The following is a 57,671-nucleotide window of genomic DNA, read 5'->3' as shown; positions in this document are numbered from 1 at the left end:
AACAGCATCAAGGTTAGTGTCGAGAAATATCTCAAGATGAGGAAAAAGACGAAGGCAAGAGCTGAAAATAACAGCTCCCTTATAAACCGCATAATAGTAAGGCCTCAGCGCCAAAGTATCGCAGTAAACCCGAAGTTCATTGCGGGTTTTATGGTATTGAAAAGCGCAATATGTCCCCAGAGCCTGCTCCAGAACTGATTTCCAGTCATTGGCAGTAAGTAGAGTGTTAAGATCATGCGTTATGGAAGATGACAGAAGTGGATGACCAGTAACAGCAGCCAGCATCTGCTCATTTTCAGCCTGAGACTGCCCGCCATAACTTTGGTAATCAACCTGACAGAAAAACAAATACTTGTCGTGATAACACATTCGTTCATCGTCAGGATTACGCGAAATATGGCTGGTTATCTGCTTTTGAATCGCTTGCAGTTCCGGCGTCCAGCGAGGAGTAAAGATTCCGGCGATAATGCTCATAGTCTGCTCCTGTCATTTCCACCTACTAAGTAAGGCAAATTACAGACCAACCCAAAGCATTAATTAAGCCATTGAAAATAAATGATTATTATAAGAGAACAAGTAAACAGGTTTTATATTTCGCTTATTGCATAGCAAATTGGAGCCAGAATAGCTCCAATTTGCCCTTTCAGAGGATCACCAATCAAACAACCGCTTGAAGAACTTCTCAACGTTCTTCACACATCCCTGTTTTAACGTTCCGTTCGGATCCCAAGCCGGTAACGCCACCTGTCCAATACAAGCCTGACTCAACCTGCCGCGTTGATCCTGATGATAAGTAAAATCACTTACCCCAGCCGGAGTAGGCATCACCAAAGGTTCCGGATCCCGGCGCTGAATATAGTCTGCATATAAACGAAGCGGGCCCGAAGAACCTGTCAGCTTCACGGGCTGGTTATCATCCCGCCCCATCCAGACGGTTACCACTTCCCGCCCATCAACGCCGACATACCAACTGTCACGACCTTTATCGGAAGTACCGGTTTTTCCTGCCAGCCTCGAAGACGGCAAAATACGGTTCAGGTAACGCCCGGTGCCTTCGGTGACCACTTTTTGCATACCGTATAAAGTCAGCCAGGATGCCTGCTCACTTACAGCTTGCGCGGATTTCGGCATGCTCTGATAAATAACCTGACCATCATTATCGACAATCGCACTCAGGGCTGTCAGGTCACTTTTACGACCGCCGCTGGCGATGGTCTGATACATCTGAGTGACCTCAACCGGCGTTAAGGTAAAGGCGCCCAGCAACATAGACGGTAATTTCGGGATCTCATTGCGATCCACGCCGAGTTTTTCCATCACATTGATGACTTCATCCAGCCCGACAGCCATCCCGAGGTTAACCGTCGGGATGTTGTAAGACTTCGCCAGAGACAAATAGAGCGGCACTTCTCCGCGGTATTGACGATCATAATTTCGAGGCGACCAATTCTCACCGTTTTCCGCTTTCAACGTCAGCGGACGATCCTGAAGATTTGTTGCCAGCGAAAACCTGCCCGGTTGTTCAAGTGCTGCCAGATAAACAGCGGGCTTGACGACTGAACCAATAGGACGCCGCGCATCCACCGCACGGTTAAAGCCGTCGTATCCCGGACGGCTGCCACCAACCATAGCCCGGATCTCACCGGTTAAACGATCAGCCACAACCACAGCGGTCTCCAGCTCTTTGCCGGCCTGTTTTTCCAGCTTAGGAACCATCTGGCGTACTGCCTTTTCTGCCTGCTCCTGTGAAGCCGGATCTAAGGTGGTAAACAATCGCAACCCCAAACCTGGCTGGTAATTATCTACATATTGTTTCAGCTCATTCTGAAGCTGGCCAAAATAGGCTGGCTGGCGTCTGGCAATTTGCCCTTTTTCCTGTAAATCCAATGGTTGCTTAATCGCCTGGTGGTAGTCCGCCTCATCCAGTTCACCATTTTCAACCATGAGCCTAAGCACAAGATTACGACGGCGCTCTGCACGTTCGGGATAACGCCATGGATTATAATAAGAAGGCCCTTTTACCAGACCCACCATCAATGCTTGCTGATCAATTCTTAGCTCGGACAGTGGCAAACCAAAGTAGAACCGTGCCCCCAACTCGAAGCCATGAACAGCATCCGCTCCGCTTTGCGCCAAATACACCTGATTAAGGTAGGCATCCAGAATCTGATCTTTGCTGTAACGGTAATCAATGATAAGCGCCATATAGGCTTCTTTCATCTTACGCCACAGGCTTCGCTCGCTACTCAAAAACAGGTTCTTGGCCAGCTGCTGAGTCAACGTACTGCCACCCTGAACGGTTCTTCCGGCTTTGAGGTTAGCTACAAATGCCCGAGCAATAGCGACCGGTGAAATCCCGTCATGCTGGTAAAAGTCCCGGTCTTCGGTAGCAATCAGAGCATCAATCAGAGGCTCCGGCATTTCTTCTTTCGGCAGATAGATGCGCTGCTCGTCAGTTTTATCCTCAAGCATACCGAGCATTTTCGGTTCAACACGGAGAATACCCAGTTCCCTGCCACTACCGACTTCATAAATCCGTTTGACTTTGGAATAACCGAATTCAACCACGACATGGCGTTTGTTCTGCTCACCATCCCTAAATTCAAATGGACGACGAATAAACTCCACCCGGAGACGACTGGTTGAATACTCACCGCTTTTTTTCGGGTTATCGACTTTACGGTATTTCAGAACTTCCAGTTCATTAATCAGATCTTCATAGCGTATTGGTGCGCCGGGATGAAGCGTAAGCTCACGGGCATAAACGACAGAAGGCAGCTGCCATAACTGGCCTTCAAATTTTTCAGTTACAGTCTGATTCAGAGAGACACCCAGCCCGACCACGCCTATACCAGCCAGCATAACGCCGCCAATACAAGCTGACTTCAGCCAGTTGCGTTTTGGGGGATTAATACTCGGCTCTCCGCCTGCATTTTTATTCGGCGACGATGGCTGTCCTTGCTGCGATCGCGGTTGTTTCTCTGGTGTTGTCATAACGAAGTTTGCCGGATGTGAATGGAGCTATTTGGGTGCCGACAATATCGAAACAGACACCTTGATATGTCATGCAACTGTCAAACAAACTTGCAACCACCACACCTGCAATACCGCTTCCTCCGCCCATCAACACAAAAATGCTGTCTGGCTTTTCAGGTGAAAATCACTCAGAATACGCGACCGGTTTTAGTATATGTCAGACAGAATCCGATTCTGGTTTGGCTGCAACAGAGAAAGAAAATGGAACGTGATTACAAACTTGAATGCCTGATGACAATGCCACGCCATGAACTGGAAGAGTTCAGCCTGCGAGTCATTGGCCGTATGGTTCCTGAAGATGTCATGCAGGAGCTGTTTACTTTCGAGCAGGAAGAAGTCGACAGCGAAGATCGCATGAAGTCAGCACAGTTTGATGCCATGCTTCGCATGACCGCCATTGCCCTTGGTGAAGTTAAACTGGCTTTTTCTGAGTCTGAAAACGCCCAACAAAACTCAGAGCGAATGACGCGTCTTATCCTTTGGCACTTCTACGCCATGTCATTCAATCTGGAAGAAGCAGTAACTCTGGAGCAGCACTGTGAGCAGGTTGAGAAAATCCTGGAAAAAGCACCAACGGATGCATTTGGCTGGGTAAAAGTTCTGACGGAACTGCTACACACTTACGCGGAATTAAGTGATAAATAAGTGCAGCATTGATTGAACGGGATAACTTCCCAAGTCACAGAGTAAAGACATCATACTCGCCAGCACAAAAATATTAAAAACCGCCGGATAAACTGTTTATCCGGCGGTTTTATTTTAACTATCTTTCGCTCTTAAAGAGCCTGTCTTTTTATTACCGCGAGTTACAGCGATGCCTGATGGCGGCTGATCAAATCATCCATAGATGCTTGTGCACGTTGCTGTGCTGTCGCAAGGGTATCGTCGTCAGTCATATTCTCAATGACCTCGTAGTAACACTTGATCTTCGGCTCAGTCCCTGAAGGGCGAACCACAACTCTTGCCCCACCATCCAGATGATAAATCAGCACATCACTGGCAGGCAGATCGATGTTCTCTACTTTGCCGTCAGCATACAGCTTCTGCGATGTTTTCAAGTCATCGGTGATCAGTACTTGACGTCCGGCGATAGATTCCGGCGGTGTCGCTCTCAACGCATCACCAATCGGCGGTGTATCCGGTTGTAATGCAATGCTCTTCTGAGCGTTAAAATGTAAACCATGCTGACGATAGATCGCCTCAAGCTGATCCCAGACCGTTTTTCCTTCCGCAGCTAGTTCTGCTGTCAGCTGGGCAAACGTCACCAGTGCGGATAAACCGTCTTTATCCCACACTTCACTACCCACGGTGTAACCCAGTGCTTCTTCATAAGCGAACAGAAAACGGCTGTCGTCAGTCTGCTTTTGCATCGCAACATTGGTCAACCACTTAAATCCGGTCAATGTCTGATAGTAATTCGCCCCTGCTGAACCAGCCACTTTGCCCAGTAAGCTAGAAGAGACAATGGTCGTCCCGACCAGGTTTTGTCCCTGCTCGGTGTGATTCAACAGGTAATGGCCCAACAGCACACCAACCTGATCTCCGGTCAGCATCCGGTAATCACCATCATCGGTTCTTACGGCTACTGCAAAGCGATCCGCATCCGGGTCGTTAGCACAAGCCAGTGTGGCATTGTGTTTCTTGGCCTCTGCGATCACCATGTCCATTGCCCCCGGCTCTTCCGGGTTCGGGAAGTTCACTGTCGGGAAAGTACCGTCCGGTTCACGCTGCTCGGCAACAGAGTACACCTGAGTAAATCCGGCATCTTCCAGCATCCCTTCCGCCAGGTTCGCACCTACGCCGTGCATAGCTGTGTACGCCAGGCTGACGGATCCGGGTTTAGTATGATTGGACAGCAGCTTACTCTGGCCGATGGTCTCACGGTAGGTGTGATAAAACGGCTCACTCAGCATGATCAACAAGCCTTGCTGCTTGGCTTGCTCCAGCTCCAGGTGCTTAATGTCTTCTTTTGCTGCAATATCAATTTTCGCGGCAATACCGGAATCATGAGGCGGAATAATCTGCGCACCGTTACCCCAGTAAACCTTAAAGCCGTTATAGGCTGGCGGGTTATGGCTGGCTGTAACCACCACACCGGCTGCGGCTCCAAAATGTTTTACACCGAATGCCACCATTGGTGTCGGGGCTTCGTGTGTGGTGATATAAGCTTTAATTCCCTGCGAAGCTAAAACCGCAGCTGTGTCATGAGCGAAGCGCTTAGAATCAGGACGACCGTCAAATCCGATGATCACACCACGCTCTGCTGCATCCTCAACAGCTTCCAACAAATACTTGCCCAAACCTGTCGCTGTTTCTTGAATCACCAGCCGATTCATTCGATTCGGGCCAGCACCGACGATACCGCGCAGTCCCGCCGTACCAAAGGCCAGACGACCGGAAAAACGATCCGCCAGCTCAGACTCTGCATTGGAATCAATAAGTTGTTGTAGTTCTTCACGAGTTTTCGGGTCAGGGTCTCGCTCCAGCCAGCGAGTGATGTCTGTATTCATTATTAATATTCCTACTCCATAGATTACACTCACAACCTACTACAAATGATATTCATTCGCATTAACTTATTTGTTAATTCGAGTGCCTGATACACCAAGCGCGCAAAGAATAACCTGTTAATACTCATCTGAACGGAAGAATGATTAACCTGTTCCTTTCGCGTCGATAAAAGGTCGATGATTGAAGTATAGAGGGAATAGCAAAGTGAGCCATTTCAAAGGAAAGATGCAGAGCCTAGACTCTGGTTAGAGTGCGTTATACAAGCCATAAAAAAACGGAGCGCTGAAAAGCACTCCGATTCAATTGAGATTACCACATCAGATCATCAGGGATTTTGAAATCTGCATATGGATCATCTTCATCTACAGTATCTTCAGAAACGGTATTGTTCAGGACAATAGATTCCTCATCACGCTGGCTGATTTTATCGGCGACAACGCCAGGTACAATCGCATAACCTTCAAGATAACGAGCAATCGCTAACACACCGCTGATCAGCTGGTCCTGCGTTTTCTTATCGACATAGATTTTCTTAACCAGGGTGCCATCGGTAAAGTTATAACCGATCTCACCATCTTTAATCTCAATCTTGTTCATTTCGATCAGCTGCTTAACCTGAGAAGCAATGGCTTTCTTCTCGGCTTCAGCCTGTTTCTGGCGGTTTAGCTCTTGATCCTGTGCAACCTGAGCAGCACGTTTCTCTTCAACAGCCGCTTTCGCTTCCTTGGCTATAGTGCGTGATTTCTTTGATGATTTACCGGCCTTTTTCATCTTCTTTTTATCAATAAGACCAGCTTTCAGCATCTGCTCTTGTAAGGTTAGCTTTGCCATTTCAACTCCGTAGCGGTGCTATGTCATAAAAATAATGAATCAACTTACATCATTCAGCGAATGATAATCAGGTGATTCAATTTATGCATGTATTATCACTTTGCACCAAGAAACAGGTCAAGGTGTGGAGCTGAATCATTTGGAACTGAAAAGACAAAAGCGACCGAATTCGGTCGCTCGTTTAAAATATCCGGCTCATTCCGTTGAAATCAGTCCCACTTCCAGAATGATTTTCCGATCCCTTTAATCTTGCCTTGTGAAGGAGCTGTATACCAGGATGTCTGCTCATCACCTTCGCTGCCTACGTATCCAAGAAACGTTGTATAAGCCTCACCCAGATCAACCCTCTCCAATGGTGGCTCCCAGTCATCCGGAATGATAACGGCAAACGGATACCCCTGAGCATTTTTAAAACCACCGGCAGTTTCTGAATTATTTACCGAGGACCCCATTCTTGACGAGTGTTCAGGAAGGTGAATTTCATACCCGGTATTGTTTACATACAGATAAGGGTCATAAGGTGGCAGCGCGATGTCGGACAAAGCAACCGGTGTATCGAAATCAAACGCGACACTGAATTTGTGTCCCTGAGCGAGACTGGTGTCAGACTCAGTATTTACAAACTCTTTGCCGGGAATTTGCATCAGGGATTTCGTCCCTTGCAGTAAGCGCTGATCAAAGCTCCCTGTTTGCGAGAAAGATTTAGGGTAACCACTCTCCTGCACCGTCGAACCCGGCTTAAACAAGTTAAGCGTTCCTGAACCAGAGGTCCCGGCCGGAAGCCCTATATGCAGATACCAATCATGGGTATAACCTGAACCGCGTGCAATCATATAGCCATAGACAATCAGTGAACTGACTTTATCGTCCTGCATGCCGTAGCCAACACGATAACCAACCACTAAATCATTAAAGTCATAGTCACTTTTGGCAGGATAATTGTCCTCATACGCGGCAATGTAATATTCAACTGATGAAGGGTAATAAACCCAACTGTCTGTGGTGTTTTCTATCTGACCTTGAGTAATAACCAGTGGTGCCTCGCTCTGTCCCGGCGCTTCTGCAGTCAGTGTATCTGCATCACTCTTACTGAGCAGTGCCACATCTTCCGGACCATTTGTAAAATCATAAAATGCCTCAGGATCACCAAGAGATGTATTTGTTTCAAGAAAAGTGATCGATAGGACAGCAGAAGAAACATTAGCAAGGGACATACTCACCGGAATCGTTATCACGGCATCAAAAGAAGTTCCGCTCCAACCGCTATTTGGTGTCAATGATGAAGAACCGGTCCTTCCAATTAATGTGTAATAAGTGGAACGATTTGTTTCCCCAGTCTTAGCCACCACAGACTGGGTAGGCGTAGAAAAATCAGTAAACGTATAAGTATTTCCATCGGATTCAATAGTAAGACTCAGAGACTCTATCGTGACTCCTTGAGTCGAAGCTTTTTCTGTCCCGTCAGAGGCTTCGTTAACATCAACAGCCAATGCCAGAGCTCCATTGTTATCATCTCTTATGGCTTCAAGCTCGGAGGCTGTCAATGTTCCTTGCTTAAGATTAAATAAATCAATATTTCCTACTCCTTTGGATGTAATCGTATCTTGAAGCATCACTGATTCCACCGCTGAAGCGACTGAAGGTATCAGTAATAACTGCACTAATAATAGCAATTTGAACAACGATCTCATGTTCATAAAGCTACCTCCCCTGATACACGCTCCTCACCTGCAAAGTCACTGAACAAATCATATTTCAGTACCTTTTCCCGGGTCGGAACCGAAACCGGCAGGGAAAATGTTGAGTTTTTATCTATCTGACCAAGAAAAAGAACACTACCTGAATCGAGGTAAACCTTAAGAAAAAGGGTGTTTCCCGCCATATTCAATTCATCTGGCTGAAGTTCAAAAAGATGATTCTGGTATTGTTGAAAACGGGCATTAGCCGGAGCCGGATTATCGTTCAATAAGGAGCTTGACGGGTTACCAGTAACAGTTGTCCCATCCTCACCGCCACCACCACCGCCGCAACTGACCACACCTAACAGCATTGAGGCCAGGAAGAAATGCTTCATAGTTGCTCTCCCTTTCTTGTGTATTAGGAGAAACTAACCATGTTTTATGCCAGATAATTTTAACTTTATAAGTCAAAAACTTATGATGCATTTTCATTTTTTTGTCGCAATTGAATACTGATTTTGCAAGCCCAATAGCATTTTGATATGTCTTGCCGCTAAGAATCAGCCTAATTTTTCATGCACTTAAGCAAACACTCAAGCGGAATAGTGGCTTAAAATCGCGACGACTTTGCATAGGATAAGCGGCACATTAAGCGGTGCCGCCATAGGATATTTTTAACGCTGGAAAGGATAAATAGCACCAAGGGAAAGGATTTGTGTCAGATCATCAAGTGCGGAGCGGGATTCATCAACCAGCTTTGGATCGGCCAAATCAACTTCTGTCAGCTTATCCCTATAATGCTTATCAACCCATTGATTCAAGCGCTCAAAAAGCCTGTCATTCATTAATGTTGCCGGATTCACCGCCTGGCGTTCTTCATCAGTCAAAACGACACGTAAGCGAAGACATGCTGGACCGCCACCATTAGCCATGCTTTGTTTAAGGTCGAAAACCTCAACCCGATCAACACCTCGATTCTCAGCAACTAATTGCTGCACATACGTCCAGACTTTGCCATTTTCCCGGCATTCATCAGGCAAGACCAAAATGGTCTCTCCGGACGGCAGAGACAATAGCTGAGAATTAAACAGATAACTTGATACTGCATCATCAACAGAAACGGCACTGGTCGGCACTTCAATGATATTAAAATCATCGCCCATTTTATCTATCAGCTCTTCATAAACTCCGTGCCGGTTTAAAAATGCCTGCTCATGACAAAACAGGATGTCCCTGTTCCCCACCGCAATAACATCGTTGTGAAAGACACCTTGATCGATGACATCCGGGTTCTGCTGTGCCAGCACCACATTATTGCGATCCAAATGGTGCAAGCGAATAACAGCTTCACACGCTTCATAGGTATGTCGGGCCGGAAACTTTTTCGGTGACGGAAAACGACTATCAAACGCATGCCGACCGTATACAAATAACTCTACCCCCTGTTCACCATATTCCCGGCAAAAACGAGTATGGTTAGCGGCACCTTCATCACCAAAATGTTCAACTGATGGCAAGGCTGGATGGTGAACAAAATGCTTTGAATCAGCAAAAGTGGCTTTAAGGATCCGCCCGGTAACTTCATGCTCTATCGAACGATGGAACTTATTGGTCAAGTTTGCCGGGGTAAAATGGACTCTTTCATCAGAGGTATCAGCAGACGGCGATACTGTCGCGGCATTCGCAGTCCACATACTGGAAGCAGAACAACATGCAGCCAGTACCTTAGGCGCCTGTTTAGCAGCCTGCTCAATAACTGATTGGTCACTTCCGGTAAAACCAAGCTGACGCAGCGTTTTTATGTCAGGCCGCTCTTGAGGAGCCAGTACGCCCTGCACCATCCCCATATCAGCCAGCGCCTTCATTTTGGCCAGCCCTTGCTTTGCAGCCTGCTTCGGATTTGACGGGGCATCTTTGTTAATCTCAGAAGCGACATTACCAAATGATAATCCACTATAATTATGAGTAGGGCCAACCAACCCATCAAAGTTTGCTTCAAGTGCTTTCATAGACATTCCATGTTTGTACTTCGCCACAGATAACATTAGGTTTACATTTTCAACAAGCGTAGTACAAATAACCCATTCAATAGAAATGGTAGGCTTTAGTCATGCTAGTTCCGCATGCCTATGCAAACACCAACTTACAGATTACTGATGACCTTCCTGAGCTAATCGCTTATAGCACCGATCGGACACAAAACGTTGACCTCTCTATCAGCGATAATGAACACCGAACTCAAACACATATTTACCCATCTTAAAATCAAAGAAAGCCAATCAATTACTGACTGGCTTTTTTTGATTCTGTGTACTTGATCAACAATCAGAGTTTTTGAAAGCTAGATATCCCACTCAATAACATGCCCTTCATCGTAGACACCATCACTGTATGCAGGAGTGAAGTTAATAAAGATGTTTTCCTTACTGATCGGTATTGAGCCGGCAATGGTATTTGCTATCAACTCCAGCATCTGAGCAATTTCCTCTTCAGTATTGAAGTTGGGTGCAACCAAATCTACCAATAATGGATGAGCTGTTTCCGATTGATAGTCAGCCACTTTTCCATTGTGAATATAGTGAGACTTAGAGAGGTATTCCCAGGTAACCATGACATGACGTTCTTCAATGTTTCCGGCATTCGAAATCGCCTCAGACAACGCAGAAAGTGCCTGATTAACAGCAACATCTTGTTTAAATGGCAGTGATTTAATACGAACTAAAGGCATTTTTCACTTCCTCCCTTTAACCACAATAAGCGGGCACTCAGTAGCTTCAACATCATTTCTGTTATTAGCCTAGTGAAAGAGTCAACCGTTTGGATATCTCATAACTAAGAACAATCAAACTCATTCGAGAAAGTGATACATAAAAAAAACACCTGCGATTGCAGGTGTTTATACGTATCGCTAAAGCCAACTAATTGCAGCTCTTGTCCTCACAACATGGATTGACCACTCGTTCTGCACATGTATAAGGCTCAATGTGGATAATCACATCCACCACTTCATCAATTTGCGCAAGAATATGTGATTTGAAATTCTCACTGATGGTATGAGCATGATCAACACTCATCGCCGGATCTACCAGTAAATGGAAATCCAGCAAAATAGTACTGCCGGTACGACGGCTACGAATCGCATGCACTTCACGGATATCCTTGTCCTCATCGGCATATTGCTGAATCTTAGCTTCAATTTCACTGTCAGCTTCCGCTTCAGTTAACTCCAGTAAAGCCGGCCACAAAATTTCAAACGCCGCTTTGAGGATCATCGCAGTTACAATCAGTGCCGCAACCTGATCAAGATAGTGAAGATCTGGGATGATAAAGTTAGCAATCACAGCCACAGCAACAGGTAATGAACTCAGCGCATCCGAGCGATGGTGCCAGGCATTGGCATGCAAGGCCCTGCTATTAATCTTCTTAGCCTGAACCACTGTCCAGCGATACAACACTTCTTTAACCAGGATCGAAGCCAACGCAGCAGCAAAAGCCAGCATTCCAGGTGTAGTGCTAGAAACATGTCCAATCGAATTAATTGAATCCCAACCAATACCAACACCGACAATCGCCAGCAATACACCAATGAATATGTTTGTCAGAGTCTCAAAGCGCCCGTGACCATAGGGATGCTCTTTATCTGCCGGCGCAGTCCAGTAACGAGAACCAATCAAAATCGCGGTATCTGTTACCAGATCCGAAAAACTGTGAACACCATCAGCAACCAGTGCCTGACTTCCTGTAATTTTACCGACAGTGATTTTCAACAGGGCCAAACCAACGTTTGCTATAGAACCGACCCATGTTGCTTTCTGAATAACTTTTACCGGTGTCTCTGACATCTTCCTAACTCGCTATTTCATTTGCGAATATGATACCTGAATAATGCCTGTGACATGAACTATTCAGCCTGGCTGGCTACCGACTTACTGTAACAGGGGCAGTCTGTCAGATGATCATTTACCATACCCACTGCCTGCATAAAGGCATAACAGATTGTTTCACCGACAAACTTAAAACCTTTCTTTTTCAGAAACTTGCTCATCGCTTTCGATTCTGGTGTAGAAACCGGTATCTGAGACATTTCCTGCCAGTCATTGTTTACAGGCTGGTGATCAACAAACTGCCACAGTGCCGCTGCCAGGCTGCCATACTCTTCTTGCAATGCCAAAGCAGCTTTGGCATTACTGAATACTGAGTTGATTTTTCCACGATGCTTAATTACATCAAAATTCTTAATTATCTCTTCTGTACGCTCTTCACCATAATTTGCCAGACGGAGCAAATCATAATCATCAAAAGCCTGTCTGTAGGCATCTCTACGCTTTAAAATGGTGTACCAACTCAAGCCAGCCTGAGCACCTTCCAACGTCAAGAACTCAAAAAGATAAATGTCATCCTTACTGACAATCCCCCACTCTTTATCGTGATAGTCTCTTTCCAACGGCTGATTCATCGCCCAGGCGCAGGTTTTTATTTCGGAATTTGTCATCACTTGTACTCTATTTTTTATGCCATCCGTGCATTGAAATATAAAATTAATTTACGCTCATCATAATAAATAAAAATGCTTTACCAATATTTTATAACACAAATAAAAGAGCAGGTTCTCTCATTGATTTAACAATAATCAACCAAGTCAATTCAACAACTCACAATTTGAAGCCAATTGCAATCAGGCTTAATGATATTATCTTTTTATGCTTCTTGTGAATGCAATCGTTAAAATTTATTTGCCACACATCACTGAATAAATGAAATGAAATTTTTCCGTTTATAAATTACGGACAAAACCCAACAGTGATCACATTAATTAAAGAAATCTACTGAATTAAAATTGAAAAATCCTTCCTTCATTTCATAATAGGAACCATCAATACAGCGCTATTGATGAAAACAAAAAAAGGACTTTTATGAGACATATTGCCGATTTTATCGAGCAGCTTGAAAGGGGAAAGGACCCTTTCAATATCTGGGTTTACTCCAGTAATGGTCATTACAGTCAGTTTGGCAATCAAGGAAATACACGACGTGCACCTAGCCTTCACAAGGCTCTGGAAAAGCATCTACAAATCGTCGTTGAAATGAATGACGATGCAAGTGATGATGCCTTTCTTTTGCTGCCTGAAGTACATGCGGTTGTACCAGTCAATTTCCATGGAGGCAAAGTATACTCACTGACAGGACCAGTTGCAGCATAAGCACCTGCAATCATATTTATCGGTTTGAACAATGATCAAGAACGAATCCGGCTAGGTAAATTCCCTCATTTACCGATAAATAAAGCTTAAATAATAAAAACAGACCTAAGCTGGTCTGTTTTTTTTTACCGAAAGTAATTACATGCAAAATTTAAAATGATTACATGATTAAATCGGAATGTAATTTAGCTCGGCATATAAAACAAGTATCTTATAATAATTCACTAAACAATTTAACTTTGATTAATTCTTTTCGATAATCAATGTTGGCATTATTATCCTGACTCCATCTTTACAGGCAGAATTTCCATCTTCCCACCCCTGTTCAAATCGTGTGCCTTGTTTATCTAATGTTATATCTCGCATATAAACCATATCAGGCACACCTTTGGTACTTAAGGCGCTTTCACATCCCTGGTTGTAGCCATAATGATAAATACTGTCATATTCCACATCGCTAACATACTCTTCAGGAAACAGCTGATAATTTTCATAGTCTGAACTGCTGCAACCAAATACACCAAACGTCAGCATTACAATTACAATCAGTCTGCGATTCATTCTTTCCGGCTCCTTTCACCATGCCCGACACAGAACTTACATAAGAATGTTCAGAACACTTCTTTGATACATCTAGTCTAGACAACAAGTTGAACCAAGACTGACTCTTTCCCAACTCTTTTGAAATCCTGTGAGAATGGCAACAAAACTCTTCAGCTTCCATTAACGAGAGGGGCAGTGTTCAACTGTAACCTGCAATTAAAAGCAAAAAGGCCGCATTGCTGCGGCCTTCCTGTATACAAACAAAGCTACTTATTGAGAGCAGCGTTAAAGCGCTCAAAGCCCTTCTCCAGATCGCGGATCAAATCATCAGGATCTTCCAAACCAATATGGAGACGCAACAACGGACCGGCAAAGTCTTTTTTCTTAGCTGTCCGTATTGAGTTTATATTTTGATTAGCAAGGATCAGGCTTTCAAAACCTCCCCAGGAGTAACCCATGCTGAAATGCTCCATGCCATCCAGGAGAGCGGTCAGGGCTTCGGTATTTCCACAGTTCAGTACAGCTGAAAACAAACCATTACACCCTTTAAAATCCCGCTTATAGAACTCATGTCCTTCACCGCTTTCCATTGCAGGATGGCGAACATGATCAACCTCCTGACGTTCAGCAAGCCAGCGCGCAACTTTCAAGCTGTTTTCTTCATGCTGTTTCAAACGAACGCCCAATGTACGCAGGCCTCGCATTGCGAGATAAACATCATCCGGTGAGGTACACTGCCCCATCAGGTAACTGTATTCTCGCAGCTGATCCCAGCAACGTTCATTCGCCGTTGCCGTACCCAACATTACATCAGAGTGACCAACAATATATTTCGTCGCAGCCTGAATCGAAATATCAACACCATGCTCAAACGGCTGGAAATTGATTGGCGAAGCCCAGGTGTTATCCAGCATCACAACTAAGTCGTGTTCATGGGCAATACGGGCAAGTGTTGGAACATCCTGAACCTCCATTGTAATAGAGCATGGCGACTCAAGGAAAAGGACAGTGGTATTAGGACGAATCAGCTCTCTAATCTCTTCACCAATCATGGGATCGTAATAGGTTGTTTCTACTCCCATTTTGTCCAGAATCTTATCGCAGAAGTCTCGGGTAGGTTCATAAACCCCATCAACCATCAGGATATGATCGCCGGCTTTGACGAAAGACAAAATAGCGTTAGAAATAGCGGCTGTCCCACAGGGATACAACGCACATCCCACTCCACCTTCAAGCTCCACCATGGCTTCCTGAAAAGCAAAGTGGGTATTCGTACCACGGCGACCATAAAACAGCGCCTTGTTGGCCCGGTTTGCCGTGGCATGTTTCATCTCCTCAACAGAGTTAAAAACAATGGTTGATGCACGGCTAACCGGTGGATTGACCAGATGCTGAGTCCATTTCTTCGAACGCCCGGCAGTTACAATTTTTGTATCTAATTTCTTTTCCATAATTTACCCAAACTTCCTTTTTTCACTGCATGCTAAGAAATTAACACAATAAGTAGAAGCTCGGGTAGCAGGGAAAGTCATAGTGTAATTGCAGCAACACGAGCAGCAGCTGTGATTGGTTGATGCCGACGAGGCTCTGGCATCTTAAACTCAACTGCATTAGGTGCAATCATCTCGAGATGCGCACGATAGTTCAGACAGGCCCGCATCACTTCCATATTGTCGGCCACCTTCGCAGTTAATACCGCTAACAGAATTGCCTTGTATGCAAAATGACGATGCAGATCAATTGCCACATCAACCGAGCTATGTTTAGCCCCTTGAGTACGCAGCACCTGAAAGACCTGCTGATTTGAATGCAGCTGAAAAACATTTTGATTTATTTTTTTCGCCCGGCGGATCATATTGCGGATTTCGCGTCGGTTAACCGGGTTACTGCAACTATCATCAGCGCTATTGTTCAGGTAAGACTGATGCAAAGGCGAAACAACCCCTTCCTGACTTGGTAAGCTCAAAAAGATAATGTCTTCGTAATCATCACCCAATGTTTGAAAGATACCTCTGGTTTGAGAAACATAGCCACGGTTTAACAAACAATTAATCGCTTTCAACCCGGAAAGATACTGCACTAACAATGACAGCATCATTTCAGGAATTATCACCTCGGGACTGTCCTGATTTTCATCAGTTACAGAAGACGTTTCCTTGCGCTCTTCAGAAGAAGGAAGCAAAGCCTGCACCTGAAATTCCAAAAATTGAAGGATCTGATGGTTAAGCTTCATTTCTGTATCGTACATAATACTGCCCTTGTCATTTACCAGTGTATGAAGTTGATGCTTTGCTCCAACTGAAGATAAATACAATAACAACGCCTACCATTTTCTACTTAACATCCCTGCCACAGAAGGCATGCTTGTGATTGCGATCTCATCTCGTTAGCAATCTTTCATTTTTTTGATGACAAATTGTTTAAAATTTGCTTACTCAAAATATTTACATCACACAAAGTATTGCAACAAAATCTCAACTCTTCCAATTAATGGATGTATTAATAACAATAAAGGCCGCATGAGCGGCCTTTATTGTTGGAAAGAGAACGACTTATGGTTCTTCTATCACGGGTTGTTTCATGTAGTGCTCAGCACGTAAGCCGAACATTTCCGGCAGCGATGTACCAACAGAAACGGATGACCAAGTACCGGTAATGATGCCGATAAACATAGCAATAGCAAAACCTTGCAGCGGACCACCACCCAGCAGCCACAACGCACCGACGGTGATCAAAGTGGTACCAGAAGTCACCAATGTTCGCGAAATGGTAGCCTGTATCGCTTCATTGTTGATTTCATGAATTTGCTTATGCGGTTTGGCAATCAGCAACTCACGAATACGATCTGCAATGATGATCGAGTCATTCAGTGAATATCCCAGAATTGCCAGAATTGCCGCCAGAACCGTCAGGTTGAATTCCATCTGGGTTGCAGCAAAAAAACCCAACGCAAAAATCACATCATGCGCCAATGCAAACAAAGCACCAGATGCCAGACGCCACTCAAAGCGATAACTCAGATAACCCAGAATACAAAGCACAGCCACCAGCAAAGCCAGTCCTCCCTGCTCCGCCAGTTCTTGGCCAACTTGCGGGCCGACAATACTGGTATTGAGAACCGTAACATCAGTTTTCAATGGCGTAAGTAACTGCTCAATTGAAGGCATCGCCTCTCCATTTTCCGGCATTGCATAACGCAGTACCCAGCGGCCCGGTTCACCCGCCGAAATAACGCTAACATCCTGATGTAATCCGGCATCAAGCAGTGGCGTAATTTCACTGCTGGTGATCACAGAATCAAGGCGAATTTCACTGACAACACCTCCGGTAAAATCCAGTCCCCAGTTTAGTCCTCTGACTGAAATCATCAGAATAGAGCCCACCATCAGTAGAACAGAGACAACACTGGTAAAATGGCGCCACTTGGTTGCATTTTTCTTATTAATAAACATGGCTTTAAATCCTCACTTCACGAGATGCGTCACGTCCCCAAATCAGATTAATCATGGCTCGGGAAGCAAAAATACCGGTAAACATACTGGTTAACAGGCCCAGCCCTAATGTCATGGCAAACCCCTGAATCGGGCCATTACCAATGGCATAGAGCACCACAGCTGTGATCATTGTGGTGAAGTTAGCATCGAAAATGGTGCTGAATGCGCTGCTGAAACCACGGTCAATCGACTGAGCAAAACTGCGACCTTCTTTGAGCTTGTCCTTAATCCGCTCGAAGATCAGCACATTAGTATCAACAGCCATACCCACGGTCAGTACTAATCCGGCAATACCCGGTAGTGTCAGCACTGCCCCAGGGATCATTGCCAACAAACCGAACAACATCACCATGTTCATTACCAAAGCAACATTCGCCACCCAGCCCAGACGGCGATACCAGAAAGCCATAAACAGCAGGGTCATTCCCAAACCTAATCCAAGCGCGGCAAAACCATTCTGGATATTTTCTGCCCCTAGTGTCGGGCCGATTGTTCGTTCCTCAACGATAGTTACCGGCGCTGTCAATGAACCGGCTCGAAGCAACAATGCCAGCTCCTGAGCATCCTGAATTGATCCGGCACCTGTGATACGGAAGCGGTTACCCAGCTGGCTCTGAATTGTCGCTACGCTAATGATTTCGCTGGTTTGTTTAGCGTTACCTTCGGTATCACGACTGTATTCACTGAATGCCGTTGCCATCGGCTTACCGATATTCTGACGGGAAAAATCGGACATGATATTACCGCCGGCATGATCCAGAGTAATATTCACTTCAGCCATACCCATCTGGCCAAAGCTGGCGCGAGCATCAACAATATGATCACCGCCTAAAACCGGTTTACGGGCAACGCGAACCGGCTTGCCTGACTTATCCGGGATTTCCATTGTGCTTCCGGTACCCGGTTGCTTAACCGCATAAAAAGCAAGGCTGGCAGTTGCACCGATAACATTTTTTGCTGCAGCAGGATCCTGAACACCTGGCAACTCAATACGGATACGGTTTTCACCCTGACGCTGAACCAGCGCTTCAGTAATACCCAGCTCTTCAATACGGCTACGCATGGTTTGCAGATTTTGCTGCACTGTCAGATTACGAAGTGCTGTTTTCTCACTCTCTTTCAGAGTCAGTTTCACCCCATGACCCGAAGCATTGGTAACCTGCCACTGCGGATAATTTGTACGGATAAAGTGACGTACTTTGCTGTTAGCTTCTGCATCAGCAAGGCGCACATAAAGAGCATCGACACCCGAAGTTTCAACACGAGCACCACGAATGCCATCCTGACGGAACTGCTGACGTAATTCATCAGTCAACTGTTCGCCTTGAGCCTTGAAAACCTGATCCACATCGACATCCAGCAGGAACTGAACACCGCCTCGCAAATCAAGTCCCAGCTTAATCGGTGCAAAACCAAGGTTCTGAAGCCAGGAAGGAGCGGCAGGTTCTAATGCCAGTGTCAACTGTGACTTATCACTGACAACCTCAGCTAATGAAGCTCTGGCCGACGTCTGTTGGCCCTCATCTTCCAGAACAACCACGGTTTTGTCGCCCTGCTGCTCAATGCGCTTAGCTGTAATGCCGTTATTTTTGAGGTGTTGCTGCAAGACAACCGCAGACGGAACAGTTTCACCTTTCGCCGCAATCTGCACCGCAGCATCTTCACCGTACCAGGTCGGAATTGCACTTAGCAACATGACAAACAGAGTCACCACCAGTACGACATATTTCCACGTCGGGTAGTGATTGAGTATTCGTTGATTTTTGGTCTTTCTCATCTTATTACGCGCCATATTCACCCTCCGTTTTTAGCACTAGAAGGTAATGGAATAGATCTCCGGCCACATCAACACCAAAAGCTATAAGCTAACACTAATAAATGTTGATACTGAGAACCGGTCTGAAACGAACATGCGGGAGTACTGGTTATAACCAGAGCCCTTATGTCGGGATTTATTTCAGGGAAGTCAGTGCCTTGCCGATTTAACAGCAATTCACCGGATCAGGCGCGCAACAGGCGATGATGATAGATGGTGAAGGTGAGGTTACTTTCTTTCCAACCAGATACCCTGCTTACCGTAGGGTTGGTATTGAGTACCCAGTTCAGGTTATCGCAAAAATCGACACTGTATCCTTTCTCGAAACTCGGGACAGGCTCTACTGGCAGCTCAATAGCAAGTTGGTAATACGGTTGGACTTCTTCCGGATCATGGCGCATCAGATTCGCCATTCGCGTGGAATTAGTCAGGGCAAGATCATAGTCGTGAGACGAGTTGGAATGTTGCTTCTTGGACTTTGGTGATGACTGCAAAGGGAAGTTCCAAACCGGAGGCTCAGCATCAACACTCTTCAAAATACTGTCAGAATTAGCATAAACATCTAACTGTGCCAACGCAGAATCAGACTTAGCCACGCTGACGACTTGCTGAGCCAAGTCAACAGGCACGACCGATACAGGATCGGAACCATGAGTTTCCGCATGGGAAAACGAAGCCGCCCCCAAGCAGATCATCAACAGCAGTGTTCGTATAAACCTGATCAACATAACTCAATATCACCAAAGAGAATCAAAGGCATAATATGACCAGCTGAGATCATTCACAAGAAAAACTTGCGCTGAATCACGTTTTTTTCGTTGTTCATCCAATATCAATCGTGAGCTCCCATCTTTTTGCAGAGCGAGAGTTATATTGCTCTAATAGAACACTGGACACAAAGAAAACAAGGCTCTGAAAAAATGAGCTTGAATACAACACAGTTAGAGAGGGAAGCAACACAATGACTGTACACAAAATAGCATTCATCGGATTAGGGACAATGGGCTTCCCTATGGCCGGGCACCTTGCTAAGGCAGGCCACCATGTCACTGTCTATAACCGAACCACCGCTAAAGCAGAACAATGGACAGAACAATACTCAGGTAAGGTAGCGCTTACACCAGCCGAAGCCGCAAAAGATGCCGACTTCGTCTTTAGCTGCGTCGGTAACGATGACGATCTGCGCGAAGTATATAAAGGAGAAAACGGTATTCTTACTACCGTCACAAACGGCGTGGTTCTGATCGACAATACAACAGCCTCTGCTGAAGTCTCACGTGAGATTGCCAAAGCAGCTATGGAACAAGGGGCAGAGTTTCTGGATGCACCAGTATCCGGTGGTGAAGCCGGAGCCATCAATGGCTGCCTGACAGTCATGGTCGGCGGCAAACCTGAAGTGTTCGAAAAAGCCAAGCCAGTTATCGACTGCTTTTCCAAAGCAGCAACGCTGATGGGCGATGTGGGTTACGGACAAATAACGAAGATGGCGAATCAGCTCTGTATTGCAGGTATTCTGCAAGGTCTTTCGGAAGCTATTACGCTGGCGAAATCTGCCGGACTGGATATTGAACAAATGACGGAAGTGCTGAAGCATGGTGCTGCCGGTTCATGGCAACTGGAAAACCGCGCTGTAACTATGGCTGAAGATAAATTTGATTTCGGCTTTGCCATCGACTGGATGCGCAAAGACCTCGGAATTTGTTTTGAAGCGGCTGAAAAGCTTGGTGTTGAGCTACCTTTGGCAAAGCAGGTTGATGAAAAATATGCTGAACTGCAACAACGTGGATTTAGTCGTGCCGATACTTCAGTGCTGATCAAACAGTTCGACAAATAAGAAACATGAGCTATTGCCCCGAGATGTTATTCGGACATCTGTAATTCAGGCGTTAAAAAGCGGCCAATTTACCGGCCGCTTTTTTGTTCGCAGCTTAGTAAATTCAAACTGCCCTATTTATTATCAACCTGGCCGTCGCAGTTATTATCCAGCCCGTCTCGGCTTCGAGGACCTTTCTCATTGCGTCCTGGATAAACATCTGCATTATTGTCGTCGCAATCGCCCTGCTCTACGCAATAACCGTCACCATCCATATCCGTACAGGTTGCTTCTCCGCTGTTACTATCATCTCCACCTGAATCACCTCCACCGGATGATGAGTCACCTGCAGTCCAGTTCAATGCCTGATAACCCTGAATAAGCCCATGACCGTAGGTACTGTCATAACCGGTACTACCTAAGTCCATGGCGCTGGAAGTAATCGCCTGCTTTACATCAGCCGGAGCAACACCATTTGCCAGTAACATAGCCGCCAGCGCACTCACATGCGGTGCCGCCATAGACGTTCCCTGGAAAAAGTAATACCCCCAGACTCCGTCACTACCAAAAGTTTCCTGTAAGACACCATCTGCAAAGCCATCACCGTTTTCATCAGCACTGGTATTTCCTCCGGGTGCCACGACATCAAGCCCTTTACCCCGATTTGAATAGGATGCCAGCGAATTATTAAAATCCGTAGCTCCGACCGCTATTACACTCGGATAAATAGCAGGATAACTTACATTTTTTCTAAAGCCATCATTACCCGCCGCAGCGACAACGATAACCCCATTACTTTCAGCATAATCAAGAGCAGCATCCATGATTGGATCATTTGTCAGCCCGGAGCGAGCACTTACCCCTAGGCTCATATTGATTACACCAGCCCCGTTATCGACAGCGTAATAAATCCCCTCAGCGATATCCGCAAAAGTTCCCGAACCGGTATCACTCAATACTTTTACTGGCATCACACAGCTGGCATAAGCCAAACCGGCAACCCCTACTTTATTACCGGTCGCTTGAGCAATAGTGCCCGATACGTGAGTCCCGTGACCATCGCCATCAGTCGGATCGTTGTCATTATTGACGATATCCACCCCTGTTTTCTGGCCACTGTCATTTGTATCGATACAACCAATGCCATCATTACCGCCTTCGCGCAGACCGGTATCCAGAACAGCAACAGTGACACCATAACCATCACTTGTTCCCCAGGCCAAATCAGATTCAATATGATTAAAATGCCATTGATAGGTATTGTAATAAGGGTCATCCACAAAGTGGCTGGCAATATAGTTCTTACTGGCTCGCTTTCCTTTGGCTTTGAATGCCGTTAGCTGACCGTTTTCCTTGCCCGGCTCAACTTTAACAATCGAGACCCCGGATCCGGGATAGTAGCGCAACACTTTGGCATCACCGAGTTCTTCCGGCGAAGCCTGAACAAGTACCTGACCCGAACGAAAGTTCGGTTCTGCATGCACTGTAAACGCTGTGGTCAGAGCAAAAAAGCACAACCCTGAGCGCAAAAAAGGATGGACTGAGAATGATTGACTGGACACGTGAATACCTCTGCTACTGTTATTTTTCATAATTGTAGTAGAGGGTTTGCGTCTTAATAATAAAGATGTGAATGTGTCTTTTTTATGCTACATGTCGGAAATGAACTTGTACTTATCTGCATACATAGATGGTCAAAAAAGTGAAAAAATAGCCTGCCAAAGTCTGTCATCAGCTTCTTGTTTTGCTTCATTCTCTCGCATAGCTTCGCTTGTAGGCTCAAAACCAGGATCGTATGGTGTCACTGTTGGTGATGAGTAAATATCAGGTGATATGTAAAATGAAGGCTCGGTCGACTCTGATAAACGTGTTCCCGAATTATCGCTCCCCATCATCTCTCCGGAATACTCCGACACTAAGTTACTATTCGCTAATGTCTTATCATTTAAGAATGTGTCTGCATTGGCCTTAACCGACATGAAACAAGCAAAAGACAAGACTAAAATCTTACGCGCAATCACTATTACTAACCATCCGCTCAACTAAGTAGAAGTCGTAACCTTAACATAATAAAACATCGTTTTATATGGTTACAGCTCTCTGAGGACTTAGCCGCTGCACTTACGATAATCCATAAAAAAACCGCCACTAAATGGCGGTTTCGTGTTGAATCTATTTTATTGATGATGCAATTACAGGCCTACGAAAATACCTGCCAGCGCCGCACTCATCAGGTTAGCCAGAGTAGCAGCCAAAACTGCTTTAATACCCAGGCTTGCTACATCACCGCGACGCTCTGGAGCCATTATACCGATTGAACCAATCTGGATAGCGATTGAACCAATATTTGCAAAACCACACAGTGCAAAAGTAATGATAACCTGGCTTTGAGCTGTCAGTGCTTCTTTCACATTTACGAAATCAAGGAAAGCAACGAACTCATTCAGAATCAGTTTCTGACCGATGAAAGAACCAGCCTGAAGCATTTCCGATGCAGGTACACCAATAACGAACGCCAGTGGAGAGAATACGTAGCCAAGGATTGACTGCATAGTCAGGCTTTGCATCCCGAACCATTCACCTACAGTTTCCAGACCAGCGTTTGCCATAGCAATCACACTCACGAAAGCAATCAGCATAGTACCGATAGCAACTGCAACTTTCATACCGTTCATTGCACCCGCAGCCAGTGCATCGATCGCATTACTGTGATCACTCTTTGCCATTTCGATGTCGGTTTGTTCCACGGCAACGCTTTGCTCAGGAACCAGAATCTTCGCCATCATCAAACTACCCGGAGCAGCCATGAAGCTTGCGGCAATCAGGTACTTAAGCTCAACACCCAGGCCAGCGTAACCACCCAGTACACTACCCGCTACAGATGCCATACCACCCGTCATCACAGCGAACAGTTCTGAACGCGTCATCTGTGGTAGGAATGGTTTCACCAATAGTGGAGATTCGCCCTGAGACAGGAAAATATTACCTGTGGCTACCAATGATTCTGCACGGCTGGTTTTCAGTGCTTTCTGAATACCGCCACCAATCACTTTGATGACCCATTGCATCACGCCAAGATAATAAAGAAGGGAGATAAGAGCACTAATGAAAATAACGAGGGGAAGAACGCGGATGGCAAAAATAAAACCGGAAGTAGCTAGGTCACCGAATAAGAATTTAATACCTTCATCCGCAAAACCCAATACGCTGGCAACACCACTACTCATGGCTCCCAGCATCTTCTGCCCCAACGGAACATAAAGAACCAAAGCGGCAAAACCGGCCTGTAAGAATAAGGCCCCGCCAACTGTACGCCAGTTGATCGCTTTACGGTTCTCAGATAACGCCCAAGCGCATACTACCAGCACAAAAATACCGGCCAAACTAATTAACAACTGCATTATTTCGTCCTGCTGCGTTGATTTAATCGATTGTCGAAAAATGAAGGTATTACTGCGTGCTGCAATAGGAGAACAACTGCTTTTGGAGAAAAAGCGAAACAGGAGGGCTCTGAACTGGAACGTTCAGAAAATATGTGTTTGTCCGTCCATATGTACAACATACAAGTCACCTTGATAACAAGCTAAATTAACGCCGGTCCAACTCCGTGGGTCGTTCACATTCCATGGTGACAGCTTGTAACTAAGGTGGCTGAACTCAGTGGTTCTGGCCGGATGCGGAGTATATAGAGATATGGATCACATTAACAAGCCCCTTAGGGTTTTTTTTTGTGATCTGAGTTTGGTTGAGCAAGAAATAAACAGAAATGATAAATGCGACTTTATTTTTATCGCCAAATGGGTCAAATAAGGACAAAAGAGGGAAATGGCTTCCCTCTTCAATCATAAGCAGCCTGTATCAACGGGCTTAGAATTTGTAGTCTACTGACAACACGACTTGCTGAGAGTCTTCAAGTTTAGTGCTGTTTTCACTGTAGTCCTGATCCAAATAACGGTATGTCAGATCTGTCGACCAGTTATCGTTAATCTTGTACATAGCACCAACCTGCCCCCCCCAGACAAAATCTGTCGAGCTGTTACCCGCAACCTCACTATCAGCCACACCAGCTGACACACCAGCAAACAGGTTTACTTTCTGGGCAACAGGCAGAAGGTAATCATAAGAAGCCAGGAACATATCCTGAGAGGACTTGTCCATGTAGCTGTAAGTACCCATCAGGCGATGGTGGTCATTAACGATTGCACCGCCTCGCAACTGGTAAGTGACATCTTCACCATTCTGGCTCGCCTCACCTTTAATACTGTCATCTTGGTAACCGACACCGGCACCAACAAACCACTCGGTATCAGCAGCAAATGCAGGAGAAGCGGCAATAGTCGCCAGGGCAAGCGTTGAGATAATCGTTAATTTTTTCATCGTATCACTCCAGAATAATTCGGTAATGGAAGCAGGCTTAAGCTGCTATCCCTCTGTTGTTGAAGACTAATTTACACCTGCAAACTGAACCGAACCTTAAAATATAAAACAATGTTTTATAGCTGAATTTACGCTGAATAGTTCTTAGAGTGGTTGATAGATATGAACAGAGTTCAAATTCCGTTAAGGCTTACTCTGGATATCTCCCGGATAGAATTGACTATTAAAAGCAGCAAGGCATAATCGCTGCATACTTATAAGAAAGCAGGTCATGATGACTAAAGCTCAGTTCCCTCATCGCTATTATCGACAATTAACGTCAGCCGTGACGATAGCGGTTTCTTCATGCCTGTTTTCTCCAGTCACAAATGCCAACCAGTATGTTTCAGAGCTTAAGTTGCTGAACTACACCGACTCATACGGCAACGTTTTTCTGCGAAATGCCCGAATTATAGAATTACCGGATCCTTTAACGGTTAAGGGCAACCTGAATCTGGAAAATAGCAGCATTGAACGGCTACCACGCCAGCTAACAGTTGAAGGAAACCTGAATCTTGCCTACAGTGCAGTTACCCAGCTTCCACTTCAACTGGTGGTACACGGCTATATTAATCTGGCTCATTCACAAATCACATACCTGAATAATGGATTACAGGTAAAAGGCGATTTAAGTTTAATGGGAACCCAAATTACCCAGCTTCCACCCTACCTTTATGTTGGCGGTCATTTATATCTTGCCAACACACAGATAACAGAGTTGCCTAAGTTTTTGGTTGTAAAAGGAAATGTTTATTTAGGCGGGACACCGATCACGGTATTTCCCAAAGAAATGAATATTGGTGGAAAAATCTACAAATAAGGCGGTATTCAAACTAATAACTAATTCATTCCTTCATTATGTAATGTCTTATTGATATATCATCAACAAGTATACTTAAAAAGAGAAAAACCATATAAGTTATAAGTAATTATAATTACCCTGTCGTCAGTTCTATATTGCTGTCTACAAACTAACTTAAAAATGACACTAAAAGTAACTATTAAACTTAAATAACCGCTCTATTTAAGTCTAATTCAGATAACATCACCGCCTAATAAAACGATTACATTCACAATAACGAATTCAGGTGGTTTATTGAAGTCACTTTATTGATCACGTTATCACTATTATAAGGCGGAGTGTTGTAAGCCAGAAACATCTGTCCATTGAATTCGAGTTTCTGGCTGTTCTAGTGTTTTAACGACTATTACATCGACTTATGGCTGGTTCAACACCCAAAAGCTATGACTTTGATTTTCCGCGAGTATTTGTCGTTTGAGACTGATGGTAATACCATTGCCTACGATTTCTATTAATCATAATTAACCTCTCATCTTCCAAAACGAGTAAGGTTGATATCTCTTTTTACTTTATACCGTTCTTACTCATTGAAACAACTTCAATAAAACATCCGGATATGACATCCATATGACAATCTGATGTATTTGAAGCTACATGTAATCCCTGACAAATTAGCTTAAACAATAGAACAATCAATCTAATATTGTTCATTCATAAGCCCAGGGAGTAATTAGTTTGATATTTTCAGGATTTTACGTTTGAAGTGACCTTATTTAATGGACTAAGGCTATCCACTTTCTCTCTGTTTCAGCACCCTGCTATTTATATCAACTCGTCTAATATAAAAGCCAATGTTCTCTATTGCAACTATTATTTGCGTGTCTTTATGTGACAAAAGTCATCCTTCAATTATTATTCATTACCCCTTTACTGCTAAATTTTTTCTAGTCATTATAAAACAACGCACTAACCATAATTCGTCGTCGCAGAAAATGCATGATGTCTCAAAAATGAGTCATGCATCTCAACTATGTCCCATTGACACAAATTTACACTCTGATAACATCAATTCAAACCTTGACTCGGGGTCGAAACATGGGTATGCATACTATCACTTTAGAGCAGGCTGCTAATGTGCCTAGAAAAGTACTCTTTCAGTTACTTTCTGATCATGACAATCTCGGACGTTTCTTTGATGCAAAGTATTCATTAGTCAAGCATGGAAAGCCAGAAATCAATGGAATTGGAGCTATCAGAAAAGTAACAAACGGACCGTTTACTTTTCAGGAACAAATCATTGATTACAAAGAAAATGAGCATCTCCAATACAAAATTATCGATGGGTCACCGATTGAAGAACATGGCGGTTGGATCCGCTTCAAAACCATCAACGCCAGCCGTAGCCTTATCCTCTACCGAATCAATTTTACTCCCCGAATACGCGGTACAGGATGGTTAATAAAGTTACTTCTGGAAAAAAACATTAAACGGGCACTTCACAATATTGCCCAGTTCAGTGAAACCAAGTGGAAACACAATGCTTCGCATTAAATGCCAAAGCGTACAAACCTGCAAGTTATCAGCTTTACCACCAAATTCAGCCCTTCTACCGCTAAGCAGGATTGAGAATAATCCTGCTTTTAGTTTTTAAGCAACTGACATAGTAGTGTCAAACTAATTCCATAAGATGGCGGCAATTAGACTGGTTGAATATTGAACAATGAGAAGTGCTACTCGTTATTCATCCAAAACAATTGCGCGTTGTTTTTAAGCGCGATTAAATAAAACAGATCAGGATAAGTAAGCATTCAGCATCGACAGATAATACTGTTCAGGTACTGAGGCAAAAGCCACAAGTAAGATGGGATTTTTGTAGCCACTCAGATTAACTGCAAAAACCAAATCAGAAAGAGGCAATTGATCAATCGCTTACTATCAAAATGCTGATTAATATCTGTTTCCTTCAGTTTTTCATTGCAAATAAGGTGGACCTATGGGACAGCAACCTTTGCTAACAACTGAAAGGCTGATACTGAGGCCTTTTCAACTATCTGATGCTGTAAAAATACAGAAGCTGGCCGGTGACGTACATGTTGCTAACGGCACGGTTAATATTCCTCACCCCTACAACGATGGGATGGCCGGACAATGGATCGGCAAGCACCTTGCTGGCTGGCAAAGCCGTACTTCTGCTATCTATGCCATAACCCTTAAATCGAATGCAAGTCTGATGGGTTGCGTCGGACTTCATAATATCGAATACAATAACTTCGACAGCAGTAAAGCCCAACTGGGTTATTGGCTTGGTGTTCCATACTGGAGACAAGGGTATGGCACTGAAGCAGCTAAACGACTCACAGAATTCGGTTTCAAACGACTAAATCTCGATCTCATTTACGGCCAGCATTTTAGTCGCGATCCGTCACCAGGCAAGATCTTACAAAAGATCGGAATGGAGCATGTAAAAACCAAATCAGGCGCAACCCGGATTAACATGATCAGTGAAGATCTTGAATATTACGAAATCTGGGCGATGGCTGAAGCCAACAGCTAACCATAACTGTTATGGTTAGCTACTCATCCTTGCCATATAGTAGGTATTAACATATTTGCCGTTGCGAAAGGCGTAATCCACCGCTTCACCTTCAATGGCAAAACCATGCTTTTCATAAAGCGCGATCGCAGCATGATTATCAGTATAAACAGTCAACTCGATACGCTTTACATTAAGCCAGTTATCAGTCATATCCAGCATAGCTGACAGTAACTTACTGCCAATCCCCTTCCCCTGATAACCATCACTGACAGCCATACCAAAAGTGGCAACATGTCTACGTCTGGGCCGTGTGATGACTTCAAAACCTATTTGTCCGACAACTTCACCATCAATCTCGGCTAACAAGCTATACACATTATCCGGTAAACCTGACAAACGCTTCTCCCATAACGAGAACGACGGAAAAGGGAGCTGTAATGTACCACTATAGGCATTCTGACCAGCATACAACTCTTTAATCGCCTCTATATCCTTACGTTCAACATGGCGCACAGTTACTTCCATTTCCGCCTCCATTCTATTTTTATAAGCTGTCCAATCCCAAGATATCTCATAAAAAAAGATACAAAACAATAATTTGTTCTTACATTTCAATATATGAAATTTAATCTATCAATGCGTCATCTTTCAAAAACAAATCCAGTCTTTCCTAAATACCAAGACTACAGCTCAATCTGTAACATTATTTTCTGTTCAAAAGTAAATAAATCAACCGATACCACAAACACACACTATTTATAATGAATTAATATGATAATTTTATCATTTAGTAATTAATCATTCCTGTTTCAAGATATAAAAATATCAACTATGCTAATTTACTCATAATAAAACAACGTGTTAAAAATCAGACTGATGAAAAAATCAATCTGACTTTTTTAGTTAAGGCTATACTGAAATTGATGAGTGACAAACAAGGTGATGTTCCTACTCAACAACAGGCTGAAACCAATTGCTATTAATATTCAACCTGAAGCACCAACAAGGGCTTAACTAATTGTTACTTATATTAATATAAGAAAAGTTAAATTTGTTGAAAGATAAGTTTTGATGGCAGGTCTTATATTTTGAATGTGGAAAATATGCACATATAAAAATGGCTGATGCCACAGACTAATGAGGTGAAGATTATGTCTAGCTTGAAAGTACTAACTGCTACAGCTGTGATTTTAATGTCGTCTACTGCTTTTGCTGATATTCGCGTTGCAGATACACATAATGGTGCCTGGGTTACAGTAACTGAGAATGGTCAGCCTGCAGCTAATGCACAAGTTACAGTTGCTAATGTACCGCAACAGAAAAAAGCATACACTACTGATGAAAAAGGTCGTGTATTTATTCCTCTGACACTAGAAAACTCTCGCTCTATCAAATATAAAGCGAAAACAGAAAGTGGTCGTGAATCCTCACGTTACGCTTTCCACTCTACTAACAAGTAATGAATCCAAGGCCCTGCTCCCCTACAACAGGGCCTTAAATCTCCGGTCATTATGACAGTCATTTCTATTTACTCTATCTTTCCTCAAGCCGATGTTCATGCCAGTTCAAATCTCTGGCTAATACCAATGCCAATCCTATAATCTGCAAAAAAAGCGCAAGGTTTCTCAACTGGGAAACTGATTTCATTTTATCAGCATGCTCTTCAATCAGTTGCAAATTATCCAGATAAAGCTGATTGATTTTCTCTCGCCTATCATCCTGAGCTTTATTTAGCAAAGTTATTAATGTAGGTATGCCGTCTATGGACAATTCTTTAACCTCCTGATCTAACCAATAATTAATTTCGTTTATGACTTGATCCTTTATTTCTGTTGGGATTGGCTTTTCCTGATATTTACTGGTTAATATTAACTCCAGCACATATTCTTTTTTCCTATCAACAGTCTCTACCTGCTGCCATATTAAAGTGATTAATTTATCGTTATTTTGCTGTTGCTGAACTAATTCGTTCGCCTGCCTGGTTACATCATCAATAAAAAAATTCGTCATTAATGCCGAGATAATGTTCAGGGTCAATCCTGCCGCAACCAACATCCACGTATGTATTGTCCATCTACGCCTGCGCATCTTTCATAAACCTTCAAATTGCCACTCAATATTGAGTATGGCAAACACAGGCTGAAGATAAAATTCTATCCTTACAATCAAACAGATATACGGGAGCTGATCTTAATCATCCACCTAAGTCACAAAAGTGTCACTGAACATTTTTGTGATCCCTCATGTCACTGTCTACGTTTAAATCTGTCTACCTTTTCATAAGTTTCAAAAGGATTGGAAAAGATGAATGATAATCTCACTGATGCTACCCGCACCCTCGTACTAACCGGAGACAATGACATAATTAAACGACAGGAAATCAAAGAGGCTTACAACCAAACTTGGGCGCTCTATGAATCACTGTTCGAAGTCATTAATAACGACCAGGCTTACTACCTAAAAGCTGAACCGCTTCGCCACCCTCTGATTTTTTACTTTGGCCACACCGCAGTTTTCTTCATCAATAAGCTCAAACTTGGAAAATACATCGACAACAGAATTAATGAACATTTCGAGTCCATGTTTGCCATTGGCGTCGACGAAATGTCCTGGGATGATTTGGACGAAGCGAACTACAACTGGCCGACAGTTGACGAGGTAAGGCACTATAGGAAACAAGTTAATACCCTAGTCAACGATGTGATTGATTCGATGCCAATTACTCTTCCCATCGGCCAGGATGATCCCGCGTGGGTGATTTTAATGGGTATTGAGCATGAGCGGATTCACCTTGAAACCTCCTCAGTGATCATTCGACAACTCCCGCTTTCCGACGTCAGCCCACATCCGGATTGGCAGCCCTGTCCTGATGTCGGTATCCCGTCTGACAACCGTCTGCTCTCAATAGGTGGTGACACCGTCACTTTAGGAAAGAGTACAGATGCAAATACCTATGGCTGGGATAACGAATACGGTCAGCAAACCTTTAGAGTCATTGATTTCAAAGCTTCGAAATATCTGGTTTCAAACAAGGAATATATGGGGTTTGTAAAAGACGAAGGCTATCTCAAACCACGATTTTGGAATGATGAAGGAAAAGCCTGGCTCGAATATACCAAGGCTAAGATGCCACGGTTCTGGCGACTCCGGGATGACTGCTGGTTTCAGCGCAACCTCGCAGAAGAAATACCACTGCCTTTGAACTGGCCAGTGGAAGTAAACCAACTTGAAGCCAAAGCATTCTGTAACTGGAAAGCAGAGCAACTCCAAGCCAGTATTCGTCTACCTACCGAAGCTGAATGGTATCTGTTACGCCGGAATATCCCAGAAGACTCCCCTAACTGGCATGAAGCACCGGGTAACATTGAACTGGAATACTACGCATCTTCCTGTCCCGTCGATCGGTTCGAACATGAAGGGCTATGCGACATTTTAGGAAACGTATGGCAGTGGACGGAAACCAGCATCGACGGTTTCCAGGGCTTTCAGGTTCACCCTCTTTATGATGACTTCTCTACCCCCACTTTTGACGGTAAGCATAATTTGATCAAAGGCGGCTCATGGATATCGACCGGCAATGAATCCATTCTGTCATCCCGTTATGCTTTCCGCCGCCACTTCTATCAACATGCCGGTTTCCGCTATGTCGAATCACACCAAGATCCGGACAGCATGACGTCACTCAACGTCTATGAAACTGACGAGCTGATTTCACAGTATCTTGAATTCCATTATGGCGACGAATACTTCGATATACCCAACTTTTGCGTCAACGGCGTCCGGCAGTGCCTGAATGAAATCCAACCTCACCAAACAGCCAAAGTGCTTGATATCGGCTGTTCGGTAGGCCGCGCTTCTTTCGAATTGGCCAAAACTTTCGACCATGTTGATGCCATCGACTTCTCCGCTCGTTTCATTCAGCAAGCTTACAGCCTTACAGAACAAGGTGAGAAGCGTTACACCATTCGCACCGAGGGGGATTTAGTCGACTTCAAGAGTATCACGCTGGAGCAGCTTGGCTATCAGGATGTCGCAGACAAAATAAACTTTGTTCAGGGCGATGCCTGCAACCTGAAACCCCAATTCAACGGCTATGATCTTATCTATGCCTCAAATCTGATTGACAGGCTCAGTGAACCAAAGCGATTCCTGTCGACCATTCACGAACGTATCAATGAAGGCGGCTACCTAATTATTGCCTCCCCTTATACCTGGCTGGAAGAATATACTGACAAAGCCAATTGGCTTGGTGGCATAAAGGTTCATGGAGAGAACTTCACTACACTAGACGGACTAACAGAAACCCTCATCCCTCACTTCGAACTAGTCGCTGTAAAGGAAATTCCTTTTGTGATCCGCGAAACCAAGCGTAAGTATCAGCACAGCATTTCTGAAATGACTATCTGGCGCAAACGCTGAAGACACAAGGATTTTGAACGCTATACTCAAGGATAACTGACATGCTACTGTACTGCCTGAAACGGGCAGTACAGAGCATTTGGAAATGAAAACACCTTGCATCGCAAAATGTAAAAATCAGGACGGGATCTGCAGCGGGTGCTTTCGCACCATGACAGAAATTACCGAGTGGCGTGATATGGATGAAATAAAACAAAACGACGCTATCGATGAAATTCACGGCAAGCGTTCAACTCATACCTGTAGCCTATGCGGCAAACCGGCCTTTTGCGATATCAACGCCGGAAAATCTACCTGCTGGTGTTTTGAAATTGAAAAGCGGGATACATCGGGGATCGAATCTCCAGACTGCCTGTGTCGGGAGTGTTTGAGTAGGTTGCCTTTATTGAATACACGACTTCATAAATAACTATATGTACAGAAATCAAGTTAACATTCTAATCTGTACATTAGTGACTACTAATGAGTTTTAAGTCTTTTTTTACAAGCCTAAAGTCAACATTACTCATCAATAACCATCCAATTAATCCCCCAAAATTCAGTTTAGAGTAAAAATATATTTTCCATAAATAGCTCTTAATTTTTTTAGCTACTGGTTTTGAAAAAAGCTCAGGATCAACCTATTCAACAAATGATCAACGCTAATATTGCATATTAACCAAGTCATTTACCCTCATCATATACTCCTCCTTGAAACACATAAAGCAACAACACAACATAATGCCTATATTTCAATAATTTAAATAAATAATACTTCGAGTCTACTACTGTGAATTTATTAGCACTCCAATTTAGTCGTTTGCTTGTAAAGCTATATATGAATTAAGTATATTTTTGAAATTAATATGAAACCTATTTAATTTTTTCCTTAGCCTTCCTCCAAAGTCTTAAAGGAATCATTGAGAAAAATTGTGTGATAAATATAATCTCCGGCTTAGAAAATAAAAATTATGAGCCAAATGAAAAAGAACCTTTACAGACTTCTCCTATTATCTCTGATTACCGGATATTGCCAGGCTGGTTCTCATACCAACTCACCCTCCTATAACGCGCTACCTGATAATGAAAAGCTATGCATGGCGGCTGTCAGTAAGCTACTGACCAAACAACATCTGGTTTTCAGTGATGTTAATTCGACACCTGAAATTCGTCGTGCGGCAGAACGCGCGATTGATATTACCCGCAAAGCCTTTGAAGAAAATCAAAGCTATTGTGATGCGCAGCATGCACTCCAGGACTACAAGCAAGACCCGGGTGAAGGTTTCCGTCATAAACCGGGAGAGATTAACAAATTCATTCACAGCAATAGCTGATCCTGTCTCGTCTTAGCGAGATCATCTCACTATTACATATACTATTATTATCATTCGGTAACTTATGTCGTAGTGATGAGGCTTTGCTATGAAAAAGTGGCTGCTTACTTTAATCATTTTTCCGCTCTTTCTGATGGGATGTGATCCTGACGTAAAGCCAGGGTTCTCTCAGAAACAACTTCACGGACATTGGATACTCACCAAGATTGATGGCAAGGATGTCTCAATTTCCGAACCCCGCTCTGTTCCGAGTATGGCAATAGATTCTGACCTTAAAGTAGCCGGATTCAGTGGTTGTAACCGATTCTTCGGTCAGGTTGAACTGGCAAAAGGTTACAAACTGCGTGTTGTTGCTATGGGCGCAACGAAAATGGCCTGCATACAGGAAGACGAAGCTCATGTAGAAAAAGTGATGACAAAATCACTGCAAAAATGGAACAACGTTGCACTGGAAAACCAGATACTAACCTTAACATCTGAACTGCACATTCTGACCTTTCTGCCAACAGATCATTCTCCCGAAGAGGATTCCGAACAACAATAGCTTTCATCCCTCCACATAGACCAATATATCCACTGTTTCTTTAAGCCTGTTATTGCCCTACAATCAGACAGATAAACAGAGTTATTATTCTCAAGTGAACAATGTTCTGATGCTGCACCATTACTCGCAAACCAGTGCATTCTTCACTTTAGTTTTCGATTTACAGGGGCTTTCCGGTATGAAAAAAATACTATTCGCAATGACGCTGGCTGCATTGCTCAGCGGTTGTGACAAAAATGAAGTGGGTGACGTCAGCTTGGGGGTTTTCACCACTAAAGATATTAAGCTAAATACTCTTGTCGATCCGAAAGTACCCGGTGTGACTTGCCACGTAGCCAGTATTGAAGCTGATTTGAGCCTGGCAGATCCTTCCGATTCATCTATTTCCTGTCGTCAAACCGGTGAAATTACCCCTGAAATGATTACAGGAATCGATAAATCAAAATCTGGTGAAGTGGTATTTAAAAAGTCCAAGAGCATTTTCTTCAAGACCATGAAAATCCGCCGAATCCTAGATCAGGACTCACAGACTCTGATGTATGTTTCTTACTCAACCAAAGAAACCTCCGGTAGCTACAAGCATAGCCTGTCAACAGTACCGCTATGGGGTACCAAGGCCTATAAGACACCACCGGCACCAGAGCAGAAATAATCCCACAAAAAAAAGCGCCCTCGGGCGCTTTTCTATATTTATGAAGAAGCTCTGAAATGTAACGTCTAACTACAGCTTCACAACTGACGGCTTTGGTTTTCTCTGATTTCTCAGCAGCATAAACGTAGCCAACAAACCATAGATCACCGCCTGAACCCACAATTGCAGCCAGTAATGACCTACCTGACTGAAATCAGCCCCCATTTGGTTTAAACGCAAGAAGCCATTGATTGCCGGAGCAGCCGGAACCAACTGAGCTAAAGCATTAATCGGAGCCGGTATCGCCGAGGTTGGCCAGATAAATCCGGCAGAAAAGACTAGCGGGAACGAACTCATCAGTACGACCGCCGTTGCCAGTTCACGACGCGGAATCAACTGACCGATTATCATCCCCAGGAAAATAATCGCCAACAAGAATGGGACTGTCATTGCCAACAGATCAGAGATCGCAGCTAAACGATTAATCTGGTAGTAGCTAAAACTAAAACCAAAGTAATACATCACCAATGGCAGATAGATCAGCAAAAACAAGCAGCCACGGACCACCATAACCTTCCAGGCTGAAAACTGTAACCAGTAACCTGTCTTACCCGCACGGTAGTATTCATTCTGTCCGCCGCCCAACAAAGCCACCGCAATCAACAATGTCTGATGAAGAATCAGGATAAACACAGCCGGGACAACATAATTGATGTAACCCATTGTCGGGTTAAATACAGGCTGCATACTCAGTTTAATCGCCGAATACTGCTGTGAAGCCAGTGCAATATTTTCGCCGGATGTCACCATACGAGTGACTTTGGCCTTTGCACCTAATGTTCCGCCTGCCGTTGCCAGCCCTTCAACCACTGAACCATAAATCAGGAAATACGCCGCATCACCGGCATAAGCCAGCGTAGGGCTTTTACCCAACAGTAAATCACGGGCGAAGTGCTCAGGTATCACCAACAGGCCTTCAACATGGCCATTGTTCAGCAATGTCTTAGCCTCATCCTCACTTGCCGGGTGAGCAACCAGTTTTATCTGTGGTGTTGCATCAACCATGCGTTCCAACTGACGACTGAGCTGACTGTTATCCAGATTCACCACCGCCACCTTCTGCTCTCGCGGTAGCTGTTGCGAATATGGCAAGGGATACAGGAACGAATAAATCAGCACCCCACCGAACACAGTAAACAGAATCGATTGGTTAGAAAAAATCGCACTCAGTTCAAATTTAAACAGGCTTCGCCAACTCATTGGAGTACCTCTTCTTGATTGTGTTTACCAGCCAACATAGCGGCACGCCAGAGCGCTAATAGCAGCGGCAGGATAAAGGCACAGAGGACAGCTAGTTGCGGCCATGCCACAGCCAGAGACTGACCGTGGTTAACCTGATGAACCTGCACTTCAAGGTAATGCGTCACCGGCAACATTGAGCGCCAAAACTGAGCAAATGCAGGCATGTCCGTTGCAGGAAACGTCACCCCGACAAAAGCAAATGCCGGAGCGGTAAAGCCGGCAGCAAAGCTCATCGCTTTGGTTGGATCCAACGTCAAAAGAAGGAACAGCGCGCCAATTCCCTGGCAGGCAATGACAGTCAGCAACTGCGCAAGCAACAGGATTGTCCAGCTGCCGTTCATAGGCCAGCCAAGATAGCCATACATAAACCACAAGAACAGCATGCCCTGGAACCAGAACAGACAAGTGTACGGGACAAATTTCGCCAACAGATTACGTACCGGTGCATCACCTAACCAGCAGCTTAGGCCCTGCCGACGCATCTCCGCAGCCAACGACAGGATAGTTGTAACCACCATCATTATCTGCCAGATCGCCGGAACTGCCGCTGAAACAATAAACTGACCATAGTGATTATTACGGTTATAAAGCGGTGTTATCTGCGATCGTATCGGTACCGCCTGCCCCAGAGCCTGAACTGGAACCGTCACTCCTCCAGCCATTTTTTTCAGGGCATCAATCGAAGCATTCAGTGTGCCATGCGCCTGTACAATGGCAGAGTTCACCAGTTTGGCAATCAAGATAAACTGACTGTTATTAAAAGTGGTGACTTCCGGCACATATCCCAGCAAGGTGTTTTTCTCCAGATGTTCTGGGATCACCACCAGCGCGTAGATATCAGCTCCCCGCAAAGCATGACTACCCTGCTCAACTGAAACAAATGACTGCGAGACTTCAATGGTCGGGCTGGCATCCAAATTTCTAATCAACTGACGCGACAAACGACTGTGGTCAAGATCGACCACGCCGATTGGCAGATCCCGAGCGATCCCGGCAGAGAAGATCCCCCACATGATCAGAAACAGCGCCACAGGAAGCCATGTCACCATGGCCCTGAGCCAGCCATCACTCCAGAGCAACTGCCATTCGCGACGTAACAGAGAATTAAAACTCATGCTGATCACTCAACAATCACACTCATACCGACTCGCAGCCCTTCAACAGGCTCAACCGGACGAGCTTCTACTTCAAAAGTACGCATATCAAAACCCTGCGCCGGATCTGTGGTACGCCAGGTAGCGAAATCACCCATTACGGCAACATGGCTAACTTTAAAGCTGTATTTCTGACTGCCCAGAGCCGGAATGCAGGCCTGAAACTCTGCGCCTTTGTTGTAGTCTTTGAGCTTGTCTTCACGAACATGGAAAACTGCCCAGGCATCACTGATATCAACCACACTCACAACCGGGAAGCCCTGAGGAGCCAGTTCGCCTTCATGCAACAGGATCTGAGTTACTTCACCGTTATGCCAGCTTGAAATCTGAGTATCGGCTGCATACGCTTCAACCTCGGCAACCGCACCGGCTGCCATACGTGCTTTTTCCGCTGCCGCACGCTTAGTTTCATCTCGGGCACCTTCTTTCGCCATTTCGAACATCTGAAGTACAGCACGTTCGGTGTAGCGTGCAGCCTGCCACTGGGTATAAGCCTCATCACGTTTCTGCTCAGCAATCACGCCATCTTTGTACAGGTTGTCGACGCGCTGATAGGTTTTTTCCATTAACTGAGCAGCAGCTTTGGCTTTACGCCATTGATCGCGCGCGGCTTCAATTTCCTGACTACGAGCACCTTTCTCGGCCTGCTCAGCCATCGCACCGGCAGCTTCCTGACCGGCTTTTGCCTGCTCCAGTTTTGCATCCAGCTCTGGGCTTAACAAAGTGAAGATCAAATCACCGCGTTCAACCATATCCCCCTTACGAACCATGACTTGCTCAATACGGCCCGGTACTTTAGAAGAAATGTTGTATTGCTGAGCTTCAATCTGCCCCTGCATACGTTCAGGCTGAGGTTGGTAAGCCTGCCAGAAGGTATAGCCCAGCCAACCTACCAGCGCGGCTGCCGGTACTACTGCTGCTAAAGACTTAAACTTGCTCATGACTTAACCTCTAAACCTTGGTACTGCTGATACTGATTAAAACTTTCCATCTCGCCACTGACAGCCAGCAAGCGCGACAGAGAAATGACATATTGGAAGGCAGCGGCTGAACGCTGAGTTCTGACACTTGCCTGATACAACTCGGCATCGACAACATCCAGAGAAGTCGACAGCCCCTGGCTAAATGCTTTTTCACGCAGACGAACATTTTCCTCGGCCAGTTGCTGGCTTGATGACAAACCGTTGTACTCTTCGAGCGCCTGCATTGCTTCACGATAGGTTTTCTCAACCAAAACCGATAAATCCTGTTCGGCCTGAGCCCGCAGGTAATTCACCTGAGTCACCATACTGTGTGCGGCTTTAACTTTGCCAGAGCGGCCGGAATTATCCATCAACGGTATGTTAACGCCGACGCCAACCGCCCAGTCAGGTGCAGTTTTTGCCGCCAGCGTATCGTCTTCATGAAGGCTGTAGTTACCGTACAGGTAAACTTCCGGGTAGTATTTACCCTTTTCGGCATCAATCAGACCACAGGCCTGTTTCTTCTTGGCGTCAAGGATGTGCAGACCAGGATAGTCAACCAGCGTCTTCTCAATAAAAGCTGCCATCGGTGGCAGTGATTCGTTGATAAACAATGCCGTTGACGGCAATGCCGGGATATCCAGCTTCAACAGCCTAGTCAAAGCAACCTGAGCGATCTCCATGTCACGTTCCGCTTTCTGACGTTCAACACGCGCTTTATCGTAGGATGCTTCTGCCTGCAGGCGTTCAACCTTAGCAATCTGGCCTTGCTGTTCCAGCTTCACGGCATGTTCATAATGCTTCTTCAAGCCTTTTTCAACATCAATGCGGGTCATGAGAACCTGCTGGGTCATAGCCACACCAAAGTAGAATTTGGACAGGTCTTCGAATTTGGCCTGTTGCTTCATTGCCAACAGATAGCGCGCTTCTTCATTCTGCCCTTTAGCAATATCCTGCGCCGCCATAATCCGGCCACCGGTAAAAATCGGCCACACCGCACGGATAGAGCTAGTAAAGATGTCACGCTTAGTCAGCTGTGATGTAAACATGCTATCGATTTTGGCGGGATTAATGCCCAACATCTGAGCTAAACCGGCTACTGAATCTCCGGCTGGCATACTGCCAATCACATCTGAAGGCTTGATCTCTACCGGCTTGTCCAAACGAGTGTAATTGGCTTTCGCGGTGATTTGCGGGAAGAACAAATCACTGGCGGCATCCTGCAAATGCTCAGTTCGTTCGACATTGGCACGTTCAGCAGCCAGGGCGTCGTTGCTCATCACAACCGCGCGCCAGGCATCAGTAAAACTTACCCTCTGCTGTGCCTGTGGACTTACAGTCACAACATCCCCTTCAACACCTCCTGACACACTGAGATCAGAAGCTGCACCGCAAAGCGGTATCGCAAACAAAACGGCATAACACATCATCGCCGCAACAGGCTTTATCTTCATTATTCTTTCCATTAAGCCTTTATTTAGTGGTCTAAAATAAATTCTAGAGTAATAGCTCTAAATTTCAACTGTTCTGTGCTACATGCCGGATGAATGAAAACGGAATGGTAAATCATTTAACGAGGTCACATAGAAACACGTTGACAGATATAAAAATTTATCATACTGATTTATATGTAAATATAAAGCAGGTGGGAACACAGACTGTAAAGCAAAGCGAACAGGCAAAAAAAAAGCGAGCCTCTGCTCGCTTCGAAAAATTAAGCCTAATCAAGCAACATCCATATTGCTGAGAACCATTACATGATAGAGAATAGCATTCTGTTTAAATACCGCATAGATGCCTTTATACGAAATTGTGACCAACTTCTCACTACAATTCATTTCATAAAAACCATCATTTCCTCGTAGCTCAAATAACACCCAATGCATAGCGGCTTATTGCTTATGTATAACAAGTCAGATGTATTATTCTTATATCAAGACCATGGAATGCTCTGATTGGATCAGATTATTATTCAGTTTGGTATAAGATCTGCTGCATTCGACACATTTTCTCTCGGGTTTGTTCCTTAGGAAGTTCTTCTATGCAGGTCGACCTGGCTCCCCTGATATTCGAGCTCTGCACTATTGTCATCAGTGCCGCAGTTCTGGGGACGCTTTTCCTCTATGCTCGCCAACCGATTATTCTGGCTTATATTGCTTCAGGGATGCTGATCGGTCCATCCGGACTGGCCTGGATCCGCAGCTCAGAAGACATCACTCAAATAGGTAATCTCGGTGTTATCCTGCTGCTGTTTCTCATCGGGCTTAACCTGCAACCGAAGAAACTCATTAGCCTGTTTAAGGAAAGTGCATTTATCACTCTGGGAACCTGCTGCTTTTTCTTTACCGGGACACTGATTTTCGCACTGGCGATCCAATTGCCTCTGATTGATGCCCTGATTATTGCGGCTGCTTTGATGTTTTCCAGTACCGTTATTGGTCTGAAGCTGATCCCAACCACCACCCTCCACCACCAGCGCGTTGGGGAGATGATGACCAGTATCCTGCTAATGCAAGACATTCTGGCTATCAGCGTGATCATTTTCCTCAACATCGGTGATGGCGGAAACAGCCTCCTGCTAGCGTTTGTAATGATGCTGCTAAAATTTGCTGCTTTATGTTCCCTTGCTTTCCTTGGCGTACGTCACCTTATCCTTCCGCTGTTCCGACGTTTCGATGTCATTCAGGAGTACAGTTTTATCACGACTCTGGGCTGGTGCCTGTTCTGGGCCGAGCTAAGTCATCAGGTTGGGTTATCTTATGAGAGCGGCGCTTTTATTGCCGGGATTTCAATTGCGGTTAGCCGGGTTTCGCAGGCGATATCTGTTCACCTTAAACCACTGCGGGAGTTCTTCCTGATCCTGTTCTTTTTTGCTATCGGTGCCAGAATGGAGCTGTCAGGAAGTGATTTCTACAGCTTGCTGGGAGTTCTGTTTGGGGCAATGTTAGTAGCCATCAAGGCATGGGGGTTTTCAAAAGCATTTCATCTGGCCAATGAAAAACCGACAATGATACAGGAATTAAGTGCAAGGCTAAGTCAGGCAAGTGAGTTTTCATTTTTGGTAGTCTATGCTGCCATTAATGCCAATCTGCTTTCAATGGAAGCCAGCATGTTCATCCAAACTGCGACGATGACCACCTTTGTTATATCTACTTACTGGGTGGTGAAACGCTTCCCGACACCAATCTCTATCGCCAGCCATCTGCGACAAGATTAAGACCAGATGTCAGTGTAATCCTTCCCTAAGGCGACGATGTTTTCCCACCCGCAAAAGGAAAAGCAAAGTTCAAGGTGATCTGATCGTCATAAACAGTCATAGTAACAACCCGCTCTTCTGCTCTTTGCTGTGGATCTTTACTCAAATCAGCTGACAACCAATGCTCTATATTGCGATATCCAAGTTGATAAGCGCGTTGGAAAGCACTCTTATCCATAAACAGATATTCTCGCCGCACCAGAAAATCATAGCGATTAACCAATGCAAACATCTGATCATCCAGCGTCTGCCTGTCCAGAGTCCGGATACCGGCAAGTACATCTAACGCCTCACCGCTAACATTAAGATGCGCAAACACCATCCCCTGCCTTCTCAGCCCGGCCAGAATAGCATTGTAATTGGTCTGGGTCAGCGGCGCAGTAAACACAGCATGCTTTGCTTTATCACCTGGAACAAACACCGCCACCATACCATCAGTAACATTGAAGTCCTTACGCTGATCAAAACAAATTACCGGCTGGCTGTTATAGAGATCGGAACAATCAAAAGCGTCGGGCAACGAGCGTACATACTCAACATCATCATTGAAATTAAATTCGCTCAATAACGGAGGACTGTAAGCAAAAGTGCTCCCGGCCCAGATAACGGTACATACCGATAATGATGATCCAACAATTAATCGCCTGAAAACTGAAGCAAAGCAGAGAGACACATTAGACTCCACATAAATACAAACCGGCTAGTTGTACTCCTAGTTTGGCAAAACATCAATATTCTCGACAATGTTCATTTCATTGTTTCAGTTTCGTGATAAATAGCTAAGGCTTAAACAGGTACGTCCATATTTACGTTACGGTAATGGAATAAGCTCAGACTCACACCAGCTTTGCTGCTCAAGAACATACAGTATTTCTGAATACACATCTGTACTCTTTACCGCTTCAATAAACAACGGCGGAATATTCTTTGTTTCATCCAACGCTGAAACAAAACACTTATGTTCAGAGTTACTTAAAATCATCGCAGCCACAACAGTTCGGTTTAATTCGTCTTCTAATGATATACCAAGCTCTTTGGCTTTAAGAATTGCAGTGCATACTTTTTCCCGGCGCAAATGATTATCAAGGCAAGACTTCAGGTTATCCTCATCAAACTTTACACCCAGTGTTTTAAGCCAGTTCAAGTGTTCCCGTACGAAACTTTCCACTTTTACTTTACCCTCAAAATATAATTATCATTTAAACCGTGAAATCACGATTTCAGAATAGAATCCTTTATTTTAAATTTATTAGAGAGTGTATATTGTAAAAATAAACATCCCTAATTCTAGTCATTCATAAGTAATTGAAATTGATTAGAGTATTTAAGCAACCTCTGAAATAGCAATAACGATTAAGCTATTAATGGCGTAATCAAGAGCTACATTGAAACGGTTCTCATTCGGATGGCGTGGCATTATAAATAACACAAATCGAGTTACAAGCCATAATTCACAATGGGGATACTGGTCTAACCTGACAGAAATTAATCACCCATAATATCCACAAAGGAATTGTGAGTCATTATTGACACATTAACAATCCATACTAATTTTGAATTCAAATTTCACTTCAAAAAACCTCCTGTAATTTTAGTTCCATCAATTGCATAAGTTTACTTATTGAATTGCCAAACGGGTTTTCTATGTAAACAAACCAATGATAACAATATGATTTTAAATCTATTGAATTAGATATTTTACTCTATGATAAATAACTGACGATATTAGAAAAACGAATTAACTTTAGTTTAAAGCCTCTAAAGTAGCTATCTGAAAACAATTAGAATAGAAACTTCAATCGTTTGTTTTTACCGATACATCTCTTTATTGCACGTAAAACCCCCTAATACTTTTTCATTGCAACAATCTAGAAAGCAACATAAGATGCAGAAAAAAGTCAAACAATAAAATTATAAATAACGCTTTCCAGAGGTATATTCATGTATCTTATTCAGCCTGAAGATTTCCAAAGGCATATATTGATGGATGAGGACGGACAATTTTTTGCCACGTATAACGGTTACACATTCCGTAGTGTCTTTCAGCCTATTTTTCTATCAGACATTGATCTTTTTGCTTTTGAAGGACTGGTTCGTATTAAGGATGAAAACAACGAACCGGTGCGCCCGGATTTGTTCTTTCGCTCATCAGAATTAAGCTTTTTCGATACCATTAATCTCTCATTACTTTGCGCCAGCATTCACCTGAGAAATTTTGCTCAATCGGAACACAGAGCGAAGAAGCTGTTTATCAATGCATCTCCTTCCGTTTTTCAGATTTTATCCCATGATGAAAGAGCCATTCTGGCACTGACGAACCTGCTGCATTATCTTGGCTTGTCACCGGAACAGGTGGTCTATGAGATCATGGAGTTCGATGAAGGGGATATGGCAGAAGTTTTTTCTGGCATCAAAGTGCTTAATCGCTATGGAATCTCCATTGCGATGGATGATTTTGGTATCTGCGCTTCGAATAAATCCAGAGCTAAAATCTTGTTGCCGGATATCATCAAAATAGACAAATCCCTGTTGGATGACTTTGTTGCTCACCAAAGTAAAAGCCTAGAGGAATCACTATCCGTATGTCGACAAATCGGAGCTAAAGTTATTCTGGAAGGCATTGAGACACAAGATCAACTGGATAAGATTTCGCACCTGAACATAGATATGTATCAGGGATTTTTACTAGGCCGGCCACTAGCTCTGGAACCACAACCTGCACACTGATTGTACATACCAAACAGCAGGTAAAAAAAAGCTGTAACTCTAAGCCTCAAAGAGTTACAGCTAAACTACAGTCAGCATTAACGTAGTTAAAAAGCTCGGGTGATGATGGCCTATCACTGTCCTTCGGCACCCGAGAGCGGTTTTCATTTAAATCAGGCTTTATCCTTTTTGCTTCGTTCTTGTTGTTTTTATTAGGACATCCCTTCCGATTACATTGACCAGATGAAGAAGATCTGGGACTTCATACGAATAATGATGCCACGGATCACATCCAGGAAGTTCAGGAACGCAATTGGCTTTTCTGCACTAATCCAGGCAAGGCCAACTGAACCGACCGGAATGTCATACCCTTCATGCTCATCCAGCTTCAGGCGAACAAAGTGATGTTTGTTCATCGCATTCTGACCAGTGATCTGGCGAACGTTGTCGTCACGGCCCAGCAGGTTCCCCTGAGCTTCACCCGTCGCCTCAATAATGCCTTCTACTTCTGCATTGAAAATCTTGCCCGGGTACACTGCTGAGGTAAATTCAGCACGCTGACCCACTTTGACATTACGAATCGCCTGATGGTTAACACGCATCAGTACATACTTCTCATTGGTGTACATCTGAATTCGTGGCATCAGGCCTACATACTGCCCCTCACGCATGATGTAGTTTGTAAGGTAACCATCTGCCGGTGCGTATACTTTCGTGTGATCAAGATTCCACTGCGCCTGAGCCAGATTTTCCTGCTCACTGGCAACATCCACCATACGGCTGTTTACAGTAAGCCCTGATTTTTCCATCGCCAACTGGCTCTTATTGGCAAAGAGCTTGTCTTTTTCCAACTGTGATTCAAGAGAGATCACTTTCGCTTTAGCCACTTCAACAGCCGTACGCTGTTCATCCATCTTGCTCTCAGTAATGGTGTGATTCACTACCTTGTTCTGATCGATGTAACGCTTCAGCGTGGTCTGCTTGAGCTTGAGATCTTCTTTCGCAGCCACCAGCTGGTTTTTCGAGATCTCGATATCCTTAAGCGACGCGTTGTAATTCTCTTTGGCAATTCGTACGTCTTCCTCAGCGATAGAAAGTGACACCTCTGCCGCATCCAGCTTCGACTCCGCCTTGTTCAGCGCAATCTGATACTGCTCATCGTCCAGCGTGTAAATCAGCTGGCCTTTAGTCACCTGCTCATTTGGTCTAACGTAGATGCTATCAACATGACCCTTAATGTTGGTTGAAGCCGGACGAAGCTGAATATGCGGAGACTGCACTACAGAACCACCAGACAAATCCATCGGACTGAAGGTAATCAAACCGACCCAAACGAACAGCAGCCATCCGGCACCACCCAGAAACGCAAAGCCCTGAGTGAACTTATTCCAAGGCATCCCTACCATGCGAAGCAGATAAATGAAAAGCGTCCATACCGCTAAACCCTCAAGCATGTTCTGCCTCCTTATCAGCGTTTACTTCATCAGCAATAACCGCCTCTTGCTGAGGCAAGCTGTTCGACACGGCACCCTCTTCCGTTCCTTTCCAGATATCGCGAATACGGCGTAATGCTTGCTCACCGTCAACAAAGGCAATCACCACCGCAATTACCCACACCCAGTGCCAGATAAAGCCAATCCAGGTGAGCGCTGTTATCAGCCCGAGCTGATGATGCTCTTTACTGTGGGCTTTCTGAATAGGCAGCTCGTGTATTCTCCAGAAGCCGTAAATTGCCGCCGCAATGGTTCCCACAAGGACCACGGCAGCCATGACGTGCAACGCTGTGTCGACACCGCTATCGACAAAAGGCATGCTGACGAGACTCATCGTAATCAACTCCGTTCTAAGGATTTATAATTGTGTTTTTGTTGCGTCAGAGTGTGCAGGAAAACTGTGAATCGCGTCAGAATTCAGGTTTGATTTAATCAATTTAACCAATAATATGAAACAATCTATCCATACACACAAAAAATAATGTGCCACAGCATGAAAAGCACCACACCAAAACTGGATATCTCTTTTATTCGCTCAATCTTTATGAAGCCTGTCTCGGCTGGGCTGAAAAAACGCTATGGCATAGTGCCGGAAGAGTTAAGCATTCCAGCAAAAATTGTTTCAGAGCCGATGTGTCTGGTGCCTTTTATTGATGTACAAGGCTGGATGGAAGTTCTTGAAGATCGAATCGGTGATCCCGCCTACATGGTGGAAATTGCTGAATACCTGAAGTTTGATAATATGGGTTATTTCGGTGACTGGTTCCTCTCCAGTCCTGATTTGGCACTGGCTTTCAGGCGCATCAACTATGGTACCTCTTGTCTGCAATCCGGCGTCAGTTTTCACGGTGAGCAGTCGGGCAAGATCATCAAATGGACCTACGAAAATCACTTTAGTCAAGGTCGCGGACGGCTTCATGACAGCCTGCGTGTCGCCGCCATGTTCTACAACACACTGAAGCATTTCATGGGTGATGACTATAACCCGAAACATGTAGAAATCAGCGGCCCTCGCTGCGGTGATGGACAGGTCGAAGCCTTTTTCGGTTGTGATGTCCAATGGAACGCTCCGATGACCAAAGTATGGCTTGATATCTCAATACTCGAACATGGCAGTGCCAAACCCTTCATACCAAGACGGCCAATGCTGGTGTCCAACTTTCAGCTGGATGAGTTTCTCAACATGCCGCAACCTCATGACACGGCGAAAATCATGTACGAGATGGTCAACTACGCCCGCTACTACGGATTCCCGAACATAGATTTTGTTGCCGAACGTTTTCAGGTTTCCCGCCAGCAACTTCAGCGGCGGCTCCATGCCCTCGGGTGGAATTTCACCAATATCACCAACTATGTACTTTGTAATCAGGCGATTAAGTACATGCTTGATGATATGGAAATCAAAGATATAGCCAGAGAACTTGGCTATAACAACGTGCAGAGTTTCAGTAAGGCATTTCAGCGTCAGCGCGGTCTCACGCCGACGCAGTATAAAGACAGGTTACTTGAGCGAAGCCAGAGTTAGTTGGCGCTTACAATTCATCTTGAAGTGAGTATCAGGATCGATGTGATACCACATATCAAACAATGCCTCGTTTTTGCCCTGGAAAACAGGCTTGAAAAAAATCCGGTAACCGGTGAGATCGCGTCGGGTCGCATAGTCAAAAGGATTGGCATTAGACGGATCGGTAATGATCTCCCGACTTAGTTTCACTGGCTTGAGCATGTAATCATCATCTTTAGCCACATAGCGGTAATCGATAAACAGGTTGAACTCCAGTTGAGTCTGGTCATTCTCCTCATAACGCACCCACTCCTGGGAGGACATGGTCCCATCGGGCTTAAAGTCATAGGTGACCCAGCTTTGCTCATGGTTTTTTTCCTGTTCAGGAACACACTGCCACTTACCATCGACGGCCGGCAATGACGATGCAGCGGCCATGCCCGAGAAGGCTATACCTGCTACCAATACAAATCCATTTACCAAGCGATTCATGTGTCTCTCCGGTTTATCATCATGGTTACGACAACAATAACTTAACATCTCCCCAGTGCCAATAAGGAATAACGACATTTTTATATATAACAGGCATAAAAAAAGAGCTGTCACCAGCTCTTTTCTAACGTTCCCTCGTTATTGCCTATTAACTTTCACGTTGCTTGGCAGACATTTTTTCCAGGATCGCAGATATCGGCACAATCGGCCCCATCATATTGATCGTCAACGGCGAGCCAGATATCCCATAATGGATTTCAGATGCTTCAGAACTTGAGTAGTTATGCTTGTAGTTAAACATACCAACAGCCATATGCAGCAAATCAAAATCTTTTCGGTGGCATGATATATATGCTCGCCAGTACATAGCATCCAGCACTTCCCCAGGGTGGTCAGCCCGAATAATGAAGCGCCAGCTCCCCTCTTCTCCATAGAAGTCGAGCGGAAATGTCTTTTTTATTTTTCTTTTGCTTAACAAGGTAAACTTTCCACATAGCCAGCATGACAAATTGATTATGCAACGATTCGAGCAGAATGGAAGTGATTAGCGAGGAAAAGACGCAATTTTGACAAAATTGACGGAGTGCGTGGTTGCTATCTTCGTGAGCGTAACACAAAAAAATTTGAATTATCAGGCTTGTTAATTATTTTTCTATTCCTATAATGCTGAAAACCGGAGCGTCTGCCAACGCTCCGGTTTTTTTTTGCCTGCTCTTCGGTGACATAAATGCTATCTGCCAATAGCTGCATACCGAAAAGCAAAATTCGATAGATTAAGGAAAGACTAATGCGTATCGAACAAGACTTGAAACTGGGTTTTAAAGATGTACTGTTTCGTCCAAAACGTTCAACTCTAAAGAGCCGCTCTCAAGTTGAATTAACCCGCGATTTTACATTCAAGCATAGCGGTCGTCAATGGTCTGGTGTACCTGTTATTGCAGCTAATATGGATTCTGTTGGTAGCTTCGCTATGGCTAAAGCCTTGGCTAAGCACGGTGTAATGACTGCAATCCACAAGCACTACACTGTTGCTGACTGGGCTGAGTTCATTAAAAATAACGATACCAGCGTGCTGAATAATGCAATGGTATCTACCGGCACGTCTGATGCCGACTTCCAGAAAACCAAAGAAATCATGGAGATGAGCAGCGACATCATCTTCATCTGCATCGACATCGCTAACGGTTATTCTGAACACCTTGTCGAGTACGTTCAAAAGGTGCGCGCAGAGTTCCCGGATAAAGTAATCAGTGCTGGTAACGTTGTTACCGGTGATATGGTTGAAGAGCTAATCCTGGCTGGTGCGGATATCGTTAAAGTGGGTATCGGTCCGGGCTCTGTATGTACGACCCGCGTTAAGACAGGTGTTGGTTACCCTCAGCTTTCAGCAATCATCGAGTGTGCAGACGCAGCACACGGCCTTGGCGGTCGCATCATCGGTGACGGTGGCTGTGCCTGCGCAGGTGACGTATCAAAAGCCTTCGGTGGCGGTGCTGATTTCGTCATGCTTGGCGGTATGCTGGCTGGCCACGAAGAAAGCGGCGGCGAGCTGATTGAAAAAGACGGAGAAATGTTCATGAAGTTCTACGGCATGTCTAGCCAGAGCGCGATGGACAAGCATTCAGGCGGTGTTGCCAAGTACCGTGCTGCTGAAGGAAAAACCGTACTATTGCCATTCCGTGGCCCGGTTGAAAACACCATCCAAGATATCCTTGGCGGTGTGCGCTCAACCTGCACGTACGTTGGTGCGGCGAAGCTTAAAGAGCTAACAAAACGCACTACTTTCATCCGTGTTCAGGAACAAGAAAACAACGTTTTCGGTAAAGAGTAAACTCGGAATTTCCGAATAATTTAAGGCCGCTTTTTAGCGGCCTTTTTCATGCCCCAAATAGGCAAGTGGCGACAGATACTCTCTCACATCAAGATATGGTGGTCATACTAGAGCACTCCCATCACTCTTGTTATTCAATCTCAACGATAAATATCTTCAAGAAGAAACGTATCGAGTTAGGATCCAGAAAAGAAAACATCAAACACAGCACATTCTGTTGTTATAAGAAATTAAAATCAGTTACTTGGGCTCGATAAATTTGCCGCTTGCCCGCGCTAGAGTCCGCTGTCCCTTACTAATTTGGGCTTCCAGCTGATAGATACCGTGTCTTTTCCCAAACAGAGAGGCCGAGACCCTTATCTGGTCACCAATCTGAATCGGTTTCATAAAGCGTACTACCAGTTCAGCAGTCAGGGCCTTTATCCCTTGAATAAAAAGGCAATGTGTCATCGCCGCATCCATCAAGGTGCTGGTCATGCCGCCGTGCAGCAAGCCGTTATAACCCTGATGCCGAGGTGTTACATCAAATACAGCCGTAACGCCCTTCTCACCATCGAGTTCAAAGCTCAATTGTAGAGAATCAGGGTTACTAGCCTGCTCGCCGCATACCATACAGTAGGTATGGGCCTGTTTTGCTACCTGATATTGTGGCATTTAATCTGATACTCCCGAGCTTAAACTGCTCAAATGATCCGACCACTGCCGCCTTCGCTACCTTATCCGACAGAGCCATCTTTAGCTGTTTAGATGCCTCGTCTTCCGTGCAGTGGCACAGGAATAATAAACCTGGGGTTTAGGTCAATCAGCGCAGCAATCGTTGCCTGCATACGCTGCTTAGAGACCCGTTTAGATGCAGCACGCCAATAATAATACCGGCGATTCTGGATTCACCGCTTACCCGACATATATGCTGCAGTGTTCTGATCTGGCCTGAGTAGCAAAAGTCAGCTGATATTGCCTGGATGGCCATAGTGCCCATGAGTGAGCACTAGATAATCGCCCCAGGTAAGATCGCATCCCATCGCCCTGGCATTAGAGAACAGGATGTTATTGTCATCGGTGTTATCAACAAAGATTCGAAATGTAAGATGCTGTACCACAGCCAGGCCCTTTAAAACGTCAACAAACCCTAGTTAGTGATCACAGGCATTCACGCCAGATACTAGCGTTCCGTCCAGATAGGCGTTAACCAGAGACTCAGGCGTTTCAGCTGGCGCACCGACAATCACCTCGATAGCCTGCTGGCCAAACAGCTGCTTAGCTTTCTGTCCCATTCCGCCAGAAATCACCAGATTAACCTCTCTCTCGCCAAGCCAGCGAGGCAGCAAGCCCGGCTCGTGCGGCGGCGCATCGATGTCATTTCGGCCGGTGATCTTCTTGGCTTGTTGATCCACGTTCATAATCGCGAAGCTTTTACAGTGGCCGAAGTGTAGGTTAAGCAGGCCGTTAGCGACCGGTATTGCAATTTTCATCTGTTTTCCTTTTATTTACAGGTTATCTGTAGAACTTTTTCCCAAATCGCGCGGATCTGGTATCCAATCTGGCTTTCACCCATCTCTTCCACGCTCTTTCCAGCGACTTGAGCCTGGGTAACCAGCTTGTCGTAGTCGATACGACCAAGAAGATAAGCGCCGAGTTCTTCACCAAGCGCCTCGATCTGCTCGGTCATATTGGGGTTGATATCCCACTTGTTAACGCACAGAGAAGTAGGCAGACCAAAGTGTCTGGCCAATCTCAGAACCCGCTCAATATCATGCATGCCGGACTGAGTGGGCTCGGTTACCAACACCAGATGGTCCGCACCTGTGATCGAAGCGATAACCGGGCAGCCGATACCCGGAGGACCATCAACCAAAAGCAGTTGGGCACCTTGCTCTGTTGCCACTTTTCGGGCCTCACTCCTTACCAAACTGACCAGCTTTCCGGAGTTTTCGGCAGCGATACCCAAATGGGCGTGAACCATAGGGCCAAAGCGGGTATCCGAGCGATACCACTCACCACACTCCCGCTCAGGAAAGTCGATACAGTTATCTGGGCAGAAATAAACACAAACACCACACCCTTCACAGGCTGTCTGGTCGATGCTATAGCTGTCGTTTTCTTTATCGTAGATAACCGCGTCAAACCGACAATACTCTTTGCACATATTGCAGGAGGAGCACTCATCACTGCGGATAGAGGCCTCATTACCGCTGTAGAAAGTGTGTTTCTGCTGTATCTCCGGGTTTAATACCAGATGCAGATCTGCAGCATCCACATCGCAGTCGGCCAGTACCGCCTGCTGTGACAGTGCAGCAAAGGAGGCCGTCAGGCTGGTTTTGCCTGTCCCCCCCTTACCGCTAAGAATGACAATCTCTTTCATTGTGCTTCGCCTACCATTGACTCAATTGCTAACAGCAGTTGTTGCAGTTCAGGTTTAAGCCCGGGAATCGCTGAGAGCAAAGCCTCTCCGCGAGAGTACGCCTTAGCCACCTCGCGACTTTCCGGAATGCGCAGCATCACCTCAATACCTTGCTCGTCGCAGTAGGCATCGACACAGTTATCCAATTGATCAAACCGATTTATAACCACGGCAAAGGGCCGCTGCAGTTCACGGACGGTCTCAACCGCTATTCTCAGGTCGTGGAGACCAAAAGGGGTTGGCTCGGTGACCAACAGGACAAAGTCGGCATCACGAACCGTAGTGACCATCGAGCATGAAGTGCCCGGCGGCGAATCGATAATTGATAGCTCATCAGGAGAGAGCTTCTGTTTGACAGCTCGGATAACCGGGGTGGCCATCGCAATCCCCACATCCATCATCCCCTCAGTAAAGCGAACCCGGCCGCTCTTACCTTGTCTCAAGGTGCCGACAGGGTGCATCACCTCGGTGAGTGCCTCATCAGTGCAGAGTCGAGTACACCCGCCACAGCTATGGCACAGCTCAGGGAAGACAATCGCATATTCACCCTGGGTGATGATGGCATTGAACTGACAGATCTCAGCGCAATCGCCACAGCCGCTGCAGAGATCACGATGTACCATAGGGACCGCCACCGAAACCGTTTCAGCTGAATCAATCTCCGGGGCAAGAAATAGCTTTCCGTTGGGCTCCTCAACATCGCAATCGAGGTAGTGCACAGTCTGCTCTGCTGCGAGTGCCAGGGCTACAGACACAGTGGTTTTCCCTGTTCCTCCTTTACCGGAGGCAATCGCTATCTTCATACCCCTCTTCCCGCGCTTTTAGCCAGCTCTGTTGTGCTGGTAACTATCCAGTCACCCACCTGGTAGTTGTAGGCGTCGGCAATCACCCCGCACTTGATCTGAGTAAGCAGGAACACCTCTCTATCGACGGTATTTAGGGTTTCAAAGTTAGCTTGTCCCTTAGCAATAATTATATCGGCCGCGTCAAAAGCGGCTTTGAATGAGTCCGAGCAGTGGTGCAGTATGGTCCCCGGCCCATCGGTGCCGTTATCAATAATGCTTGCAAATTGGTCTATCCCCGCTTCGATAGCATCGGCCTCGACGGCATCATTGATGACTGGAGAGCCCTTAACGACATAGGTTACCTTAAGGTGCTTTGGCAACTGCTCAATCAAAAAGCGATCTAATACGGTCTCACCGGCGTTATCTGCCAGTATCAGCACATTACCTGCCTGCTGCAGCTTCTGCTTTAACTGGTTAACCATCTTAGTGTCGATGGGATGACTGTTGGCCTTTTCAAACGAGTCGTTAATTCGCTCATCATCCCAGACCGACAACAAGGCAAAATCCAGGATATTTCCGGCAATCGCAAAACGTAGCGCCAGCTCAAACGGATCCTCAGATGCTTGCAACTGCTTGGTTACGCGAGGAACCAGTGACAGCGCCACTTGGGTTGATTGTTGCTTAATCTCTAAATAGGGGTCATCGCAACCCACTTCTTGGCGCAAGATGCGGTGAATTCGCTGCCCCATTTCAGGTGGAGAGAGGCTGAGGTCAAAGTCTGCTATCTGCCGTGAGATACGACGCAGAGCATTGCCGATCAGCTGCTCATCATCACTGATCCTGCGCCCGGCCTCTAAAGCCTGGCGCATAAAGCAGGGAATACATTCGAGACTACTTCTCATCCTTAGCTCCAGTGTGACTCAACAGTCGCGTCGCTGATCTCGGTAAGCCCGCCAGAAATAAACTGCTCAACACACGCTTTTAGTGAATCCATATCGCAGCTAAAGATTTTAACTCCAGCGCTCTGCAGCACCTTAAAAGCTTTAGGACCGCAGTTGCCGGTGATTAAACACTCTGCCCCAGTGGCGATAATATTTTGTGCAGCCTGAATACCGGCGCCCTGAGCAGCGTTCAGATTCTGCTTGTTATCTACAAACTCACAAATATTGCGCTCGGTATCGTAGATAAGAAAACCAGGAGCACGGCCAAAGCGTTTATCCAGCTCACCATCCAGTGTCTGTGAGGAAGTTGTCAGTGCAATTTTCATTTTATTTATCCTTATGCTGGTGTCGGCGGATACCGCCGACACCGTTACTACTTATTCGCTTTGGCTTAGCTGAGTACGGTCAACCCCCATACCCCGGCGCCCCCTGCCAAAACCACGTCTGGCGCAGGAATCCTGACGCTGGCCACAAGCGCAGCCTCCCCCTGCTCCTGCATTACGACCTTTTCCAGCGTTTTTACCGCGACCTTTTTTCATTTCGTTACCCATTGGGCCGGTTCCATCACATCCAGGCATCATTGCCTCCTGTTTCTCTGATTAAATCTTCCACGCGGAAGATCGTTACGCTTGCAGCTATTTCCTGCGCCCATACGGCGGCGTCTTTTGCAGCAGCCGGGCATGGAAAACGATGCCTTATCCAGGCCGCCGTTCATCCAAGCGTCTATTAGCTTGCTGGTCTCCCCAGCACAAAACGGATATACCTTGATACCTCGCGCTTCTACGGCGCACTGCAGCGAGTGAGAGATGGCACCACAGACCAACAATTCGACTTTTTGATTATCAAGAAAAGTCAGCTTATCCATGACACAACCGACTGGTAAGGCGAGGTTTTCCTTATGCACAGCCCCCTTGCTGTCTGACTCAACGAGCAAAATCTGTCCCGCGACATCAAACACCGGAGATATCCGGTCGTTCCAGGTTGTAAATGCTGCTTTCATACAAAGGCTCCATCGTTGATATCTTAGATATAGCAATTGGCATTCCAGTTTTTGAAATCGAGCCAACATCCTTGTATATACATGTTTTTAAAGGGGATAAATAAAAGAAAAGGAATGTAGGGAAATTACAATGGCTGCATTTGTGCAACCATTATGGACTCAGGTGGTTGCAGCCATGAAACCATTGCAACTATCGGTTGCGACCATTCTGCTTAGGAAAAGGGATCTGTAGGGACTTCATCTTGCGATAAAGGGTGGTTTTGTGGATACCCAACTCACGAGCCGTTGCAGCCCGGTTGAACCTATTACGCTTTAGTGACTCTTGTATCGACTGCTTTTCTGCCAGCTGACGCGCAGAGCCGATAGCTTCTGGCTGGTCTTTCGGCATCGCTTTTGCGCCCAGCTCAGACGGCAGATAGCCCGGGCCAATCTGCCCATTAGGGCAGAGCACAAAGGCTCTTTCAATAACGTTTTCCAGTTCACGCACGTTTCCTGGCCAGTCATGATCAAGCAAAAATGAAATGGCTTCAGGGGAAACGCCAGACACCTCACGGTTCTGCAGGCGGTTAAAGTTGCGTACAAACTGATCAACCAGCAGCGGGATATCTTCCTTACGGCTTCGAAGTGGTGGAAGTTTCAAGTCCACCACATGGATTCGGTAGTACAAATCCTGCCTGAATTCGCCGTTAGCAACCATTGCAGCCAGATCTTTGTGAGTGGCTGCAATGATCCGCACATCACTCTGTTCCGACTTAACCGCGCCTAGCGGCTCATAGCTGTGTTCCTGAAGAACACGCAGTAGGCGCACCTGAAGGGCTGGGCTGATCTCACCGATCTCATCAAGAAACAAGGTTCCGCCCTCGGCCAGGGCAAAGCGGCCCGGCTTGTCCTGGGTTGCCCCGGTGAAGGCCCCCTTTTTATAGCCAAATAGCTCAGATTCAAGCAGGTTATCTGGCAGTGCACCGCAGTTAATGGCGATAAAAGGTTTATCTGCGCGAGGTCCCATATCATGTACGGCGCGAGCCAATAGCTCCTTTCCGGTACCGGTCTCCCCTTGGATCAGAACATTGCTGCTGCTTGCAGACACCGCCGGCAGCAGCTCAAACAGGTTGCGCATAAGTGGGCTGTGACTGACAAAGCCCCCTACTTGGGAGCGCCCCTTAAGCGCATTCCTCAGCGCCTCCACCTCACTTAGATCGCGAAACGTCTCTGCGCCACCGATAACCTGGCCTTCACTATTTTTAAGAACTGCCGTTGATACAGAGACCGGAATGCGCTCACCTTCAGCATTGATGATATAGCAGGATTTATTGATTATCGGAGTGGTATTGTTGAGCGTCTGTCGTAAGGCGCAGTCGGCCTCACACATACTGGACTTAAACACCTCAGAGCAACGTTTTCCCAAAGCTTCATTCCTTGGGATCCCGGTAATACCTTCTGCAGCCCGATTAAAAAAGCTGATCCGCCACTGGTTGTCTACCGTAAACACACCATCCGAGATGCTCTCAAGGATGGAGTCGGTAAATTCAGTGAGTTTGAGGGGGTTACTATGCTCTTCCATATATCATTCAGTAAAAGTTATACCACTATTGATAATGGCTATATTATACCTAACACAGCGGTAAATCAGGATCTTAGCTCCAAAACAAAAGCCTTCTCGTTGAGACAACACTTATGTTAAGAGCATCTTCCACGCCATGAAGATAAAACTATCCAAGATGAGTCGATTGAGGTATCGCTCAGCACTCGAAGCTTACCCTAAAGCCTGTCGCTTAACCCGTGCTAATGAGTACTCAAATATTCTCGCTTTTTGACATCCAGAGTGACGTCCGGGAGAAGCAAGAAACAATCAGAGGCACATTATCGCGCCTCTGGCAGGTATATTATAAGTAGTGGCAAATTAGATGTGATCTAGGCGGATATGACTATTTTTCAGGTCATCACGCGTTATGCCTTTGCCATCATTCAGCGCATTAAAATGACGTAATAATCCGGCGAGAGCATGAATAGAGCCCAACAGATCACCTGTGTGTGCAGACTCTGATGATGTGTGCATGTTACGAATTGGGTAACCAATGGTGATTGCAGCACTATCAACACCGGCTAACGCAGCCGCCATACCGTCTGTGCCCATGTCACGACCGGAGAAATCTAACTGATAAGGAATGTCTTGCTCTCGGCAGACGTTCTCTAAAGATTGAACCAAATATTCTGAGGTAACAGAGCCACGACCAATGGTAAAACCGTCACCCATCTTAA

Annotated in this window: 59 protein-coding genes (2 of these 59 only partly in view); 16 read left to right on the top strand and 43 right to left on the bottom strand. The window is 45.3% G+C overall.

Translation table 11 applies throughout. From position 1 onward, the window contains the following. Window positions 1-474 carry the 5' end (the start) of an asparagine synthase-related protein gene (locus C942_RS06710; protein ID WP_007463904.1) on the bottom strand. The gene continues 1,197 nt to the left of window position 1, outside the view, so the window shows 474 of its 1,671 coding nt (coding positions 1-474); the start codon lies at window positions 472-474; the stop codon falls past the left edge of the window. 177 nt (window positions 475-651) lie between these two features. After that, window positions 652-2,994, bottom strand: coding sequence for a penicillin-binding protein 1B (gene mrcB, locus C942_RS06705; protein WP_036798941.1), 2,343 nt, complete (start codon window positions 2,992-2,994; stop codon window positions 652-654). Window positions 2,995-3,237: 243 nt separating this feature from the next. Between mrcB and C942_RS06695 the strand changes: the two genes are divergently transcribed. After that, window positions 3,238-3,681 (top strand): hypothetical protein, encoded by a 444-nt coding sequence (locus tag C942_RS06695; protein ID WP_007463896.1) that lies wholly within the window; start codon window positions 3,238-3,240, stop codon window positions 3,679-3,681. A 161-nt stretch (window positions 3,682-3,842) separates the two neighbouring features. On the opposite strand, the gene C942_RS06690 is transcribed toward C942_RS06695, so the two are convergent. The 8 genes from C942_RS06690 to C942_RS06655 all read right to left on the bottom strand — a co-directional run bounded on the left by C942_RS06690 (window position 3,843) and on the right by C942_RS06655 (window position 12,549). Beyond that, window positions 3,843-5,546, bottom strand: coding sequence for a phospho-sugar mutase (locus C942_RS06690; RefSeq protein ID WP_007463894.1), 1,704 nt, complete (start codon window positions 5,544-5,546; stop codon window positions 3,843-3,845). A gap of 310 nt (window positions 5,547-5,856) precedes the next feature. Further along, the gene (locus tag C942_RS06685) at window positions 5,857-6,378 is read right to left on the bottom strand and encodes a DUF2058 domain-containing protein (RefSeq protein ID WP_007463892.1); all 522 of its coding nucleotides are present in this window, start codon (window positions 6,376-6,378) and stop codon (window positions 5,857-5,859) included. Window positions 6,379-6,587: 209 nt separating this feature from the next. Continuing rightward, complete coding sequence (locus C942_RS06680) at window positions 6,588-7,991, bottom strand: LruC domain-containing protein (RefSeq protein ID WP_007463890.1); 1,404 nt, start codon at window positions 7,989-7,991, stop codon at window positions 6,588-6,590. Window positions 7,992-8,071: 80 nt separating this feature from the next. Beyond that, on the bottom strand, window positions 8,072-8,452 hold the full coding sequence (locus tag C942_RS06675; protein ID WP_007463888.1) for a hypothetical protein: 381 nt from the start codon (window positions 8,450-8,452) through the stop codon (window positions 8,072-8,074). Between the two features lie 279 nt (window positions 8,453-8,731). Continuing rightward, window positions 8,732-10,066, bottom strand: coding sequence for an N-succinylarginine dihydrolase (astB, locus tag C942_RS06670; protein WP_007463886.1), 1,335 nt, complete (start codon window positions 10,064-10,066; stop codon window positions 8,732-8,734). Window positions 10,067-10,398: 332 nt separating this feature from the next. After that, a complete protein-coding gene (locus C942_RS06665) occupies window positions 10,399-10,785 on the bottom strand; it encodes a hypothetical protein (RefSeq protein ID WP_007463885.1) in 387 nt (128 codons plus the stop codon). Window positions 10,786-10,975: 190 nt separating this feature from the next. Next, on the bottom strand, window positions 10,976-11,899 hold the full coding sequence (locus tag C942_RS06660; protein WP_007463883.1) for a cation diffusion facilitator family transporter: 924 nt from the start codon (window positions 11,897-11,899) through the stop codon (window positions 10,976-10,978). A 59-nt stretch (window positions 11,900-11,958) separates the two neighbouring features. Further along, window positions 11,959-12,549: a DNA-3-methyladenine glycosylase I gene (locus tag C942_RS06655; RefSeq protein WP_007463882.1), complete on the bottom strand. Its 591-nt coding sequence runs from the start codon at window positions 12,547-12,549 to the stop codon at window positions 11,959-11,961. 421 nt (window positions 12,550-12,970) lie between these two features. Here C942_RS06655 and C942_RS06650 point away from each other — a divergent pair, with 421 nt between their 5' ends. Continuing rightward, window positions 12,971-13,258 (top strand): hypothetical protein, encoded by a 288-nt coding sequence (locus tag C942_RS06650; protein WP_036798935.1) that lies wholly within the window; start codon window positions 12,971-12,973, stop codon window positions 13,256-13,258. A gap of 243 nt (window positions 13,259-13,501) precedes the next feature. Here C942_RS06650 and C942_RS06645 read toward each other — a convergent pair whose 3' ends face one another. The 6 genes from C942_RS06645 to C942_RS06620 form a co-directional block, all read right to left on the bottom strand. Further along, the gene (locus C942_RS06645; protein WP_007463876.1) at window positions 13,502-13,819 is read right to left on the bottom strand and encodes a hypothetical protein; all 318 of its coding nucleotides are present in this window, start codon (window positions 13,817-13,819) and stop codon (window positions 13,502-13,504) included. Window positions 13,820-14,067: 248 nt separating this feature from the next. Then, window positions 14,068-15,252, bottom strand: a complete 1,185-nt coding sequence (locus C942_RS06640; protein ID WP_007463873.1) for a cystathionine beta-lyase — start codon at window positions 15,250-15,252, stop codon at window positions 14,068-14,070. Between the two features lie 77 nt (window positions 15,253-15,329). Next, window positions 15,330-16,049, bottom strand: coding sequence for a hypothetical protein (locus C942_RS06635; protein ID WP_007463871.1), 720 nt, complete (start codon window positions 16,047-16,049; stop codon window positions 15,330-15,332). Window positions 16,050-16,353: 304 nt separating this feature from the next. Continuing rightward, on the bottom strand, window positions 16,354-17,253 hold the full coding sequence (gene secF, locus C942_RS06630; protein WP_007463869.1) for a protein translocase subunit SecF: 900 nt from the start codon (window positions 17,251-17,253) through the stop codon (window positions 16,354-16,356). Between the two features lie 4 nt (window positions 17,254-17,257). Next, window positions 17,258-19,072 carry a protein translocase subunit SecD gene (secD, locus tag C942_RS06625; protein WP_036799146.1) on the bottom strand — a complete coding sequence of 605 codons (1,815 nt, stop codon included), beginning with the start codon at window positions 19,070-19,072 and terminating at the stop codon, window positions 17,258-17,260. Between the two features lie 224 nt (window positions 19,073-19,296). Next, complete coding sequence (locus C942_RS06620; RefSeq protein ID WP_036798932.1) at window positions 19,297-19,839, bottom strand: hypothetical protein; 543 nt, start codon at window positions 19,837-19,839, stop codon at window positions 19,297-19,299. 233 nt (window positions 19,840-20,072) lie between these two features. Between C942_RS06620 and C942_RS06615 the strand changes: the two genes are divergently transcribed. Beyond that, window positions 20,073-20,945 carry an NAD(P)-dependent oxidoreductase gene (locus C942_RS06615; RefSeq protein WP_007463861.1) on the top strand — a complete coding sequence of 291 codons (873 nt, stop codon included), beginning with the start codon at window positions 20,073-20,075 and terminating at the stop codon, window positions 20,943-20,945. A gap of 113 nt (window positions 20,946-21,058) precedes the next feature. Here the strand turns inward: C942_RS06615 and C942_RS06610 are convergent, their stop codons facing one another. From C942_RS06610 to C942_RS06590, 4 genes are all read right to left on the bottom strand, one after another. Continuing rightward, window positions 21,059-22,486 (bottom strand): S8 family serine peptidase, encoded by a 1,428-nt coding sequence (locus tag C942_RS06610; RefSeq protein WP_198287466.1) that lies wholly within the window; start codon window positions 22,484-22,486, stop codon window positions 21,059-21,061. A 132-nt stretch (window positions 22,487-22,618) separates the two neighbouring features. Then, the gene (locus tag C942_RS25020; RefSeq protein ID WP_157372572.1) at window positions 22,619-22,945 is read right to left on the bottom strand and encodes a hypothetical protein; all 327 of its coding nucleotides are present in this window, start codon (window positions 22,943-22,945) and stop codon (window positions 22,619-22,621) included. Between the two features lie 171 nt (window positions 22,946-23,116). Then, window positions 23,117-24,325: a NupC/NupG family nucleoside CNT transporter gene (locus C942_RS06600; protein ID WP_007463855.1), complete on the bottom strand. Its 1,209-nt coding sequence runs from the start codon at window positions 24,323-24,325 to the stop codon at window positions 23,117-23,119. Window positions 24,326-24,791: 466 nt separating this feature from the next. Further along, window positions 24,792-25,301 carry a porin family protein gene (locus tag C942_RS06590; RefSeq protein WP_007463851.1) on the bottom strand — a complete coding sequence of 170 codons (510 nt, stop codon included), beginning with the start codon at window positions 25,299-25,301 and terminating at the stop codon, window positions 24,792-24,794. Window positions 25,302-25,572: 271 nt separating this feature from the next. Here C942_RS06590 and C942_RS06585 point away from each other — a divergent pair, with 271 nt between their 5' ends. The 3 genes from C942_RS06585 to C942_RS06575 all read left to right on the top strand — a co-directional run bounded on the left by C942_RS06585 (window position 25,573) and on the right by C942_RS06575 (window position 28,696). Then, window positions 25,573-26,160 (top strand): leucine-rich repeat domain-containing protein, encoded by a 588-nt coding sequence (locus tag C942_RS06585; RefSeq protein WP_007463849.1) that lies wholly within the window; start codon window positions 25,573-25,575, stop codon window positions 26,158-26,160. Between the two features lie 1,077 nt (window positions 26,161-27,237). Next, window positions 27,238-27,693 carry an SRPBCC family protein gene (locus C942_RS06580; RefSeq protein WP_007463847.1) on the top strand — a complete coding sequence of 152 codons (456 nt, stop codon included), beginning with the start codon at window positions 27,238-27,240 and terminating at the stop codon, window positions 27,691-27,693. Between the two features lie 442 nt (window positions 27,694-28,135). Then, window positions 28,136-28,696 carry a GNAT family N-acetyltransferase gene (locus C942_RS06575; RefSeq protein WP_007463843.1) on the top strand — a complete coding sequence of 187 codons (561 nt, stop codon included), beginning with the start codon at window positions 28,136-28,138 and terminating at the stop codon, window positions 28,694-28,696. 15 nt (window positions 28,697-28,711) lie between these two features. Here the strand turns inward: C942_RS06575 and C942_RS06570 are convergent, their stop codons facing one another. Continuing rightward, on the bottom strand, window positions 28,712-29,203 hold the full coding sequence (locus C942_RS06570) for a GNAT family N-acetyltransferase (protein WP_007463841.1): 492 nt from the start codon (window positions 29,201-29,203) through the stop codon (window positions 28,712-28,714). Between the two features lie 626 nt (window positions 29,204-29,829). Between C942_RS06570 and C942_RS06565 the strand changes: the two genes are divergently transcribed. Further along, window positions 29,830-30,138, top strand: a complete 309-nt coding sequence (locus C942_RS06565) for a hypothetical protein (RefSeq protein ID WP_007463839.1) — start codon at window positions 29,830-29,832, stop codon at window positions 30,136-30,138. A gap of 73 nt (window positions 30,139-30,211) precedes the next feature. Here C942_RS06565 and C942_RS06560 read toward each other — a convergent pair whose 3' ends face one another. Next, a complete protein-coding gene (locus C942_RS06560; protein ID WP_007463837.1) occupies window positions 30,212-30,733 on the bottom strand; it encodes a hypothetical protein in 522 nt (173 codons plus the stop codon). A 249-nt stretch (window positions 30,734-30,982) separates the two neighbouring features. Between C942_RS06560 and ovoA the strand changes: the two genes are divergently transcribed. The 5 genes from ovoA (at window position 30,983) to C942_RS06540 (ending at window position 35,606) form a co-directional block, all read left to right on the top strand. Next, window positions 30,983-33,097, top strand: coding sequence for a 5-histidylcysteine sulfoxide synthase (ovoA, locus tag C942_RS06555; protein WP_007463836.1), 2,115 nt, complete (start codon window positions 30,983-30,985; stop codon window positions 33,095-33,097). Between the two features lie 85 nt (window positions 33,098-33,182). Beyond that, window positions 33,183-33,506 (top strand): cysteine-rich CWC family protein, encoded by a 324-nt coding sequence (locus tag C942_RS24595; RefSeq protein WP_083882315.1) that lies wholly within the window; start codon window positions 33,183-33,185, stop codon window positions 33,504-33,506. Window positions 33,507-34,056: 550 nt separating this feature from the next. Then, window positions 34,057-34,410 carry a hypothetical protein gene (locus C942_RS06550; RefSeq protein WP_157372571.1) on the top strand — a complete coding sequence of 118 codons (354 nt, stop codon included), beginning with the start codon at window positions 34,057-34,059 and terminating at the stop codon, window positions 34,408-34,410. 88 nt (window positions 34,411-34,498) lie between these two features. After that, on the top strand, window positions 34,499-34,954 hold the full coding sequence (locus C942_RS06545) for an META domain-containing protein (protein ID WP_036798926.1): 456 nt from the start codon (window positions 34,499-34,501) through the stop codon (window positions 34,952-34,954). Between the two features lie 178 nt (window positions 34,955-35,132). Then, the gene (locus C942_RS06540) at window positions 35,133-35,606 is read left to right on the top strand and encodes a CreA family protein (RefSeq protein ID WP_036799134.1); all 474 of its coding nucleotides are present in this window, start codon (window positions 35,133-35,135) and stop codon (window positions 35,604-35,606) included. Window positions 35,607-35,675: 69 nt separating this feature from the next. Here C942_RS06540 and C942_RS06535 read toward each other — a convergent pair whose 3' ends face one another. From C942_RS06535 to C942_RS06520, 4 genes are read right to left on the bottom strand one after another with little or no spacing between them, the layout of a single operon-like run. Then, window positions 35,676-36,845, bottom strand: coding sequence for an ABC transporter permease (locus tag C942_RS06535; protein WP_007463827.1), 1,170 nt, complete (start codon window positions 36,843-36,845; stop codon window positions 35,676-35,678). Further along, window positions 36,842-38,002: an ABC transporter permease gene (locus tag C942_RS06530; RefSeq protein WP_007463825.1), complete on the bottom strand. Its 1,161-nt coding sequence runs from the start codon at window positions 38,000-38,002 to the stop codon at window positions 36,842-36,844. The genes C942_RS06535 and C942_RS06530 overlap by 4 nt, the downstream gene beginning before the upstream one ends. Before the next feature lie 5 nt (window positions 38,003-38,007). Continuing rightward, entirely contained in the window at window positions 38,008-38,982 is a 975-nt protein-coding gene (locus C942_RS06525; RefSeq protein ID WP_007463823.1) for an HlyD family secretion protein, read from the bottom strand. Beyond that, window positions 38,979-40,457, bottom strand: a complete 1,479-nt coding sequence (locus tag C942_RS06520; protein WP_007463821.1) for a TolC family protein — start codon at window positions 40,455-40,457, stop codon at window positions 38,979-38,981. The genes C942_RS06525 and C942_RS06520 overlap by 4 nt, the downstream gene beginning before the upstream one ends. A gap of 587 nt (window positions 40,458-41,044) precedes the next feature. On the opposite strand from C942_RS06520, the gene C942_RS06515 reads away from it, so the two are divergent. Continuing rightward, window positions 41,045-42,220: a cation:proton antiporter gene (locus C942_RS06515; RefSeq protein ID WP_007463817.1), complete on the top strand. Its 1,176-nt coding sequence runs from the start codon at window positions 41,045-41,047 to the stop codon at window positions 42,218-42,220. Between the two features lie 25 nt (window positions 42,221-42,245). On the opposite strand, the gene C942_RS06510 is transcribed toward C942_RS06515, so the two are convergent. Together C942_RS06510 and C942_RS06505 are read right to left on the bottom strand one after the other, a co-directional pair. Continuing rightward, window positions 42,246-42,824, bottom strand: a complete 579-nt coding sequence (locus C942_RS06510) for a hypothetical protein (RefSeq protein WP_007463816.1) — start codon at window positions 42,822-42,824, stop codon at window positions 42,246-42,248. Window positions 42,825-43,070: 246 nt separating this feature from the next. After that, the gene (locus C942_RS06505) at window positions 43,071-43,427 is read right to left on the bottom strand and encodes a hypothetical protein (RefSeq protein WP_007463813.1); all 357 of its coding nucleotides are present in this window, start codon (window positions 43,425-43,427) and stop codon (window positions 43,071-43,073) included. A gap of 773 nt (window positions 43,428-44,200) precedes the next feature. On the opposite strand from C942_RS06505, the gene C942_RS06500 reads away from it, so the two are divergent. Next, the gene (locus tag C942_RS06500) at window positions 44,201-44,986 is read left to right on the top strand and encodes an EAL domain-containing protein (protein ID WP_036798925.1); all 786 of its coding nucleotides are present in this window, start codon (window positions 44,201-44,203) and stop codon (window positions 44,984-44,986) included. 209 nt (window positions 44,987-45,195) lie between these two features. Here C942_RS06500 and C942_RS06495 read toward each other — a convergent pair whose 3' ends face one another. Next, window positions 45,196-46,419, bottom strand: a complete 1,224-nt coding sequence (locus C942_RS06495) for an HlyD family secretion protein (protein WP_007463809.1) — start codon at window positions 46,417-46,419, stop codon at window positions 45,196-45,198. Continuing rightward, window positions 46,412-46,792 (bottom strand): MFS transporter, encoded by a 381-nt coding sequence (locus C942_RS06490; protein WP_083882314.1) that lies wholly within the window; start codon window positions 46,790-46,792, stop codon window positions 46,412-46,414. Before C942_RS06490 ends, C942_RS06495 begins: the two co-directional genes overlap by 8 nt. Window positions 46,793-46,951: 159 nt before the next feature. Between C942_RS06490 and C942_RS06485 the strand changes: the two genes are divergently transcribed. Further along, on the top strand, window positions 46,952-47,983 hold the full coding sequence (locus C942_RS06485) for an AraC family transcriptional regulator (RefSeq protein ID WP_007463806.1): 1,032 nt from the start codon (window positions 46,952-46,954) through the stop codon (window positions 47,981-47,983). Here the strand turns inward: C942_RS06485 and C942_RS06480 are convergent. Together C942_RS06480 and C942_RS06475 are read right to left on the bottom strand one after the other, a co-directional pair. After that, entirely contained in the window at window positions 47,960-48,454 is a 495-nt protein-coding gene (locus tag C942_RS06480) for a hypothetical protein (RefSeq protein WP_007463804.1), read from the bottom strand. The genes C942_RS06485 and C942_RS06480 overlap by 24 nt on opposite strands. 148 nt (window positions 48,455-48,602) lie before the next feature. Continuing rightward, window positions 48,603-48,932 (bottom strand): hypothetical protein, encoded by a 330-nt coding sequence (locus C942_RS06475; RefSeq protein ID WP_007463802.1) that lies wholly within the window; start codon window positions 48,930-48,932, stop codon window positions 48,603-48,605. Between the two features lie 309 nt (window positions 48,933-49,241). Between C942_RS06475 and C942_RS06470 the strand changes: the two genes are divergently transcribed. Next, window positions 49,242-50,285, top strand: a complete 1,044-nt coding sequence (locus C942_RS06470) for a GMP reductase (protein WP_007463800.1) — start codon at window positions 49,242-49,244, stop codon at window positions 50,283-50,285. A 240-nt stretch (window positions 50,286-50,525) separates the two neighbouring features. On the opposite strand, the gene C942_RS06465 is transcribed toward C942_RS06470, so the two are convergent. From C942_RS06465 to C942_RS06420, 11 genes are all read right to left on the bottom strand, one after another. Further along, window positions 50,526-50,939 carry a PaaI family thioesterase gene (locus tag C942_RS06465; protein ID WP_007463798.1) on the bottom strand — a complete coding sequence of 138 codons (414 nt, stop codon included), beginning with the start codon at window positions 50,937-50,939 and terminating at the stop codon, window positions 50,526-50,528. Between the two features lie 290 nt (window positions 50,940-51,229). Further along, the gene (locus tag C942_RS25015) at window positions 51,230-51,385 is read right to left on the bottom strand and encodes a hypothetical protein (RefSeq protein ID WP_007463795.1); all 156 of its coding nucleotides are present in this window, start codon (window positions 51,383-51,385) and stop codon (window positions 51,230-51,232) included. A gap of 33 nt (window positions 51,386-51,418) precedes the next feature. Further along, window positions 51,419-51,757: a NifB/NifX family molybdenum-iron cluster-binding protein gene (locus C942_RS06460; protein WP_007463793.1), complete on the bottom strand. Its 339-nt coding sequence runs from the start codon at window positions 51,755-51,757 to the stop codon at window positions 51,419-51,421. 11 nt (window positions 51,758-51,768) lie between these two features. Then, window positions 51,769-52,647: an ATP-binding protein gene (locus C942_RS06455; protein WP_007463791.1), complete on the bottom strand. Its 879-nt coding sequence runs from the start codon at window positions 52,645-52,647 to the stop codon at window positions 51,769-51,771. Further along, window positions 52,644-53,489: an ATP-binding protein gene (locus C942_RS06450; RefSeq protein ID WP_036798921.1), complete on the bottom strand. Its 846-nt coding sequence runs from the start codon at window positions 53,487-53,489 to the stop codon at window positions 52,644-52,646. Before C942_RS06450 ends, C942_RS06455 begins: the two co-directional genes overlap by 4 nt. Then, window positions 53,486-54,373 (bottom strand): damage-control phosphatase ARMT1 family protein, encoded by an 888-nt coding sequence (locus C942_RS06445; RefSeq protein WP_083882313.1) that lies wholly within the window; start codon window positions 54,371-54,373, stop codon window positions 53,486-53,488. The genes C942_RS06450 and C942_RS06445 overlap by 4 nt, the downstream gene beginning before the upstream one ends. A gap of 2 nt (window positions 54,374-54,375) precedes the next feature. Continuing rightward, a complete protein-coding gene (locus C942_RS06440; protein ID WP_007463787.1) occupies window positions 54,376-54,738 on the bottom strand; it encodes a NifB/NifX family molybdenum-iron cluster-binding protein in 363 nt (120 codons plus the stop codon). 51 nt (window positions 54,739-54,789) lie between these two features. Then, window positions 54,790-54,993 (bottom strand): hypothetical protein, encoded by a 204-nt coding sequence (locus C942_RS06435; protein WP_198287465.1) that lies wholly within the window; start codon window positions 54,991-54,993, stop codon window positions 54,790-54,792. Beyond that, window positions 54,990-55,412, bottom strand: a complete 423-nt coding sequence (locus C942_RS24315; protein WP_051035742.1) for a NifB/NifX family molybdenum-iron cluster-binding protein — start codon at window positions 55,410-55,412, stop codon at window positions 54,990-54,992. Before C942_RS24315 ends, C942_RS06435 begins: the two co-directional genes overlap by 4 nt. Before the next feature lie 190 nt (window positions 55,413-55,602). Beyond that, window positions 55,603-56,973, bottom strand: coding sequence for a sigma-54 interaction domain-containing protein (locus tag C942_RS06425; RefSeq protein ID WP_007463782.1), 1,371 nt, complete (start codon window positions 56,971-56,973; stop codon window positions 55,603-55,605). A 339-nt stretch (window positions 56,974-57,312) separates the two neighbouring features. Further along, a protein-coding gene (locus C942_RS06420; RefSeq protein WP_232428139.1) for a M28 family peptidase crosses the window boundary here: on the bottom strand, window positions 57,313-57,671 show its end. It continues 796 nt past the right edge of the window; only the last 359 of its 1,155 coding nucleotides appear in the window; its start codon lies off the right edge, out of view; its stop codon occupies window positions 57,313-57,315.

Source organism: Photobacterium marinum, assembly GCF_000331515.1.
GTDB classification, from domain to species: Bacteria; Pseudomonadota; Gammaproteobacteria; order Enterobacterales; family Vibrionaceae; genus Photobacterium; species Photobacterium marinum.
This window is presented reverse-complemented; position numbering and strand designations above follow the sequence as displayed.

Bases quoted from the DNA above. Each gene is read 5' to 3' on its own strand.
- mrcB (WP_036798941.1), bottom strand. From the start codon at position 2,994: ATGACAACACCAGAGAAACAACCGCGATCGCAGCAAGGACAGCCATCG.
- C942_RS06695 (WP_007463896.1), top strand. From the start codon at position 3,238: ATGGAACGTGATTACAAACTTGAATGCCTGATGACAATGCCACGCCAT.
- C942_RS06690 (WP_007463894.1), bottom strand. From the start codon at position 5,546: ATGAATACAGACATCACTCGCTGGCTGGAGCGAGACCCTGACCCGAAA.
- C942_RS06685 (WP_007463892.1), bottom strand. From the start codon at position 6,378: ATGGCAAAGCTAACCTTACAAGAGCAGATGCTGAAAGCTGGTCTTATT.
- C942_RS06680 (WP_007463890.1), bottom strand. From the start codon at position 7,991: ATGCTTCAAGATACGATTACATCCAAAGGAGTAGGAAATATTGATTTA.
- C942_RS06675 (WP_007463888.1), bottom strand. From the start codon at position 8,452: ATGAAGCATTTCTTCCTGGCCTCAATGCTGTTAGGTGTGGTCAGTTGC.
- astB (WP_007463886.1), bottom strand. From the start codon at position 10,066: ATGAAAGCACTTGAAGCAAACTTTGATGGGTTGGTTGGCCCTACTCAT.
- C942_RS06665 (WP_007463885.1), bottom strand. From the start codon at position 10,785: ATGCCTTTAGTTCGTATTAAATCACTGCCATTTAAACAAGATGTTGCT.
- C942_RS06660 (WP_007463883.1), bottom strand. From the start codon at position 11,899: ATGTCAGAGACACCGGTAAAAGTTATTCAGAAAGCAACATGGGTCGGT.
- C942_RS06655 (WP_007463882.1), bottom strand. From the start codon at position 12,549: ATGACAAATTCCGAAATAAAAACCTGCGCCTGGGCGATGAATCAGCCG.
- C942_RS06650 (WP_036798935.1), top strand. From the start codon at position 12,971: ATGAGACATATTGCCGATTTTATCGAGCAGCTTGAAAGGGGAAAGGAC.
- C942_RS06645 (WP_007463876.1), bottom strand. From the start codon at position 13,819: ATGAATCGCAGACTGATTGTAATTGTAATGCTGACGTTTGGTGTATTT.
- C942_RS06640 (WP_007463873.1), bottom strand. From the start codon at position 15,252: ATGGAAAAGAAATTAGATACAAAAATTGTAACTGCCGGGCGTTCGAAG.
- C942_RS06635 (WP_007463871.1), bottom strand. From the start codon at position 16,049: ATGTACGATACAGAAATGAAGCTTAACCATCAGATCCTTCAATTTTTG.
- secF (WP_007463869.1), bottom strand. From the start codon at position 17,253: ATGTTTATTAATAAGAAAAATGCAACCAAGTGGCGCCATTTTACCAGT.
- secD (WP_036799146.1), bottom strand. From the start codon at position 19,072: ATGAGAAAGACCAAAAATCAACGAATACTCAATCACTACCCGACGTGG.
- C942_RS06620 (WP_036798932.1), bottom strand. From the start codon at position 19,839: ATGTTGATCAGGTTTATACGAACACTGCTGTTGATGATCTGCTTGGGG.
- C942_RS06615 (WP_007463861.1), top strand. From the start codon at position 20,073: ATGACTGTACACAAAATAGCATTCATCGGATTAGGGACAATGGGCTTC.
- C942_RS06600 (WP_007463855.1), bottom strand. From the start codon at position 24,325: ATGCAGTTGTTAATTAGTTTGGCCGGTATTTTTGTGCTGGTAGTATGC.
- C942_RS06590 (WP_007463851.1), bottom strand. From the start codon at position 25,301: ATGAAAAAATTAACGATTATCTCAACGCTTGCCCTGGCGACTATTGCC.
- C942_RS06585 (WP_007463849.1), top strand. From the start codon at position 25,573: ATGATGACTAAAGCTCAGTTCCCTCATCGCTATTATCGACAATTAACG.
- C942_RS06580 (WP_007463847.1), top strand. From the start codon at position 27,238: ATGGGTATGCATACTATCACTTTAGAGCAGGCTGCTAATGTGCCTAGA.
- C942_RS06575 (WP_007463843.1), top strand. From the start codon at position 28,136: ATGGGACAGCAACCTTTGCTAACAACTGAAAGGCTGATACTGAGGCCT.
- C942_RS06570 (WP_007463841.1), bottom strand. From the start codon at position 29,203: ATGGAAGTAACTGTGCGCCATGTTGAACGTAAGGATATAGAGGCGATT.
- C942_RS06565 (WP_007463839.1), top strand. From the start codon at position 29,830: ATGTCTAGCTTGAAAGTACTAACTGCTACAGCTGTGATTTTAATGTCG.
- C942_RS06560 (WP_007463837.1), bottom strand. From the start codon at position 30,733: ATGTTGGTTGCGGCAGGATTGACCCTGAACATTATCTCGGCATTAATG.
- ovoA (WP_007463836.1), top strand. From the start codon at position 30,983: ATGAATGATAATCTCACTGATGCTACCCGCACCCTCGTACTAACCGGA.
- C942_RS24595 (WP_083882315.1), top strand. From the start codon at position 33,183: ATGAAAACACCTTGCATCGCAAAATGTAAAAATCAGGACGGGATCTGC.
- C942_RS06550 (WP_157372571.1), top strand. From the start codon at position 34,057: ATGAAAAAGAACCTTTACAGACTTCTCCTATTATCTCTGATTACCGGA.
- C942_RS06545 (WP_036798926.1), top strand. From the start codon at position 34,499: ATGAAAAAGTGGCTGCTTACTTTAATCATTTTTCCGCTCTTTCTGATG.
- C942_RS06540 (WP_036799134.1), top strand. From the start codon at position 35,133: ATGAAAAAAATACTATTCGCAATGACGCTGGCTGCATTGCTCAGCGGT.
- C942_RS06535 (WP_007463827.1), bottom strand. From the start codon at position 36,845: ATGAGTTGGCGAAGCCTGTTTAAATTTGAACTGAGTGCGATTTTTTCT.
- C942_RS06530 (WP_007463825.1), bottom strand. From the start codon at position 38,002: ATGAGTTTTAATTCTCTGTTACGTCGCGAATGGCAGTTGCTCTGGAGT.
- C942_RS06525 (WP_007463823.1), bottom strand. From the start codon at position 38,982: ATGAGCAAGTTTAAGTCTTTAGCAGCAGTAGTACCGGCAGCCGCGCTG.
- C942_RS06520 (WP_007463821.1), bottom strand. From the start codon at position 40,457: ATGAAGATAAAGCCTGTTGCGGCGATGATGTGTTATGCCGTTTTGTTT.
- C942_RS06515 (WP_007463817.1), top strand. From the start codon at position 41,045: ATGCAGGTCGACCTGGCTCCCCTGATATTCGAGCTCTGCACTATTGTC.
- C942_RS06500 (WP_036798925.1), top strand. From the start codon at position 44,201: ATGTATCTTATTCAGCCTGAAGATTTCCAAAGGCATATATTGATGGAT.
- C942_RS06495 (WP_007463809.1), bottom strand. From the start codon at position 46,419: ATGCTTGAGGGTTTAGCGGTATGGACGCTTTTCATTTATCTGCTTCGC.
- C942_RS06490 (WP_083882314.1), bottom strand. From the start codon at position 46,792: ATGAGTCTCGTCAGCATGCCTTTTGTCGATAGCGGTGTCGACACAGCG.
- C942_RS06485 (WP_007463806.1), top strand. From the start codon at position 46,952: ATGAAAAGCACCACACCAAAACTGGATATCTCTTTTATTCGCTCAATC.
- C942_RS06480 (WP_007463804.1), bottom strand. From the start codon at position 48,454: ATGAATCGCTTGGTAAATGGATTTGTATTGGTAGCAGGTATAGCCTTC.
- C942_RS06470 (WP_007463800.1), top strand. From the start codon at position 49,242: ATGCGTATCGAACAAGACTTGAAACTGGGTTTTAAAGATGTACTGTTT.
- C942_RS06465 (WP_007463798.1), bottom strand. From the start codon at position 50,939: ATGCCACAATATCAGGTAGCAAAACAGGCCCATACCTACTGTATGGTA.
- C942_RS06460 (WP_007463793.1), bottom strand. From the start codon at position 51,757: ATGAAAATTGCAATACCGGTCGCTAACGGCCTGCTTAACCTACACTTC.
- C942_RS06455 (WP_007463791.1), bottom strand. From the start codon at position 52,647: ATGAAAGAGATTGTCATTCTTAGCGGTAAGGGGGGGACAGGCAAAACC.
- C942_RS06450 (WP_036798921.1), bottom strand. From the start codon at position 53,489: ATGAAGATAGCGATTGCCTCCGGTAAAGGAGGAACAGGGAAAACCACT.
- C942_RS06445 (WP_083882313.1), bottom strand. From the start codon at position 54,373: ATGAGAAGTAGTCTCGAATGTATTCCCTGCTTTATGCGCCAGGCTTTA.
- C942_RS06440 (WP_007463787.1), bottom strand. From the start codon at position 54,738: ATGAAAATTGCACTGACAACTTCCTCACAGACACTGGATGGTGAGCTG.
- C942_RS06435 (WP_198287465.1), bottom strand. From the start codon at position 54,993: ATGATGCCTGGATGTGATGGAACCGGCCCAATGGGTAACGAAATGAAA.
- C942_RS24315 (WP_051035742.1), bottom strand. From the start codon at position 55,412: ATGAAAGCAGCATTTACAACCTGGAACGACCGGATATCTCCGGTGTTT.
- C942_RS06425 (WP_007463782.1), bottom strand. From the start codon at position 56,973: ATGGAAGAGCATAGTAACCCCCTCAAACTCACTGAATTTACCGACTCC.